Origin of the sequence: Bacillus sp. AFS029533 (assembly GCF_002585125.1) — a bacterium.
GTDB lineage: Bacteria > Bacillota > Bacilli > Bacillales > Bacillaceae_G > Gottfriedia > Gottfriedia luciferensis_B.
Genome location: NZ_NUQC01000030.1, coordinates 1 through 57671, shown reverse-complemented (window position 1 = coordinate 57671; position 57671 = coordinate 1). Strand labels below are relative to the sequence as shown.

General features: G+C 33.3%; 50 protein-coding genes and 1 pseudogene (1 of these 51 running past the window's edge). 41 read left to right on the top strand and 10 right to left on the bottom strand.

What is annotated here, in order from left to right:
- The 4 genes from COE53_RS17245 to COE53_RS17230 all read left to right on the top strand — a co-directional run.
- Positions 1–801 carry the 3' portion of an MFS transporter gene (locus COE53_RS17245; RefSeq protein WP_175495631.1) on the top strand. It extends 387 nt beyond the left edge of the window, so 801 of the gene's 1188 nt are visible here — the last part of the coding sequence; its start codon lies off the left edge, out of view; the stop codon is at positions 799–801.
- A gap of 1 nt (position 802) precedes the next feature.
- The gene (gene thpR, locus COE53_RS17240; RefSeq protein ID WP_098948456.1) at positions 803–1354 is read left to right on the top strand and encodes an RNA 2',3'-cyclic phosphodiesterase; all 552 of its coding nucleotides are present in this window, start codon (positions 803–805) and stop codon (positions 1352–1354) included.
- Positions 1355–1579: 225 nt separating this feature from the next.
- The gene (pulA, locus tag COE53_RS17235; protein ID WP_091023705.1) at positions 1580–3745 is read left to right on the top strand and encodes a type I pullulanase; all 2166 of its coding nucleotides are present in this window, start codon (positions 1580–1582) and stop codon (positions 3743–3745) included.
- A 140-nt stretch (positions 3746–3885) separates the two neighbouring features.
- Positions 3886–4674 carry a phosphotransferase family protein gene (locus COE53_RS17230; protein ID WP_175403518.1) on the top strand — a complete coding sequence of 263 codons (789 nt, stop codon included), beginning with the start codon at positions 3886–3888 and terminating at the stop codon, positions 4672–4674.
- Between the two features lie 31 nt (positions 4675–4705).
- Here the strand turns inward: COE53_RS17230 and COE53_RS17225 are convergent, their stop codons facing one another.
- Positions 4706–4984 (bottom strand): YtzH-like family protein, encoded by a 279-nt coding sequence (locus COE53_RS17225; RefSeq protein ID WP_069034716.1) that lies wholly within the window; start codon positions 4982–4984, stop codon positions 4706–4708.
- Positions 4985–5134: 150 nt separating this feature from the next.
- Here COE53_RS17225 and trmB point away from each other — a divergent pair, with 150 nt between their 5' ends.
- Together trmB and COE53_RS17215 are read left to right on the top strand one after the other, a co-directional pair.
- Complete coding sequence (gene trmB, locus COE53_RS17220) at positions 5135–5776, top strand: tRNA (guanosine(46)-N7)-methyltransferase TrmB (protein WP_069034715.1); 642 nt, start codon at positions 5135–5137, stop codon at positions 5774–5776.
- Between the two features lie 223 nt (positions 5777–5999).
- Entirely contained in the window at positions 6000–6842 is an 843-nt protein-coding gene (locus tag COE53_RS17215; RefSeq protein WP_091023703.1) for a YtnP family quorum-quenching lactonase, read from the top strand.
- A 14-nt stretch (positions 6843–6856) separates the two neighbouring features.
- On the opposite strand, the gene COE53_RS17210 is transcribed toward COE53_RS17215, so the two are convergent.
- Positions 6857–7168, bottom strand: a complete 312-nt coding sequence (locus COE53_RS17210) for a PepSY domain-containing protein (RefSeq protein ID WP_056473349.1) — start codon at positions 7166–7168, stop codon at positions 6857–6859.
- Between the two features lie 161 nt (positions 7169–7329).
- Between COE53_RS17210 and COE53_RS17205 the strand changes: the two genes are divergently transcribed.
- From COE53_RS17205 to COE53_RS17115, 19 genes are all read left to right on the top strand, one after another.
- On the top strand, positions 7330–8400 hold the full coding sequence (locus COE53_RS17205) for a M42 family metallopeptidase (protein WP_069034713.1): 1071 nt from the start codon (positions 7330–7332) through the stop codon (positions 8398–8400).
- A gap of 250 nt (positions 8401–8650) precedes the next feature.
- Positions 8651–9763 carry an ABC transporter substrate-binding protein gene (locus COE53_RS17200; protein WP_069034712.1) on the top strand — a complete coding sequence of 371 codons (1113 nt, stop codon included), beginning with the start codon at positions 8651–8653 and terminating at the stop codon, positions 9761–9763.
- A complete protein-coding gene (locus tag COE53_RS17195) occupies positions 9753–10580 on the top strand; it encodes an alkaline phosphatase family protein (protein ID WP_069034711.1) in 828 nt (275 codons plus the stop codon). Before COE53_RS17200 ends, COE53_RS17195 begins: the two co-directional genes overlap by 11 nt.
- A 97-nt stretch (positions 10581–10677) precedes the next feature.
- Positions 10678–11532 carry an ABC transporter permease gene (locus COE53_RS17190; protein ID WP_084006978.1) on the top strand — a complete coding sequence of 285 codons (855 nt, stop codon included), beginning with the start codon at positions 10678–10680 and terminating at the stop codon, positions 11530–11532.
- Entirely contained in the window at positions 11529–12398 is an 870-nt protein-coding gene (locus COE53_RS17185; protein ID WP_098948455.1) for an ABC transporter permease, read from the top strand. The genes COE53_RS17190 and COE53_RS17185 overlap by 4 nt, the downstream gene beginning before the upstream one ends.
- Positions 12395–13408, top strand: coding sequence for an ABC transporter ATP-binding protein (locus COE53_RS17180; RefSeq protein ID WP_069034708.1), 1014 nt, complete (start codon positions 12395–12397; stop codon positions 13406–13408). Before COE53_RS17185 ends, COE53_RS17180 begins: the two co-directional genes overlap by 4 nt.
- Positions 13409–13434: 26 nt before the next feature.
- A complete protein-coding gene (locus COE53_RS17175; protein WP_069034707.1) occupies positions 13435–14220 on the top strand; it encodes a DeoR/GlpR family DNA-binding transcription regulator in 786 nt (261 codons plus the stop codon).
- A gap of 162 nt (positions 14221–14382) precedes the next feature.
- Complete coding sequence (locus tag COE53_RS17170; protein ID WP_069034706.1) at positions 14383–15255, top strand: Cof-type HAD-IIB family hydrolase; 873 nt, start codon at positions 14383–14385, stop codon at positions 15253–15255.
- Between the two features lie 182 nt (positions 15256–15437).
- Entirely contained in the window at positions 15438–15953 is a 516-nt protein-coding gene (locus COE53_RS17165; RefSeq protein WP_069034705.1) for a DUF84 family protein, read from the top strand.
- Positions 15954–16022: 69 nt separating this feature from the next.
- Positions 16023–16340: a thioredoxin family protein gene (locus tag COE53_RS17160; protein ID WP_069034704.1), complete on the top strand. Its 318-nt coding sequence runs from the start codon at positions 16023–16025 to the stop codon at positions 16338–16340.
- Between the two features lie 17 nt (positions 16341–16357).
- Positions 16358–17155 carry a DUF1444 family protein gene (locus COE53_RS17155; RefSeq protein ID WP_286143805.1) on the top strand — a complete coding sequence of 266 codons (798 nt, stop codon included), beginning with the start codon at positions 16358–16360 and terminating at the stop codon, positions 17153–17155.
- A 14-nt stretch (positions 17156–17169) separates the two neighbouring features.
- Positions 17170–17775, top strand: a complete 606-nt coding sequence (ytpR, locus tag COE53_RS17150; protein WP_069034703.1) for a YtpR family tRNA-binding protein — start codon at positions 17170–17172, stop codon at positions 17773–17775.
- 220 nt (positions 17776–17995) lie between these two features.
- Positions 17996–21265 (top strand): DNA translocase FtsK, encoded by a 3270-nt coding sequence (locus tag COE53_RS17145; RefSeq protein WP_091023699.1) that lies wholly within the window; start codon positions 17996–17998, stop codon positions 21263–21265.
- Positions 21266–21363: 98 nt separating this feature from the next.
- Positions 21364–22479: a nicotinate phosphoribosyltransferase gene (locus COE53_RS17140; RefSeq protein ID WP_069034701.1), complete on the top strand. Its 1116-nt coding sequence runs from the start codon at positions 21364–21366 to the stop codon at positions 22477–22479.
- A 302-nt stretch (positions 22480–22781) separates the two neighbouring features.
- The gene (murC, locus tag COE53_RS17135) at positions 22782–24074 is read left to right on the top strand and encodes a UDP-N-acetylmuramate--L-alanine ligase (protein ID WP_056473375.1); all 1293 of its coding nucleotides are present in this window, start codon (positions 22782–22784) and stop codon (positions 24072–24074) included.
- 150 nt (positions 24075–24224) lie between these two features.
- Entirely contained in the window at positions 24225–25364 is a 1140-nt protein-coding gene (gene solA / locus COE53_RS17130) for an N-methyl-L-tryptophan oxidase (protein ID WP_091023697.1), read from the top strand.
- A gap of 250 nt (positions 25365–25614) precedes the next feature.
- Positions 25615–26982: an MFS transporter gene (locus COE53_RS17125; RefSeq protein ID WP_286143804.1), complete on the top strand. Its 1368-nt coding sequence runs from the start codon at positions 25615–25617 to the stop codon at positions 26980–26982.
- 36 nt (positions 26983–27018) lie between these two features.
- On the top strand, positions 27019–28560 hold the full coding sequence (gene hutH / locus COE53_RS17120) for a histidine ammonia-lyase (protein ID WP_091023695.1): 1542 nt from the start codon (positions 27019–27021) through the stop codon (positions 28558–28560).
- Positions 28561–28684: 124 nt separating this feature from the next.
- Positions 28685–29896, top strand: a complete 1212-nt coding sequence (locus COE53_RS17115) for a helix-turn-helix domain-containing protein (protein WP_069034699.1) — start codon at positions 28685–28687, stop codon at positions 29894–29896.
- Positions 29897–29952: 56 nt separating this feature from the next.
- Here COE53_RS17115 and COE53_RS17110 read toward each other — a convergent pair whose 3' ends face one another.
- A complete protein-coding gene (locus COE53_RS17110; protein WP_069034698.1) occupies positions 29953–30726 on the bottom strand; it encodes an SDR family NAD(P)-dependent oxidoreductase in 774 nt (257 codons plus the stop codon).
- Positions 30727–30856: 130 nt separating this feature from the next.
- Between COE53_RS17110 and COE53_RS17105 the strand changes: the two genes are divergently transcribed.
- The gene (locus tag COE53_RS17105) at positions 30857–31231 is read left to right on the top strand and encodes a MerR family transcriptional regulator (RefSeq protein ID WP_091023693.1); all 375 of its coding nucleotides are present in this window, start codon (positions 30857–30859) and stop codon (positions 31229–31231) included.
- 48 nt (positions 31232–31279) lie between these two features.
- Here COE53_RS17105 and COE53_RS24415 read toward each other — a convergent pair whose 3' ends face one another.
- The 3 genes from COE53_RS24415 to COE53_RS17090 form a co-directional block, all read right to left on the bottom strand.
- Positions 31280–31762, bottom strand: coding sequence for a WGxxGxxG family protein (locus COE53_RS24415; RefSeq protein WP_098948454.1), 483 nt, complete (start codon positions 31760–31762; stop codon positions 31280–31282).
- A gap of 72 nt (positions 31763–31834) precedes the next feature.
- Positions 31835–32605, bottom strand: coding sequence for a cytochrome c oxidase assembly protein (locus tag COE53_RS17095; RefSeq protein WP_286143803.1), 771 nt, complete (start codon positions 32603–32605; stop codon positions 31835–31837).
- Positions 32595–33059, bottom strand: a complete 465-nt coding sequence (locus COE53_RS17090) for a DUF2243 domain-containing protein (RefSeq protein WP_091023689.1) — start codon at positions 33057–33059, stop codon at positions 32595–32597. The genes COE53_RS17095 and COE53_RS17090 overlap by 11 nt, the downstream gene beginning before the upstream one ends.
- A 144-nt stretch (positions 33060–33203) precedes the next feature.
- Here COE53_RS17090 and COE53_RS17085 point away from each other — a divergent pair, with 144 nt between their 5' ends.
- Entirely contained in the window at positions 33204–34439 is a 1236-nt protein-coding gene (locus COE53_RS17085; RefSeq protein ID WP_091023687.1) for an MFS transporter, read from the top strand.
- 253 nt (positions 34440–34692) lie between these two features.
- On the opposite strand, the pseudogene COE53_RS17080 reads toward COE53_RS17085, so the two are convergent.
- Positions 34693–35558, bottom strand: a pseudogene (locus tag COE53_RS17080) (MBL fold metallo-hydrolase).
- Positions 35559–35701: 143 nt separating this feature from the next.
- Here COE53_RS17080 and ku point away from each other — a divergent pair.
- Genes ku through ligD (COE53_RS17065) form a run of 3 tightly spaced genes read left to right on the top strand, consistent with a single transcriptional unit; the run spans position 35702 to position 38753 of the window.
- Positions 35702–36538, top strand: coding sequence for a non-homologous end joining protein Ku (gene ku / locus COE53_RS17075; RefSeq protein WP_069034692.1), 837 nt, complete (start codon positions 35702–35704; stop codon positions 36536–36538).
- Positions 36539–36551: 13 nt separating this feature from the next.
- Positions 36552–37496 carry a non-homologous end-joining DNA ligase gene (ligD, locus tag COE53_RS17070; RefSeq protein ID WP_069034691.1) on the top strand — a complete coding sequence of 315 codons (945 nt, stop codon included), beginning with the start codon at positions 36552–36554 and terminating at the stop codon, positions 37494–37496.
- Between the two features lie 12 nt (positions 37497–37508).
- Positions 37509–38753, top strand: a complete 1245-nt coding sequence (gene ligD / locus COE53_RS17065) for a DNA ligase D (RefSeq protein WP_091023683.1) — start codon at positions 37509–37511, stop codon at positions 38751–38753.
- A 39-nt stretch (positions 38754–38792) separates the two neighbouring features.
- Here the strand turns inward: ligD (COE53_RS17065) and COE53_RS17060 are convergent, their stop codons facing one another.
- The gene (locus tag COE53_RS17060; RefSeq protein ID WP_091023743.1) at positions 38793–40448 is read right to left on the bottom strand and encodes a ribonuclease J; all 1656 of its coding nucleotides are present in this window, start codon (positions 40446–40448) and stop codon (positions 38793–38795) included.
- A 172-nt stretch (positions 40449–40620) separates the two neighbouring features.
- Positions 40621–40827 (bottom strand): hypothetical protein, encoded by a 207-nt coding sequence (locus COE53_RS17055; protein WP_069034689.1) that lies wholly within the window; start codon positions 40825–40827, stop codon positions 40621–40623.
- 155 nt (positions 40828–40982) lie between these two features.
- Between COE53_RS17055 and COE53_RS17050 the strand changes: the two genes are divergently transcribed.
- The 9 genes from COE53_RS17050 to COE53_RS17005 all read left to right on the top strand — a co-directional run bounded on the left by COE53_RS17050 (position 40983) and on the right by COE53_RS17005 (position 54596).
- Positions 40983–41171, top strand: a complete 189-nt coding sequence (locus COE53_RS17050) for a hypothetical protein (RefSeq protein ID WP_091023681.1) — start codon at positions 40983–40985, stop codon at positions 41169–41171.
- Between the two features lie 170 nt (positions 41172–41341).
- Entirely contained in the window at positions 41342–45637 is a 4296-nt protein-coding gene (locus COE53_RS17045; RefSeq protein WP_180242441.1) for a S8 family serine peptidase, read from the top strand.
- Positions 45638–45806: 169 nt separating this feature from the next.
- Positions 45807–46439, top strand: a complete 633-nt coding sequence (locus COE53_RS17040; RefSeq protein WP_098948452.1) for a DUF6944 family repetitive protein — start codon at positions 45807–45809, stop codon at positions 46437–46439.
- A gap of 277 nt (positions 46440–46716) precedes the next feature.
- A complete protein-coding gene (locus tag COE53_RS17035) occupies positions 46717–47436 on the top strand; it encodes a sigma-70 family RNA polymerase sigma factor (RefSeq protein ID WP_069034685.1) in 720 nt (239 codons plus the stop codon).
- Between the two features lie 30 nt (positions 47437–47466).
- Entirely contained in the window at positions 47467–48051 is a 585-nt protein-coding gene (gene clpP, locus COE53_RS17030) for an ATP-dependent Clp endopeptidase proteolytic subunit ClpP (RefSeq protein WP_069034684.1), read from the top strand.
- A gap of 247 nt (positions 48052–48298) precedes the next feature.
- Positions 48299–48790 (top strand): quercetin 2,3-dioxygenase, encoded by a 492-nt coding sequence (locus COE53_RS17025; protein WP_098948451.1) that lies wholly within the window; start codon positions 48299–48301, stop codon positions 48788–48790.
- A 141-nt stretch (positions 48791–48931) separates the two neighbouring features.
- Positions 48932–49483 carry an NADPH-dependent FMN reductase gene (locus COE53_RS17020; RefSeq protein ID WP_069034682.1) on the top strand — a complete coding sequence of 184 codons (552 nt, stop codon included), beginning with the start codon at positions 48932–48934 and terminating at the stop codon, positions 49481–49483.
- A 296-nt stretch (positions 49484–49779) separates the two neighbouring features.
- Entirely contained in the window at positions 49780–50499 is a 720-nt protein-coding gene (locus tag COE53_RS17015; protein ID WP_069034681.1) for a nucleotidyltransferase domain-containing protein, read from the top strand.
- Between the two features lie 554 nt (positions 50500–51053).
- Positions 51054–54596 (top strand): S8 family serine peptidase, encoded by a 3543-nt coding sequence (locus COE53_RS17005; protein WP_098948449.1) that lies wholly within the window; start codon positions 51054–51056, stop codon positions 54594–54596.
- 73 nt (positions 54597–54669) lie between these two features.
- On the opposite strand, the gene COE53_RS17000 is transcribed toward COE53_RS17005, so the two are convergent.
- Positions 54670–55791, bottom strand: coding sequence for a GerAB/ArcD/ProY family transporter (locus COE53_RS17000; RefSeq protein ID WP_069034678.1), 1122 nt, complete (start codon positions 55789–55791; stop codon positions 54670–54672).
- Between the two features lie 176 nt (positions 55792–55967).
- Here COE53_RS17000 and COE53_RS16995 point away from each other — a divergent pair, with 176 nt between their 5' ends.
- Both COE53_RS16995 and COE53_RS16990 read left to right on the top strand, forming a co-directional pair.
- Positions 55968–56423 (top strand): GNAT family N-acetyltransferase, encoded by a 456-nt coding sequence (locus COE53_RS16995; RefSeq protein ID WP_069034677.1) that lies wholly within the window; start codon positions 55968–55970, stop codon positions 56421–56423.
- A 172-nt stretch (positions 56424–56595) separates the two neighbouring features.
- Positions 56596–57579 (top strand): ketoacyl-ACP synthase III, encoded by a 984-nt coding sequence (locus tag COE53_RS16990; protein ID WP_175403515.1) that lies wholly within the window; start codon positions 56596–56598, stop codon positions 57577–57579.
- The last annotated feature ends 92 nt before the right edge of the window (positions 57580–57671 follow it).

Here is a 57671-nt window from a genome sequence, read left to right as displayed (position 1 = left end):
CAAAAAATTGGTGGGAATTATGGAGCTATTCGATTATATGGCTCAATTGGTTTTGCTCTTGCTGTATTAGTTTCAGGAAGATTAGCTGAAGTTTTTGGTTTAGTCATTATATTTTTTGTATTTGCATTTTGTATTTTAGTCGGTCTAGGTATTTCAATCTTTATTCCTAACGCTATGACAATTAGTAAAAGGGAGCCCATCTTAAAAGGAGTCCCGATTTTGCTATCTAATAAAAGATTTTTATTATTTTTAATTTGTGCTTTTTTAGTTTTTGGACCAATTAGTGCAAATAATACTTACTTCGGTTTATATATTCAATCTTTAGGTGGAACATTAACAGGTGTTGGTATAGCATTCCTAATTTCTGCAGGTAGTGAAGCACCATTTTTGCAAGTAGCTAAGAGATTAATTAATCGTTTTGGGATATATAATATATTAATTGCAACCGCTTTAGTATCAGCTTTAAGATGGTATTTTTATTTTACAAATCCTCCGCTTTCGATTCTTTTTTTATCTTGTCTTACACAAGGACTATCGGTTGGATTATTTATACCTGCAGCTCTCCAGTTTGTAAGAGATCAAGCACCGGATTCTTTAAAAGCAACGGCTGTTACAATTTATTCTGGTTTAGGTTTAGGGTTAGGAGAATGGTTCTGTACTTTTATAAGTGGATTTATATCAGAGGCATTTTCAATTAAAGCAATTTATATTTTATTTGGTTCTCTTAGTATAGTTGCAGTTGGAATCATGCAATACTTAAAAAAGGATTCTAACATAAAAGATAAAAAGGAGATTGCGTAATTTGAGTGAACATTATTTTCTTGCTGTTCCTTTGCCAATGCAAATAAAAGAAATTTTAGATGATTATTCAAAAAGATGGCATACAAAATTACCTTTAAAGAAATGGACTTTTAAAGATGACTTTCATATTACATTATCATTTTTAGGTCCAGTTACATATACAAAAAGTGTAGAGCTTATGGATCAACTACAAAAAGAGCTTAACGATTTTAAAAGTTTTGATTTGTCGATTCAACAGTTAGGTATTTTTGGGAGTACAGTACAGCCTCGTGTATGGTGGTTTGGTTTAGAGAATAGTGTTGAATTATTGGCGTTACAAAATAGAATTAATAAGATATGTGAAGAAAGTGGTTTTTCAATTGATAAACGGCCATATAATCCGCATATTACTATCGCAAAGAAATATAATGATAGGTTCGATAAAGAATTTGAAATCCCACTTAATTGGGAAGAAGAACCTTTAAAGTTCAAAGTGAATGAAGTCATTTTATATAAAATTCAACCTTCACAAAAACCAAGTTACCAAATTGCTGAATCCATTACATTAAAGTAAAAATATTATTTAAAATCATGAACAAATTGATGAAATAGAAGAAATATTTGAAGAAACAAACGAATACTTTCAGAAGAAGCATGAAAGCGGTAGGGCAACATTATTTTTGTTTTGAATCCATTTTAACTCTTTGTGAATATACTAATCATATCGATTTAATAAATAACGAGAATAGGTAGTTTTTATTTAAAAGTTTTAAATTTATAGTCTGGATGGTGAATAGCGTTGTTTCATATTAAAAGAGCTTTTGAAGCTTATATAGATGGATTTCAAGAAATAACAATGATTATTCCCAAATCGAACAAACAAACAGAGCAGTCATATTTTGAACTAATTGAAATGGATGGTCGGAAAACTAGGCTTCCTGTCGTATCTCGAATAGAGTTTGATCGTTTTTTTAAATATACTGTTTTGACTACTGAAGTCCTTTTGTTAGAAAAGAAGTATGAGATTGAAGATGAATTTGGTATTCGCACAGATTTACAAGTAGGTGGAGTTATTCGTTCAAAGGACTTTGATGAAAAATATGCCTATGATGGAGAAGATTTAGGTGCGGTTTATACAAGTAAATCTACACAATTTAAATTATGGGCACCTACTGCTTCTAAGGTTAAGTTAAGAATTTATCAAGAATACGGTGAAGAAGAAAAGTTTACTGAAATGTCTATGGAACGAGAAGGAAAAGGGACATGGAAAGCAGTAATCGACCGTGATTGTGACGGTTTAGTTTATAATTTTTTAGTATGTGTGAATCTGATTTGGCGAGAAGCTGTCGATCCTTATGCAAAAGCAGTTACTGTAAATGGTAAACATAGCGTAGTAATTGATTTATCCAAGAGTAGCAAAGTTAGTAAGGTAAATAGTACACCACCAAGTAAGTATACTGATTGTATTATTTACGAAGCCAGTATTCGAGATTTTACTTCACATCCACTAAGTGGGATTCAAAAAAAGGGGTCTTTTAAAGGATTTCATGAAAAAGATACGATGTACAATGGTTTTTCAACAGGTTTGGATTATATATGCAAGCTAGGAGTTACACATGTTGAATTATTACCATTTTTTGATTTTGAAGGAATAGATGAAAATAACCCTTTCCAAAGCTATAATTGGGGCTATAATCCATTGAATTTCAATGCACCAGAAGGTAGTTATAGTTTAAAACCAGATGAACCAATCGAAAGAATAAATGAATTAAAGAAACTTATTTCGGTTTATCATGAACATGGTTTACGGATTATTATGGATGTTGTTTACAATCATGTTTATGAATTACAAACTAGCCAATTCGAAAAAATTGTTCCAGGATATTATTTTAGACAAGATGAACGTGGTTTACCATCGAATGGAACAGGAGTTGGGAATGACTTTGCATCTGAAAGATTGATGGCTAGACGATTTATTCTACAATCAATAAAATATTGGACTAAAGAATATGACATCGATGGGTTTAGGTTTGATTTAATGGGAATTTTGGATACGGATACAATGAATGAAATAGTAACTGAACTGACATTCTTAAAACCAGAAATAATCATTTTTGGAGAAGGTTGGGATTTAAATACATCATTAAGTCCATCTTCTCGAAAAGCAACGATAAACCAAAGTCATCAACTATCAATGGTTGGGTTTTTTAATGATAAATTTCGCGATGGAATCAAAGGAAGTACTTTTTCATTTCAAGAAATAGGGTTTATACAAGGCAATAATATTCATAATGATTACTTGTCCGATTTACTTTTAGGAAGCGTTGGGATTAATAAACAAGTAAATTTATTTAAAGAGCCATATCAATCGATCAACTATGTTGAATCACATGATAATCACACTATGTGGGATCGATTAAAGCTTTCCAAACAGAAAGAGAATGAGGAAATACTAAAGAAAAGGCATTTACTTGGAACAAGTATTGTATTATTTTCGTTTGGTGTACCGTTTCTGCATAGTGGTCAGGAGTTTTTTCGAACAAAAAAAGGGATCGAAAACAGTTATAATTCAGGAGACACAATAAATAGTATTGATTGGGCAAGAGCTGAACGTGAAGCGACATCGATTGAAATTATTAAAGAATTTATCGCAATTCGAAAGCGCTTTAATAGTTTCCGTTTTTCTTTGAAAGAGGAAATAGAAAAGTATGTAACGCCAGTTAATATTCATCGAGATCTAATTGGATACCGAATTAGCGGAATAGAAGAAATCGACCAAGTTAAAGAGATAATGGTGTTATTTCATAATGGTCTTTCTGATATTTACATTGATTTAGAGAATGAAGAAGACAATTGGGAATTTATATGGGATGGTCATAAACATTATGTTAAAAAAGGGATGAAAGTGGATTGTAATAAATTACCAATGCCATCGCTTTCGACCGTTGTATTAGTAAAATACTAGCAACTACTTGCAGATTCTAATTAAACAATGTAAACTTGTAAAAGATGGCTTATTGCAGCTGATTGTAATAGGCTATCTTTCTTTTTGTAATAAAATAATATTAAATACAAACATATATAACAACAAGGAACGGAAGAATAATGGATAATCATATACAAGAAATACTCGGAAAAGAATGGACAATCTCGCCAGCCGGTGGATTTACTGGTGAAGCGTATATAGCAGAAAATAATGATAAGAGATTATTTCTAAAACGAAATTCTTCTCCTTTTTTAGCAGTTTTATCAGCAGCTGGCTTTGTTCCAAAATTAGTTTGGACTAGAAGACTAGAAAATGGTGATGTACTTACTGCACAAGAGTGGGTGATTGCACGGAGTTTAGAACCTTATGAGCTCTCTGCGAAAGGGGTTGCGCAATTTTTATATCGTATCCATTCTTCCAAAGAATTGTTATATATGTTAACGAAGCTAGGGATTAATCCTTTAGAACCTCAGGAATTACTGCAAACAATTGTAGGAAATCTTACTGAAGAGTTTACACAAAGCCAGATCATTGTAAAAGGTATCGAATATTTAGAGGAAAATATGCCATCTTTTGATTCAGAGGATTTAGTTGTTTGTCATAGTGATTTAAATCATCATAATTGGTTACTTACTGAGACAAATAATCTATATTTAATAGACTGGGATGAAGCAATCATTGCTGATAAAGCTTTTGATTTGGGCATGTTTTTATTCACCTATGTAGAACAGAACGATTGGGACAAATGGCTTCGAAATTATGGAATAAAATTAACTGAAGACCTATTAAATCGAATGACATGGTATGTAGTCGCTCAAACAATCATTTGGATTAAATGGTATACTCTTCGTGAAAATGAAAAGCAGACCCAAAAAATGAAGAGCCTGCTAGAGAAGATATTAGATTAAATAAAAATTTCCTCGGAAATTGTCATATAGATTAAGAATAAGTATTAAAATCAGTCACCCATTGTGAGAGTTGATTTTGGTGGTTTGTAATGTGTTGATCTAAATCAGCAGAATACTTTCCAGACTGACTATAATAATAAACGTCATTTAACATGCTTTTCACATCATCTGTTATTTGGTCGTTCGTTAATAAGGATTGAACAAGTCTTTCCAATTGTTCACATTCTGATACAGTTCCACAACAGTCAGATTGGTGATTCATTAGAATATCTCGTAAAATTGTTAATTGATGTTCATGATTTAAAGGCATAAATTCACATCCTTTTTTTATTAAGTACACTTGAAATAGTTTGTGTTATACGAAATGATTTTATACTATACGTGAATAACCGAGTGCCATCGTGCTTGGTTTTTTCTTTGAGTAAATATAAATTGCAAAATCGAGAGGGAGTAAAATCTTATGAGATTAAGACATAAGCCAGGTGCGGCAGATCAAGTTAAAGAAAATGCTCATTATGTAATTCCAAATCCGTCAGAACAAAAAGGGAAATGGAATGAAGTTTTCCAAAATGATCAACCTATTCATATCGAGGTTGGTACGGGTAGAGGTCGTTTTATGGTCGGTATGGCTAAGGCCAATCCTCATATTAACTATATTGGCATTGAGAAATATACAAGTGTAATTTCTGATGCATTAGATAAATTAATTGAAGCTGAAGTTCCAAACTTAAAGCTGTTAAATGTAGATGCTCAAAAATTAACGGATTTCTTTGAGGACGGAGAAATAGATCGAGTCTATTTAAACTTTTCTGATCCATGGCCAAAGGTTCGTCATGAAAAACGTCGATTAACATATAAAACATTTTTAAACATGTATCAACAAATCTTGAAAAATGATGGGGAAATTCATTTTAAAACAGATAATCAAGATTTATTCGAGTTTTCAATCATGAGTATGGCGAACTACGGAATGACTATGCATTTCTTAAGCTTAGATCTTCATAATAGTGATTTTGAAGGAAATATTATGACTGAATACGAAGAGAAGTTTTCTTCAAAAGGTAACCGTATTTACCGAGTTGAAGCTGCTTATAGAAACTAATCTAATCAAAAGACTATCGTGATCTATTTATCACGATAGTCTTTTTTTGCTGCAACACGCGAAATTTTAATAAGATTGTTTATTTTTAGGCAATCTAAAACGGAATTTTCATTTCATATTCCTTATTGTTCCCTTTCTTTTACCTATTCCTGCTCTTGAAATATTCAGTAAATTCGAAAAGTGGTATAATATTTAGGTCTAGTAAAAAAGAAGGGGGATAAGTATGGAACAGTTAAAAATTGGAACTTGTACAATTCAGTGGCTTACTGGAGGAAATACCCATTTAGATGGTGGAGCAATGTTTGGAGTTGTTCCAAAGGCGCTTTGGTCAAAAAAATATATTGTTAATGAGAAAAACCAAATCCCTTTACGTACTGACCCGGTATTTATTCAAACAAGTGGTTTAAACATAATTATTGATAGTGGGATTGGTGTTAATAAATTAAATGAGAAGCAAAAAAGAAATTTTGGCGTTACCGAAGATTCAATGATAGAAGAATCATTAGCGAAGCATGGATTAAAACTAGACGATATTGATTATGTCATTATGACACATTTGCATTTTGATCATGCAAGTGGATTAACGAGGCTTGAAAATGGTGAATTCAAACCTGTATTTTCGAATGCAAAAATTATTACTTCTCAAATTGAATGGGATGAGATGAGAAATCCGAATATTCGTTCAAGTAATACATATTGGAAAGAAAATTGGGAAGCAATTGGGCACCAAGTAATTGCATTTGAAAAAGAATATTCTTTAACAGATGAGATTACAATTATTCACACAGGTGGACATAGCGATGGGCACAGTATTATAAAAATTGAAACTGAAGACGAGCTATTATTGCATATGGGGGATTTAATGCCAACACATGCACATCAGTCACCATTATGGGTTATGGCATATGATGATTACCCAATGACATCTATTTACGCAAAAGAAAAATGGGTTAATTTTGGTTTGCAAAAAAAATCTTGGTTTACGTTCTATCATGACGATGTATTTAGAGCAATAAAATGGAGCGCTGAAGGACAAGTATTACAGTCGATCGAACGCTCCAAGTAATTTGGCTATTGTTGTTAAACAATTTGAGCAGAAATAAGCTCACCATTTACAGCATTAATGATGAATGAATAGTTTGTAGTGTCATTATCTGATTCTACTACTGTAAAACCACCTTCATAAACATCACCTTCATAATCAGGTAAATCTGCCCACTTTGGTTCTGAATGAATCCAAGTTCCAGTTACATTACCATATGAAAGAAATACTGGTTTAATTGTTTTTAATGCTTTTTCTGCTGGAATATATTGTGAAGATAATTTTTTTTGTAAATATAGTCCACCAGCAACACCTAAACCTAAGCCAATTAAGACACGTTTAAGTTTCATTTGTACCACCTCTATTTATGTATTATGCGCTTGAAAAAATATTCTACTACTTATCTTAGTCAAACTGGGGCAACATTTCAACGGTTAGCATTGGTATTATGAGTTATTTTTAGATAAAATAAAAAAAGAAGATATGTTTTGTACAGAGAGGAACTTTAATTATGAATCAAGACACTCTACAGCTTTTTAAATTTTTAACAGAATTACAAGGTGCACCAGGATTTGAGCATGAAGTGCGTCACTTCATGAGAAAAGAACTTGAAAAATATACAAATGAGATTGTGCAAGATCGTTTAGGAAGTATTTTTGGAGTGAAACGTGGAGCTGAAGATGGACCTACTGTAATGGTGGCAGGTCATATGGATGAAGTTGGTTTCATGGTTACTCAAATTACAGAAAATGGGATGTTACGATTTCAACCACTAGGTGGCTGGTGGAATCAAGTATTGCTTGCTCAAAGAGTTCAAGTAATGACAGATCAAGGACCAGTTATTGGTGTGATTGGTTCAATTCCACCGCATTTATTAAGCGATGAGTTAAGAGCTAGACCAATGGATATGAAAAATATGCTAATCGATATTGGTGCAGATAACAAAGAAGATGCACTAAATATTGGCGTTCGTCCTGGTCAACAAATTGTACCAGTATGTCCGTTCACTCCTATGGCTAATGAGAAAAAAATTATGGCAAAAGCATGGGATAATCGTTACGGTTGTGGACTTGCTATTGAATTATTAAAAGAAGTTCAAAACGAAACATTACCAAATATTTTATATTCAGGTGCTACTGTTCAAGAAGAAGTTGGACTAAGAGGGGCACAAACAGCTGCAAATATGATTAAACCTGATATCTTTTACGCATTAGATGCAAGCCCAGCTAATGATATGTCAGGCTCAAAATCCGAGTTTGGTCAATTAGGTAAAGGTGTTTTATTACGAATTTTAGACCGAACAATGGTTACTCATAAAGGAATCCGTGAATTTATTTTAGATACTGCAGAAACGAATAAAATTCCATACCAATATTTTGTTTCACAAGGTGGAACAGATGCTGGACGAGTACATGTTTCAAACGATGGCGTACCATCTGCTGTAATTGGTATCTGCTCACGTTATATTCACACTGCGGCATCGATTATTCATGTTGATGATTATTTAGCTGCAAAGGAATTACTTGTTAAGCTAGTTAAAGCGACTGATAAAACAACAGTTGAAACATTACGTAATTATTAAGAAAGTAAAAAAAGAAGCCTTAAAAAGAGGCTTCTTTTTTTATTGAAAATCCTTACCTTGCCTTCCCAAATCCCTACACTTCACATCTTTTCTTATCTATTACCTAGAACCTTAACTCTACTTTCAATTAATGTTATTAATAAATTCTTAACATACAGTTAATGTGGGTTTTACGATGTTGTTTTATGATAAAACCGTAATAACCAGTAACAAACATTAAACAAACCACATTAATGTGAGGAGATCTAAAATGAAAACTGAATTTAAAAAGAAAAGTTACAAGGCAGTGCAGGTTGTCGTTTTGGGTATGACAGTTCTAGGACTAACAGCATGCGGAAAAGCCGTAGAAACGAAAAGTGAATCTGTATTAAATCCAAATTCATTAACACTTGAAGAAATTCAAACAAAAGCAAAAAAAGAAGGTGAAATAAATAGTGTAGGTATGCCAGATTCATGGGCTAACTGGGTTGAAACTTGGAATGAAGTTAATAAAAATTATAATTTGAAACACACTGACACAGATTTGTCTAGTGCGGAAGAGATTGCAAAAATGGAATCTGAAAAAGAGAATGCTACTGCTGACATTGGGGATGTTGGAATGTCTTTTGGTCCAATCGCTGAACAAAAGAAGTTAACTATTCCATACAAAACATCTTACTGGAACGAGATTCCTGATTGGGCAAAGGATGACAATGGTGACTGGGTAGTCGGATACCAAGGAACTATTTCTTTTCTGACAAATAAAGAACTAGTAAAAACACCTCCTAAATCTTGGGACGATATTTTAAAGGGAAATTATAAAGTAACAGTTGGAGATGTTCAACGTGGTACACAAAACCAAATGGCCGTACTTGCTGCTGCTATTGCATACGGTGGAGATGAAAAAAATATCCAACCAGGGATCGCCTTTTTTAAAAAGCTTGCTAAGCAAGGGAGATTAAGCTTAACAGATGCTAAACCAGCAAATATCGAAAAAGGAGAGGTTGAAGTAGCACTTGTTTGGGACTTTAATGCGCTTGGTTATGCTGAAGCAATTAAGCGTAGTCAATTTGATGTATCTATCCCAAGTGATGGATCAGTTGTTAGTGGATACTCAACTATTATCAATAAATATGCTAAACATCCTTATGCTGCTATGGCTACAAGGGAATATATTCTAAGCGATGAAGGACAAATAAACTTAGCAAAAGGATTTGCTCGACCAATTCGTAATGTTGAACTTCCAAAGGATGTAGCTGAAAAGATGGTTCCAAAAGAGGAATACAAAAATGCAAAGCCAATTAGAGATTTTAAGGCTTGGGAAGAAACTGCAAAAACTTTACCTCAAAAATGGCAAGAAGAGGTGTTAGTAAATGTCAAATAAAGTTATAGCTATCGTTGTTGATGGAATGAGATATGACAAAGCATGCGAAGCGCTTGGATATGTTCAGCATTTAGTGGAATTAAATCAAGCAGCACTATACAAGATGAAATCGGAGCTTCCGAGTCTTTCTCGCCCATTATATGAGGTGTTATTAACTGGAACACCTTCATCTGTAAATGGAATTACATCTAATCAAGCAGTTCGTTTATCGAATGAAAAAAGTATCTTTCATCTTACAAAGGAAAATGGTTTAAGAAATGGAGCGGTTTCGTATTACTGGGTAAGCGAGCTATATAATCGAGCACCATTTAATTTTATTGAAGATCGAGAACAAGATGATCTTTCTAAAGCGATTCAATACGGAAAATTCTATTGGGATGATGACTATCCAGACAGTCACGTGTTTATGGATGCAGAAGCTTTACGTAGAAAATATGATCCACACTTTATATACATTCACCCTTTAGGTGTAGATGTTAAAGGAGAACTATTTGGTTCAGAATCGAAAGAATATCGTGAACAAATTTTAAAAGTAGGCAGTTTGTTAGCTCAACTACTTCCAATTTGGATGTCAGAAGGTTATCACATTTTAATTACTTCTGATCATGGGATGAGCGAAACTGGTAATCATGGAGGAATAACACCGGGGGAACGAGATGTACCACTGTTTATCATCAGTCCAAAAGTTGAGCCTGGTGTTTATAACGAAGTAATCCCTCAGTTGGCTTTTGCTCCACTTGTTTGTAAGCTCTTAAAAATAGAGCCATCAAATAAGATGATTTCATATCAGTTACCTGGATATAAAGAAATTAATTGACGTTTTAATGATATGAAGATTTTTATGGAAGGGGAATTGGTTTAGTGAAAATTTTACCAATTCTCTAATGTATAAAGAATTTAGGGAGCGAGAAGCTTTGCAAAAAATAAAAAATCATAAGATTTACTTACTAGCTCTTTTATTGCCATTTGTATTGTTTGTAATAGGATTTGAATTAGGGCCAATGATGGCAATGTTTAAGAATAGTTTTTACGCAGATGACGGAATCCATCTAACTATGAATCAATATATAACTATATTTAAAAGTAAGTTTTACTTACAAGCTATCAAAAATAGTATAGTTATTTCAATTATTTCGGCAGTGATTTCGATCCTAATAGCTGTTGTCACAGCTTATTCCTTTACAAAGTTTTCACGTAAAATACAAAATCGTCTATTAATGATTGCTAATGTGACTTCAAATTTTGAAGGAATCCCTCTTTCTTTCTCATATATTATTTTACTTGGAAACAATGGATTATTTACTTTGCTTTTTGCAAAACTCGGTTGGAATATATTTGCGGATTTTAATTTATATTCTTGGACCGGACTGATCCTTGTTTATATTTATTTTCAGATTCCATTAGCGATTTTGTTGATATACCCTTCTTTTCAAGGAATAAAGCAACAATGGAAGGAAGCTTCTGCATTATTAGGAGGATCAACAATATCATTTTGGCTAAGAATTGGAATTCCAGTACTATTACCAAGTATAGTAGGCACATTTAGTATTTTATTTGCTAACGCTATGGGTGCTTATGCAACAGCCTACGCATTAGTTGGTAGCAATTATAATTTATTGTCATTACAAATAGCCTCGTTAGTCTCAAGTGACGTTACATTAAAACCACAATTAGGTAGCGCACTAGGAGTCCTTTTAGCAACGACCATGATTGGAGCGATGTGGATTAATGAAAGAATGATGCGCCGCATTAGGAGGGATTTACGATGAAATTACAAACAACATTTTTTAAAGTAATAGTTGGATTACTTGTAATGTATTTATTAATTCCAATAGTCGGTACATTTTTATTTTCAATTGCAACTAAATGGGATCATTCAATCTTACCTGAGAGCTATACATTAAATTGGTATATTGAATTATTTCAAGATGGACGATTTTTTGAGGCCTTTCAACGAACATTATTTTTAATTATCATAACTGTCACTTTAAGTGTTTCAATCATGATTCCAACAATCTTTATTATAACTGTATATTTTAATAAATTTGAAGGAATTCTCCAAGCAATTGCGATGCTTCCGTATGGTATCCCACCTATTGTAGGAGCAGTTGGGCTAATTAAGCTTTATTCTAATGGACCATTTCAAATTGCTGGTACTCCATGGATACTAGTTGGAGCTTACTTTATAACCATTCTACCTTTTATGTATCAAGGTATTCGTAATAGTCTTAGAACAATAAATGCCATTCAACTTGTAGATGCAGCTGAATTACTTGGTGCAACTAAATTTCAAGCGTTTAGAACGGTTGTGCTTCCGAATATTATATCTGGAATATTAGTATCAAGTTTATTGTCCGTAGCTCTTTTATTTAGTGAGTTTGCATTTGCAAATTTACTAGTAGGTGGAAGATTTGAAACCCTTCAAATCTATCTTGCCGATAAACTAAATAGTAGTGGTCATTTAACAAGTGCCATAGTTATTACTTATTATTTGGTGATTTTACTTTTAACTGGAACAGTCTTAAAACTCACGTTTAAAACTAAAAAAAATCCTGCCGTGTTAAATAAGAGGCGGTCTATTTTTAAAAAACAAGGTTATATAAAAAATACTGCAATAGAAGGTGAAGTTAAATGAGCTATGTAAATATTGATCAAGTGACTAAAAAATATCAAAATCAAGTCGTCTTAAATAATATTTCATTAACATTAAATAAAGGAGAATTCGTAACGCTTTTAGGTCAAAGTGGATGCGGGAAAAGTACTTTATTACGTTCTATTGCAGGACTTGAAGACGTCGATATAGGAAATATATTAATAGATGGGAAGAACATAACTAATTTATCTCCGCGCCAACGCGAGGTAGGTATGGTATTTCAGTCATATGCACTTTTTCCAAATATGACAGTATTTGAAAATATTGCATATGGTCTAAAAATGAAAAAAGCAAAAAACATACATGTAAGAGTAAAAAAGATGATAGAAATAGTTGATTTAATAGGAAAAGAAGGATCTTACCCTCACCACTTATCAGGAGGGCAACAACAAAGAGTTGCTTTAGCTCGAGCGCTTGTCATGGAACCAAAAGTACTATTATTAGATGAACCGTTAAGTGCATTAGATGCAAAAATTCGAAAAAGCTTACAAAAGGAATTAAAAAGAATACAGCAAGAACTAAATATTACGACTATTTTTGTTACACATGACCAAGAAGAAGCAATGACAATGTCGGATCGAATTTTTGTTATGAATAATGGAAATGTAGTACAAGAAGGTACACCTACCGAGATCTATACAACACCAGTAAATAAATTCGTAGCAAAATTCATCGGAAATTATAATGTTTATAAGATGGAAGCTTTCCATAAACTTGTATGTAGTAATGAATTAATTGGAAATGATGTAGCAATTCGACCTGAAGTATTAAAATTAGTGGCTGTAGGAAATGACAGCATGGATTTACAACAAAACTGGGGAATAAAGGGGATTATTTCAGATGTTACTATGACTGGTAATGTCTTAAGGTACGAAGTTGAAACCGAAGAATCTGCATTTCTTGTAGACAACCTTAACCACCGAGGTGAAATGTTCCAGCAAGGAGAACATGTGAACATTATTGTACCTAAAAAAGAATGCGTTATCTTATAAATTTTTAAAGTTTCTGGAGGATTAAAATGTCTGTTTTACCTGAGGAAAGAAAAAACGAGATTTTAAAAGAACTTAATAAAAAAGGAAAAGTTAAAGTTATCGATTTAGTTGAACAATTTAATGTATCAGAAGAAACCATTCGTCGAGATTTAATGATATTAGAGGAAAAAGGTCTTTTAAAAAAGGTGTATGGTGGAGCAATTAAAACAGTATACCAAAATGAGGAACCTCCTTTTATGCAGCGTACGACTGTGAATCAGGAAGCAAAAGTAAAAATTGGTAAAAAGGCCATGGACCAAATTTCCAATGGAGATGTCATTGCGATTGATGTAGGCACAACAATGCTTGAATTTGCTCAGTGTATTGAAAATAAAAAAGACATTACTATATTGACTAATTCATTACCGGTATCTTCCCTGTTAACAGAATCATTAAATCAAAATAAGTTTACCGGACAAATATTATTACTAGGTGGAATAGTTGATCCAAAACAACAGTCAATGAGTGGGAGTATAACAGAACAATTACTAAGTCAATTTAATGTTGATAAGGCATTTATTTCAGCGGGTGGTGTCTCAGCTCAAAATGGAGTTAGCAACTATCATTTCCATGAAACTTTAGTTTCTCGAAAAATGGTGGAAGTGTCGAAGCAAGTGATTTTATTAACAGATTACTCGAAAATTGGTGTAGATACATTTTGTAAAGTTTGTTCTCTTGAAAAGGTTGATGCAATAGTATGTGACCATTCATTTCCAGAAGAATGGAAAGAGCATTCAATATTAAAAGAAATCGAATGGATTCAAGCAAATTAAAAAAGACGGACTATATTCATTGAATTCTTTTTTGTTAAGTAGACAATAACATAATGAATGAATCGTTATTGTCCTTCTTAAGCTTGCCATTTTGGTAATGACCGATTACTGAACACTATAAAACTAGATGAAAAGCATAATAAATTAAAGGGGATATAATCAATGAGTTTCATTGCAATAGATTTAGATGGAACACTATTAAATAATGAGAATGAAATTAGTGAAGAAAATATTAATGCAATTAAATTTGCAGGGGAAAATGGAATTGAAATCGTTATTTCAACTGGTCGAGCTCATTTTGATGCCAAAAAAATTTGTGAAAGATTCAGGATATCGCCATATGTGATCGGAACAAATGGGGCAACAATCCATTCAAAATACGGAGAATGTATCTCATCAATTACAATCTCAAAAACGAATGTTGAACAGATATTAAGGTGGCTTGATGAACGAAATTATTATTTTGAAGTTTTTACAGATAAAAGCATTTATGCTCTTAAAGAAAGAAGAGAAATTTTTCAAAATGAGATTAATAGCCTTAAAAGAGTTGAGTTAGATGAAGATATGAAAGAATTAGTTAATGTTGCGGAAAGACAATTCGATCAGTTTGGGTATGTATTAGTTGATCATTGTCAAGAAATCATACAACGAAATGAAGAAGTTAATAATATTTTAGTATGTACGTTTGATATGAAAAAATTAGAAGAGGCTAGAAATCAATTTAATAAGCGTATTGATTTGATGGTTGTTTCATCAGCGGAGCATAATATTGAGATTACGAATCGCTCTGCATCAAAAGGATTAGCATTAGAAAAGTTAGTTTTTTTAATGAGTGGCTCTTTAGAACAGTCCATGGCTATTGGCGACAGTAATAATGATATTTCGATGCTTGAAAAAGTTGGATATAGTGTTGCAATGGGGAATGCAAAAGAAGATATTAAATCAATTTGTACAACTTCTACTCTAAATAATGATGAAAATGGCGTTGCCCATGCTATTTATCGATATATTGATACTTTTGTAGCCAAAAGATAAAGATTGGAAGGGGTTTTATGTTTCTATGCTATCATAGCAGAAAAATGTTTGCCCAAAATGAGGTAATAATTGAATGATTCAATAGATTGTAAAGATGCTTTCATTTTGAAAGTGTCTTTTTTATTGTATATTAAAATTATATTTAACTAAAAAGCATAAGAGCGGTGAATGGAGTTAAGACAATGAAAATAATTATTGGTTCTTTAAATCCCACAAAAGTAGGAGCTGTTAAAAAAGTTTTTAATCAGTATAAAGTTGAGGGACTAAATGTTCCATCAAATGTTTCGAATCAACCTTTGACTGATCAAGAAACTATGCAAGGTGCTATAAATAGAGCATATAATGCTAGAATCGCAGGTGAGTCGGAAATCGGTATTGGATTAGAAGGTGGAGTCATTATAGAAAACGATCGGCTTTTTCTTTGTAACTGGGGAGCACTTGTGTATGAAAATGAGGTAATACTAGCAAGCGGAGCAAAAATTTTATTACCTAGCGAATTTATTAATGAGCTAAGAAATGGAACTGAGCTTTCAGTATTAATGGAACAATATACGAATGAAAAAGATATACGAAGTAAAGAAGGGGCAGTAGGGGTATTTACAAATGGTCGAATTACTAGGACAGAAATCTTTGAACATATTTGTGAATTACTATTTGGACAATATGAATTCAAGAAACGAAAAGAAGAAAACAATTGAGGTCGTCCTTTTTGCATATCGATAAAAATAAGATAAAATAAAAGAAAACGAATAAGCGAGGGAAAAAGAATGGAAAAAATTACATCAGTTGAACAATTCGAACAAGCGAAACAAGGAGAAAAAGTGGTTTTCCAATTTTCAGCAGATTGGTGTCCAGATTGCAGATTTTTAGATATGTTCTTCCAAGAAATAATTGATGAAAATAAAGATTTTACCTTTTATTATGTAGATCGTGACCAATTTATTGAGTTATGCCAAAATCTAGATATATTTGGCATACCAAGCTTTGTAGCGTTTAATAATGGTGAAGAAATTGGTCGTTATGTAAATAAGGATCGTAAAACAAAAGAACAAGTAGAAGAGTTTCTTGAAGGATTAAGAGGCTAATAAGGTAGGTAAAACAATTGGCTAAAAAAACAACACTAGACTTAAAAAAAATGATAGAAAATCGCCTTGGAAATGAAGATTGGCGTTTTATCTATGATCGTGAAAAAGAAGACCTTCGAATTGAAGGGATTGAAAGTAATAAAGGGATGAGTGTCTCTTTAAATAGTGCAGTAGCAAAGTTTGAGGCTGAAGGTGAAGAGGCATTTAACGAATTAATTTATTATATAAAAGAAGCACTTTCTGCAATGCACTCTGAAACTGTATTTCTTGAAGAACAAATTCGTCCAGTTATTCGAGCTACATCGTTTCCGACTGAAAAGGAAGAAGGAAATTTATTTGTAACTGATGAGCATACTGCAGAAACTAGAATTTACTATGCTATTGATTCAGAAAAAACGTATCAACTTATCGATGAAAGATTATTAGTAAAGTCAGGTTATACAAAAGAGCAACTTCATTCTATTGCTTTATTTAATTTAAGAAAAATGCCTGTTCAAGTAAAAGAAGATATTGTTGCAGAAAATACTTTTTATTTTGTACGTACAAATGATGGATACGATGCGAGTAGAGTACTAAACAGTACTTTTATAAAAGAAATTCAATCAAAAGTAAAAGGTGAATTATTAGTAGGAATTCCTCATGGAGATGTACTAATCCTTGCTGACATTCGAAATAACATAGGTTATGATATAATGGCGCAAATGAATATGAGTTTCTTTGCAAGTGGGAAAATACCAATTACATCATTGTCATTTGCTTACGAAAATGAGAAGCTAATGCCAGTATTTATTTTAGGGAAACAAAAGAAGCAATAGAGAGGAAGAAATAAGTGAATATTTTTTATAACAAAGAAGGAATCGGCGATACGCTATTAATTACATTAAAACAAATTCCATCAGAAGATCGTAAAGTTGAACGAAAAGGGAATATAGCACGCGTATATAGTGCAGTTACGAATGAAACAGTTGCTATTAATGTGTTTGATGCATCTACTTATGTAGATGTTCAAGAAAATGGTATCGTTACGATTACCGAACATATTGTTAATTCGGTTAATGAATTACTTGCAAAAGAAGGGTTTGAAGATACTTTAGTATTAGACCTTTCACCTAAATTCGTTATTGGATATGTAATCGAAAAAGAAAAACATCCAAATGCTGATAAATTAAATATTTGCAAAGTTGACGTTGGAACAGATACATTACAAATTGTTTGTGGTGCTCCGAATGTTGAACAAGGACAAAAGGTAGTTGTTGCAAAAGTTGGTGCAGTAATGCCATCAGGATTAGTCATTAAGGATGCTAATTTACGTGGAGTGGATTCATTTGGTATGATTTGCTCTGCACGTGAACTTGATTTACCTGATGCTCCACAAGAAAAAGGAATCTTAGTTCTTGAAGCTGATGCTGAAGTTGGAAAAGCTTTTTTTAACTAAATAATATATATTTTCGTATAAATACTAGGCCATGAATTGGTCTAGTATTTTTTCTGTTTTTCAATAAAAGAATTATTATTTTAATATTAATTTGATTAAATTATATATTTGATATCGAAATATGATTGAACTAGCGCAATTTGTAATAATAATGTGTTTTTTGTCATTATGTCACATGTTAAAATAAAAGGTATGAAAAGAAATAGAGAGAGTGAGAAAAATGAAAAAATGGTTAAAAAGCCTTTTTAAGGCGAATAGCCTTAATGAGATTGAAGAAGAGTTTGAAGAAGGGTTTGAAGAAAAGCCTGTTGAGGAGAAAGTATATCAATCACACTCTATCGAAAAAAAGAGAAACGCTTTACAAGAGCGTCCAAAATTTAGATTTCCAATTGAATTAGATGAAGAATTACCATCACCAAAGCCGATAAAGGAAACAAAAATTGAAGAACCAGTTATTAAACAAGAAAAAAATGCTGATATTTGGCAGAAGTCACCAAACAATTTAAATAAAGAATATAAACCTACATATAATCAGAGTACTAATTTTGTTAGAAATACTTTTCAAAATAATCATTTTGATAAAAGTAATTTATCTAGTCGACTTGAAAAAAATCAAGTCACAAAAAGTGAAGAAGAACCAGCAAAAGTAGAAAAAGAAGAAAAGGTCGATATTGTATTTCGTCCAAAAAGAAAAACACCATTTCGACCTAGTGAATATATTTCACCAATTTATGGTTATCAAAAGCCTCCAATAAAAGAAGAAAATGCTACTGATTCTATCCTTTCTTCAACAAATGAAGAAATGAGAGTTGAAGCTTCTCAAATTAATAATGTACTTGAAAAAGTTGAAACCAACTCTTTCGAAATTGGAAGTTTCGGCAATCAAAATCAAGAAATAATTGAAGGATTAAATCTAGTAGAAAATGAAAAACTTCAAACTGAAGCTATTCAAATTGAGAATGAAGAGCTACAAGCTAAATATTATCAAAATGTAGAAGATACGTTGAATGTTGAAGAAGTACAATTTGAAACTCATGAAATTGAAGTTAAAGAGAAGAATGAAGATTTAAAACCTAAAGCTCTTCAAGTAGAAGCTGAAGAGAAGAATGAAGTTGTACAGCTTGAGGCTCACCAAATTGAAGCAGAAGCTGAGGAGAAAGATGAAGAAGAAAAGTTTGAAATCCATCAAATTGAAGCAGAAGCTAAAGTGATGGATGAAGAAGTACAGCTTGAAACCCTAAAAATTAAAGCGGAAGATGAAGTTGAGAGTGAAGAAGTACAACATGAAGTAAATATTTATAGATTAGATCTTGTCTCCATTAAAGAAGAAAAAGAAAACGATTACCATGCTCATATTAAACTAAATGTTGAAGATATCATTGAAAAAAATGAGTCGAATGAGCACAAAGCTGAGACTTTGGTTCAATTAGATGAAAACGAAGACAAAGGGATTGAACTCGTTCAAAATAATGAAGAGTATGAAGTAGAATCGGAATTAACAGTCGAGCTAGATGGTGTTATAGAAGAGATTAAAGAAGAAGTAGTACAGCATGAAAGTTCTACGGTAGAATCCAAAGTAGAAGAATCCGCTGAAATTAATCAAAATTCTGTTGCAAATTCTAATGAACAGACTGAAATTGAAGCCGATAAAGAGGAATCTGAACCTAAACCAATGGAGAAACGTCAGAAAAAACGTCATTTTCCTTTTAATGTAATGATGCTTAGAAGTGATGTAGAGGCATCAAGAAAAGCAAATATAATGAGACAACTTCGTGAATTACAAAATGAATCTGCTGCAACAGTAGAAAAGGTAAATGAAGAAGTTGAGATAAAACAAAATGAACAGTTGATCGAGAATGCTAGTTTATCTGAACAAAGTGAAATTTTATCTTCAGAAAAAGTTCAACCAAGTGAAATAATTGCCGAAGCAATCACATATGAAAATCCTCCTGAAGGAATTCAAGATCAGCCAGTTCTTGAAACTGTAGAAAGTATAACAGAAACGGATATAACGATAGAGACTAAAAATGAGATTGTTCAGACTGATGAGCCTCAAAGTTTAGATGAACAACCACCAGTACTTTATGAATTACCAGAATTAGATTTATTAGTTGAACCCCCAATTGAACAATTTAATGATGGGGATTGGGTTGAAGATCAAAAGCAACTACTACAAGAAACATTACATAATTTTAATGTAGGAGCTAGAGTAATTGCCGCAACCCAAGGTCCAACAGTAACTCGTTTCGAAGTACAGCCCGAGCCTGGCGTGAAAGTAAATAAGATAACTAACTTACAAGATGATATTAAATTAAGCTTAGCAGCTAGAGATATTCGAATTGAAGCTCCGATTCCTGGTCGAAGTGCAATAGGCATAGAAGTACCAAATAAAGAAAGTAAGCCTGTTTACTTAAGAGAATTAGTTAGCCAGGATAAATTTTTGCAAAGCGAGTCACCTTTAACTGTTGCTCTTGGACTGGATATAGGTGGAGATCCTGTCTATGCAGATATTTCAAAAATGCCACACGGGTTAATTGCTGGGGCAACAGGATCTGGTAAGAGTGTATGTATTAATTCGATTTTAGTTAGCATTTTATATAAAGCGAAACCTCATGAAGTGAAATTAATATTAATCGATCCTAAGATGGTTGAGCTTGCACCGTACAATCATATTCCACATCTTATTTCGCCGGTCATTACTGACGCTAGAGCCGCGACTGCTGCTTTAAAGTGGGCATGTGATGAGATGGATCGACGTTATGATTTATTTGCTCATGCTGGGGCAAGAGATATTAAGCGATTCAATGATTTAGCGAAGAAAAAAGGTGCTTATAATGACGAGTTACCATACTTAGTCATTATTATTGATGAATTAGCGGATTTAATGATGGTATCTCCTGGGGATGTAGAAACTTATATTTGTCGTATTGCTCAAAAAGCGAGAGCATGCGGAATCCATTTATTAGTTGCAACACAAAGACCTTCAGTTGATGTCATTACCGGTATTATTAAATCAAACATACCGACACGGATTGCGTTTACAGTCTCTTCACAAGTAGATTCTAGAACAATTATTGATATTGGCGGAGCTGAAAAGTTACTTGGACGAGGAGATATGTTATTCTTAGATAATGGAAAATCTCAAGCAATTCGATTACAAGGCGTTTATGTTTCGGATGATGAAATCGAACATGTTGTAGAGATTGTTAAAGACCAACAAAAACCGAATTACTTATTTAATCAAGAGGAACTTGTAGCAAAAGCGGATGCACAGGATGTTGATGATGAACTTTTTCAAGAAGCAGTGGAGTTTGTCATTGATCAAAAAGGTGCTTCTGTTTCAATGTTACAAAGACGTTTTCGAATTGGATACAACCGTGCAGCTAGATTAATTGACCTAATGTTTGATCACGGGATCGTATCGAATCAAAATGGAAGTAAACCTCGTGATGTACTGATTACATCATTAGAGGAGTTTCGTTCTGAGTGATAAATTAAAAATTCGATAAAAATTAAGTAACGAATGTTAAAGTTTTTTTAACCCATACTAGAAAAAAAAGAACGATACTTTTCAGCAGGTGAAGATTCATGGAAAAAGAATTAGATTTAAAATTACAAGGTAAAATAAGCCGATTAACGAACCAAACATTTAAATTTGATGAGAGAATCGGAGAGGGCTGGTTTTCAGCTGTATATTTTTTAAAAACTAGAGAAATTATTCGAAAAAAGAAGCCAGATACTGAAGTAACAATGCAATTTTTCCAAAGAGAAAGTGCAGTATTATGTGGCACGGATGAAGCAATTGCGATTTTACAAACTTTTGCAGATCATCCAGAAAATCTTATTGTTCATTCTTTAAAGGATGGAGATATGATTGAACCATTTGAAACGGTCTTAACAATTAAAGGTAAATATGCTGATTTTGGCTATTTAGAGGGAATTATTGACGGTATTTTAGCTAGACGTACTTCTGTTGCTACAAATGTATACAATGTAAAACATTCTGCAAAATCCGCAGGCATTAAAAAGCCTGTTATTTTCATGGGAGATCGTGATGATCATTTCACGACCCAAGCAGGTGACGGTTATGCTGCATTTATTGGTGGTGCAACTGCACAAGCAACCCATGCAATGAATGAGTGGTGGGGCAATGAAGGTATGGGTACAATGCCTCATGCACTAATTCAAATGTATAATGGTGATGTAGTAGAGGCTGCCCGTGCATACACAGAAGTTTATCCACAAGATGATTTAATTGTCTTAGTAGATTATAATAATGATGTTATAAATGACGCTTTAAAGGTTGCACGAGAATATGGTAGCAAATTAAAGGCTGTACGTGTAGATACATCAAAAACAATGATTGATCAGTATTTTATTTGTAATCCTGAATTATTAGGAAGTTTTGACCCTAGGGGTGTAAATCCTCCGTTAATTTTTGCTTTACGAAATGCACTAGATCAAGAAGGGTATCAGCATGTGCAAATTGTAGTAAGCGGTGGATTTACTGTAGAAAGAATCTTAGCTTTTGAGAAACAAGGTGTACCAGTAGATTTATATGGTGTAGGCGGAAGTTTATTAAAAGTTAATATAGGCTTTACAGGTGATAATGTCGAGTTAAATGGTATACAACAAGCGAAAGCTGGAAGAAAGCTTCGTGAAAATTCTCGATTAGAAAGAGTAGAAATGCGCCCTAGACTATAAAGGGACAAAAAAATCAATTTAAGATTGATAGTATTTTAAGATAAACAGATGACTTAAAGTATTTACTTTTCCATCTATTTCCTCATAGTGCGACTTAAAATAAATAGTCCTATGGGAGTTAAAGTGATATAATACTAATTGCGTAAAAATTTAAGTTAGTTATCATTAAAAAAATAACTAGACTCGGCAAAGTAACAATGCATCAAATTTATAAAATATTGATGCCATTTCTTTTATTCACACATATACTGTCTAAGAGATAGGCCGTTGTATTAGTGATCGATTTTGGAGGTTCTTTTAATATGACAGTTTACCATTTTGTAGGGATTAAAGGTACTGGAATGAGTGCTTTGGCACAAATTTTACATGATTCTGGTTTGACCGTACAGGGATCAGATTATGAAAAGCACTTTTTCACTGAAAATGAATTACGAAAAAAAAATATTACGATTTTACCATTTGATAAAGCAAATATTCAAGAAGGCCAATTCGTTATAGCAGGTAATGCATTTCCTGATACTCATGAAGAAATTGCAGCTGCTATTGAAAAAGGAATACCGATGGCACGCTATCATAAATTCCTAGGGGAATATATGAATAAATTTACTAGCGTAGCAATTACTGGAGCACATGGTAAAACCTCAACGACAGGTTTATTAGCCCATGTAGTTTCTGGTGCGCGTCCAACTTCTTTTTTAATTGGAGATGGTACTGGTAAAGGTGAAAAAGACAGCGAGTATTTCGTGTTTGAAGCTTGTGAATACCGTCGTCATTTCCTTTCATACTTTCCAGACTATTGCATCATGACTAATATTGATTTTGATCATCCGGATTATTATAAGAGTGTAGATGATGTATTCGATGCTTTCCAACAAATGGCTGATCAAGTAAAGAAAGGTATTATTGCATGTGGAGATGACGAACATCTTCAACGAATTTATGCAAAAGTGCCTGTAATGTATTATGGATTTAACGAGGACAATGATTTCCAAGCTCGTAATATCGAAAAACATACAAATGGTACAACATTTGATGTATTCGTCCGTAATACGTATTACGCTACTTTTGATATTACTGGATATGGTGATCATAGTATTTTAAATGCTTTAGCAGTAATTGCGCTTTGCCATTATGAAGAAATCGATGTTAATATTATTAAAGCTCGTTTATTAACATACGGTGGCGTTAAGCGTCGTTTCAGTGAAAAACGCTTCGGAGATCAAATGTTAATTGATGATTATGCTCATCATCCAACTGAGATCCAAGCGACGATTCAAGCAGCACGTCAAAAATATCCTGACCGTGAAATCGTAGCAGTGTTCCAACCGCATACATTTACACGCACAAGTAAATTTTTAGATGAATTTGCTGGTACATTAGAAAAAGCAGATAAAGTTTACTTATGTGATATTTTTGGTTCTGCACGAGAAGATAAAGGTACTTTAACAATTGAAGACCTTTCTTGTAAAATTGCAGGTGCTGAATTATTGACTGATGACAATATCAGCAATTTACAAAACCATAAAAATAGTGTATTAATTTTTATGGGTGCTGGTGATATTCAAAAATACCAAGCAGCATACGAAAAACTATAAAAACTATAAAACCCGTTTATGAATGATCATAAACGGGTTTTTTGTTATTTTGAAAAAGTTTGTTTTACAAAAAATGATAATATTAAGAAGGTAATTTGTAAAAACAAAAAGAATATGTCATACGAATGAACAGGGTAAGGAGTGAAATGATTGAATAATCACTATGATGTAATTATTGTTGGAGCCGGTTCTATGGGAATGGCAGCAGGATACTATTTATCAAAAGGAAATCAGAAAATTATATTAATAGATTCTTTTGATCCACCACATAGCCTTGGTAGCCATCATGGCGATACTAGAATCATTCGTCATGCATATGGAGAAAGTAGAGAATACGTGCCACTAGCATTGAGAGCACAAAAGTTATGGGAAGAACTAGAACAATTATCTGGAAAACATTTATTCTCGAGAACAGGCGTTTTATGTGCTGGTGCACCCGGATCGACTTTTACGAATGAAGTAATAAATAGTGCAAAAGAATTTTCGTTGCCGCTTGAAATAATGGATAGTAATGAGATCAATGCAAGGTGGCCCGGATTCCGTTTACCGAAAGGATTTATAGGTTGTTTAGAAACGACTTCTGGAATACTTTTTAGCGAAGAATGTGTTCGAGCGTATAAAGAACTATATATAGAGAAAGGAAATAGTCTTCATACAAACTCGCCGGTTATAGATATTGAAGTAGATACTCATAAGACAATGGTGCGTACAGAGAATGCTGTATACACAGCAGATAAACTTGTAGTATGTGCAGGTGCTTGGTCTGGTAAAATTCTTGAAAAGACTGGTATTGATATACCTGTAAAACCTACTCGTAAAACAGTTGCTTGGTTTGATTGTGATCATCAACTATATGATTCTAGTTTGCTACCAGCATTTACGATTGATCTAATTGATCGTCATTATTACGGCTTTCCAAGTATTCATAATAGCGGACTAAAAATTGGTCGACATGATGGGGGGCAAATTGTAGACCCGGATCAATTTAATCGAGAATTTGGAGAGTTCATTGAAGATGAAACGGATCTGAGAAATTTCTTAAGCGAATATATGCCACTTGCAAATGGTAGATTAGTAAAAGGGAAAACATGCTTATATACAATGACTCCAGACGAGCACTTCATTATTGACCAGCATCCAGAATACAATAATCTAATCATTGCCACAGGTTTCTCAGGCCATGGCTTTAAGTTTGCAAGCGTTGTAGGCGAGATAATTGCTGACCTAGTAACAAAACAGAAATCTGCTTTTAATTTGAGCATGTTTTCATTAAACCGTTTTATAAAGTAAGAGATAGCGAATACGCTATCTCTTATTTTATTGAAGAAAAATAAATCATCTCCTGACCAAATATTTCAGCAATATTGTGCTAATAATCCGAAACTTTATCCAGAGATAATTTGATAAGTAATATTTATAATTTATTAAAAATACTGAAAAATTTGAAAGCGCTTTAGGCATGTTAAGTAAGTAGTTATTTTATTACTTACTATTTTTTACAAATTATATTATCTGAAAAATCAAAAAAGGGGGTATTCTTTTGAAAGAAAAAAAATTTATGATGGACGATGCACCGCTTAATAAATTCCATATTCGTATTACGGCACTTACTTTTGGATCGAATTTTTCGGATGGCTATGCTTTAGGAATTATAGGTATGGCACTTTCGCTACTAGGTCCACAGATGAAATTAAATTCTGTTTGGGAAGGATTAATCGGTAGTTCTGCATTAATCGGGCTATTTTTCGGTAGTTTGTTTCTTGGCGGATTATCAGATCGCATTGGTAGGCAGAAAATCTATTTAGCAAACTTTGTTATAATTACAATCGCATCTGCTTTACAGTTTTTTGTTCACGATCCATATACACTTTTTGCATTAAGGATTTTAATCGGTGTTGCACTTGGAGGAGATTATGCCGTAGGATCTACTTTACTAGCTGAGTTTGCACCTAGAAAGTATAGAGGTATGTTATTATCTTCATTAAACGTTTTATGGACTGTTGGATATGTAGCTTCAAATCTAGTTGGTTATTATTTAGAAAAAACAGGCCCAGACGCATGGCGTTGGATGCTAGTGAGTGCAGCCATTCCTGGTCTAGTTGTCTTGCTTTTACGTTTTGGAACACCAGAGTCTCCACGTTGGTTATTAAAGATGGGCCGTGTTGAAGAAGCACGTGCTATTGTAAGAAAGTATATTGGCGAAAATGCTGTAATGGATGAATCAGTGGATGCTAATTCTAAACATGCATACAAGGTTACAGATTTATTCAATAAGCAGCTTTGGAAACGTACGACATTCGGATCACTTTTTTATATGTGTCAGGTCGTTCCATATTTCGCAATCTATACATTCCTACCAACTATTTTAACTAAATTGGGATTTGAAGAAACATTTGGTGTTGATATGGTTCTAAACTTGTTCCTTCTAGTAGGAGCGTTAGCTGGTGTATGGTGTACTGAAAAGTTAACTCGTAGAGGGTTTACAATTAATACATTTATTATTTTAACGATTTCATTATTCGCATTAACAGTCTTACCTCCAGGTCTACATACAATTGCTATTATTGTGTTTGCAATCTTTACATTTGTAATGTCAGCAGCTTCTAATTTAACATTAGTTTATCCTGCTGAACTATTTCCTACCGAGGTACGCGGAACCGGAGTTGGCTTGACAACAGCAGTTAGTCGAATTGGTTCAGCTGTTGGTACATTCCTATTACCGATAAGTGTTAGTTCAATGGGAATGGCACCTTCTATGATAGGAATGTCTATTATTCTATTCATTGGTACAATTGTTTCGATCGCCTGGGCTCCGGAAACAAAATCACTTTCATTAAATGAAGCTAGTAATCCATTACTTGAAGGCGATTTAGTTGAATCAAATAAACAATCAGTTTCAAGTCACTAAACTTAAGATATATAAAGTAAGAAGGTGTTTGATGACATGCATCCAAAAAATATTAAAGAGGTTATTCTTGGAGAACATGAGTTATCAATTAATGAAGTAATTGCTGTTGCAAGATATGGTGCAAAAGTATCATTTACAGAAAACTATTATCTTAGAATCAATAAATCTCGTAATCTAATTGAAAAGTTCCTTGAAGAAGAAAGAGCGGTTTATGGGGTAACTACAGGATTTGGAAGCAATGTAACCGAAGTGATTTCAAAGGAAGATGCTCATACTCTTCAACGAAATATTGTCCGTTCTCATGCTGTTTCTGTAGGTGAACCACTTGAAAAAGAAGTGGTAAGAGCCATTCAATTAATGGTTTTAAATAATATAGGTCAAGGTTATTCAGGCGTTAGAATAGAAGTGTTAGAGCTAATTGCAGCCATACTTAATCATGATATATTGCCATTTGTTCCAGGCGATGGATCTGTTGCATATTTATCGCCTGAGGCTCATATGGCGCTAGTGTTAATGGGCGAGGGAAAAGCTTGGTATAAGGATGAGTTATTAAGCGGCCATGAGGCGTTGGAGCGGGCTGGTCTAAAACCAGTAACCTTCGAATGTAAAGAAGGTCTTGCACTATTAAGCGGTACTACATCAGCCACAGCATTTACTGTACTCTCGATATATAATGCAATTCAGGCCGTTAAAACAGCGGATGTTACTGGTGCTATGTCACTAGAAGCATTGAAGGGAACGATAAAAGCTTTAGATCCTCGACTGCACTCGGTAAAAAAACATTTGGAACAAGCAAAGACAGCTCGAATCGTTTCAAAAATACTAGATGGAAGCGAGATTGCCAAACAATATAAAGACTATCGATTACAAGATGCACTTAGTCTTAGATGCATACCGCAAGTTCATGGGGCAGTAAAGAAGGTCTTAAAAAATGCATTGGAAAATATTCATAATGAAATGATGTCTTCAAGTGATAATCCGATTATTTGGCCGGAGGAAGAAGACGGTCTTGCATTAATGGGTGGAAATTTTGATGCTTCCTATGTGGGAATTGATGCAGACACGATTTGTATAGGTATGGCAAACTTAGCAAAAATAACAGAACGTCGTATTGATCGATTAGTAAATTATCATGTAAGTGAGCTTCCTAGTTTCTTAGTTGTCAATCCTGGTTTAAATAGCGGTTATATGATTCCTCAATATACCGCAGCTGGATTGCTTAATGAAATAAGGGTTCTGTCGCATCCGGCAACGATTGATAATACATCTACATGTGCAAATCAAGAGGATGTTGTTAGCTTTGCTTATTTCGCTGCTAGGAAAGCCTATCAGATTTCAAAAAAACTTGAACATATTTTAGCAATCGAACTAATGGTTGCCACTCAAGCACTAGAATTCCATGATACACTAAAACCGTCACCGGTAACGGCAAGTGTATATCAGTTAATTAGAAATCAAGTTCCAGCAGTTGAAGAAGATCGCTATTTTTATCATGATATTGAAACAATTCGTAATCAAATTCATAATGGAGAGATTGTTGAACTTGTTGAAGAGAAAATAGGGGTCATGGAATTATGAAATTTTTAAAGGAGCAGTTATACTCTAAGAGTACGACAGCTTCTTTTTTTATGGCTCAATCATTTTGATCCTTACTACCAACGTTCAACTAAGAAAAATCATAAGCTAAAAAGGAGAAATTAAGATGAATCGAGATGCTACTCAATCAGCTTTTTCAAATTTGTTACTTTCTGGTACGCTCGTCCATATAGGAACTTTTGATGAGGTTCAAAAAAGATGTGGCATTAATACTTATCCAAATATTGTAATGGTCATTTCGATTGATCGCTATCCTGATTTAGCAGTAGAAAACCCAAAGCAGTGGAAACAAGAAATTGGCCATAAACTAATCAATCAAATTGATCAGACGATCGGAGTTTCTTATTTGTGGAACTGGGTAGAAGAAGGTGTGCTTGCTCTTCTAATTGAGCTAGATGATGAAGATAGTGAAATCGAGTTCAATAAAAAGATCTATAGAATGGCAGAAGAAATTCAAAATTCATTGGATAGGGTTCAGATTACAGTTTCAATTGGAATTGGTAAAAAATATAGTGATCCTTATTTGTTATACCACTCTTTTGAAGAGGCTAGAAAGTCAATGTCAGGTCGGTTTTTTCAAGGGAACAAACTGATATTTCATAGTGGTATTAAACCGGTGGAAGAAAATACACTAAGAGCATTATCAACTGAAGATCGCATTGAATTATTAGCACTTGTACGAATAGGTGATGAAGTAGGTGTAGTCGATCAATTAAAAAGTTTCCTTGAAAAGGTAGCAAATGCATGCCGATTAAATGAAGACGTATTTAAAACTGAAGTAGTCGATTTAATTATGTTAATTTCTAGGGTTGTAGTAGAGTCAGGCGTGAATGCAACACTCATCATGTCAAAAAATGCTCAAATGATCCAGGAATTATATCATATTATTCGCTATGATAAATTTGTAAAAAAGGTTTGCGAATATGCTTACTGGCTAACAATTCAAATAACCAATTCATTTAATAATCAGATGACTCCTGTTATTCGTAAAGCAACTAAGTATATACGAGAAAATCATCAAACTAGTATTACATTGGAAGAAATTGCTCAATATTGTTGCGTAAGTAAATATCATTTCAGTCACTTATTCAAAAAAGAAATTGGCACAAGTGTGATTGATTTTTTAAATAGAATAAGAATTGAAAAATCAATGTTTTATTTAGAAATGACTGATTTAACTATGCAAGAAATTGCTACACGAATTGGTTTTCAAGATTCGAATTACTTTAGTCGTATATTTAAAAAATATATAAAAAGTAGCCCTTCTGAATATAGGGCTACTAAATATCCACATTTAAATTTAGTGTTAGAAAATTAAAATTAGGATGCAGTGTTTAAGGTTAAGTAGAAGGTTCTAAAAGACTCTTCTTACCCTTAATCCTGCCTTTCTAATCTTGTTGCATAAGGGTAAAGTGGATCTAATAATTGGAATTCATAAGTAATTCCATCGACTTTTCCTACCACTTTTTCACTGTCATAAAGCTCCAACATGAAACCGGCCATTTCTTTTGCAGTATGATATTTTGGTAGAACGCCTTCAAATTTAATGTTTTCTTCTAAATCATAGGATACTTTTGCGAATTCAGTTTCAGTTGCAGCTGGTGCTAATACTTTAGCTTGCATCTTTGCACCTTTTTCTTTTAATTCATGAGCCAGCCCTTCTGTAAAGGCACTTACATAGAATTTAGTCGCACAATATGTGATGGCATTACCAATAATTGTATACCCTCCACCAGATGAAACATTGATAACTTGTGTACCCTCGACTGTTGAATAATCGCGTACGTATAGTGAAGTTAAAATCGTTAAAGCTTCAATATTCAAGTTAAGCATAGTTTCAATCTTTTCTAAATTTTGCTCACCAACTGAAGCGAAATTACCAAAACCTGCATTATTAATCCAAGTTTCAATATCATATTCTTTCAGTCCTTCATATAAATTAAAAGCATTCTTAACAACAGATAAATCAGCCGTTTTTATGACCACATCAAGATCTGAATTCAATTTAGCGATATCTGATTTTAATTTTTCAAGTTCTTCCGTTCTACGAGCAACAATAATTAGGTTTTTTCCACGTGCGGCAAACGCAAGAGCTGATTCATAACCAATTCCTGAACTAGCACCTGTAATGACAGTATATTTTTTCATCTAAATTCCTCCCGATAATTTGGTTTATACTAAAATTAAATTAATTGTGTATCAGTTACGGATTTATTATACTGGTTAGAGTAAACTCTAAGTCAAACAGTTTTTATTTTTGACTCAAACTGGAGGTCTTATGTATTCAATTGGTGAAGTCGCTCAGATGTTAGGGATAAGCACACATACATTACGTTATTATGAAAAAGAACAGATCATTCTTCCTGATCGAAATGAAAATGGTGAAAGGCTTTATTCTGAATCACACATTCAGTGGTTAAGATTTGTCCTAAAGCTAAAAGAAACACAAATGCCAGTTAATAAGATTAAGGAGTATGCACATCTATATACAGAAGGTGAGCATACATCATTAGCTAGATTAGATCTTTTAGTCGAGCATAAGCAGTCTATTGAACATCAGCTAAAAACATTAGAAGATACGAATAAAATGTTAGAGCAAAAAATCAGTTTTTATAAAGAAGTAATTCGTAATAAAAACATCGTCAAACAATAAAACCTTATTGGATACCCCAATAAGGTTTTATTGTGTAAACAAAATCCTTTATTCAACTCGTTCCTTTTTTCTTAGACCCGCAAATCCTAATAATCCAAGTAGTCCAAGCCAGCCATAATTGAAATGATTATTATTTGTATTGTCTGTAGTATTTAATGTGTTAGATGTAGGCGTTACATTTACATTTCGTCGATAATAATTCCCATCATTACTAACTGGATTATTTACTCCATTATTGTTAGTTAACATGTCATTTGATGTATTTTTTATATTATTTTTTGTATTATAATATCCTTCTTTAACGGTATTCTTCGTGTCATAATAGCCTTCTTTTACCGTATTTTTTGTATTATTTACAACATGGTTTGGATCATTAAAATTATTGTTAAAATCTCTTTTGATATGTTTACCGTTATGATCATAGCTTGGTTCTAATTGAGTAGCATCAGGTCCTGTTGAAGCAGCATGAACATTGGCTGAAATGATAAATGATAATGAAACTGTGCATAATGTAAGACAAATTTTATTCATCTTTAACCCTCCTTCTTTATGCAATAATATTTTGTGCATCTTTAGGAGGAATATATGTGGCAAAAAAGTCCATTAAATTGTTCTAGGCTTCTTAAGAGTTGTAGAATTATACCAGAAATAACAAAGCACGGTAATCAATAATAAATCAACAAAGTCCCCTCCATAATACATTAAGACCGCACCATTTTGAACATCATTAAAACTGAAACTGTCTAATGGATTTGAAAAAAGAAACTTCGATAAAATATCATGACCTGCTAATGCAAGTATCATAATTGATGAGCGAAACAAAAAACTGTATTTATGTGAGATCGGTTCAATTGCAATGATTGAAATTGTAAAGAAATACCCAGCAAAAAACAAATGGATATGTACTACAATTAACAAAAAGATATTCTCATGAATTAAGTTAAATACTGTGGTGGTATACAATACCCAAAGTCCTCCAATATTTATAAGGATTGTGGTAATAGGATGAGTTAAAAGTCGAACAGGAGCACATTTTAAAAGACGTGTCACACGCCTTGCATGTTGAGTTTTTAATGATGTTAATAATAATGTAATCGGTCTAGATAAAGCGATGAAAAATGGAGCGAGCATTCCTAGTAACAAATGCATAATCATATGAAAAACAAAAAGATGGTGACTTAGTTTTGCAATTGGTCCAACAACGGAAACTAATATACAAACAAAACCAGTTACCCATAATATAGAGCGTGATTTTGGCCATGGCTTTTTTTTATGATTTATCGCAGCAACCAAATATCCGATAATTAAAAGTAAAATGAATAAAATAATGAATAGATCAAACGAATTGAAGTAATTTATAAAATTATCCCTCAAATTGATCACCTTTATTTTGAGTTTTAAAAATTAGAATGCAACCTATTAATGTCATAATAGAAGCAGTAATATTCCAAGTTACATCATAGGGCATAATATCGACGTTATATCTAATTTGATGAAGCTTCAACCATTTATGTTGAACAGTTCCATCATAAAGTTGAAACAAACCTGCTCCGAGTAAAACTCCGCCAATCCATCTTTTAATATAAAGTGATTTTTTTCTCCTTAAATTTGCAAACATAAATAAGGAGCCAATCGTTGCGAACCAACTAAAAGCATGAAAAAGCCCATCAGAGATAAGCCCTAAACTTGTTGTAGACTTATCGTAAAAATGATGCCAATGAAGAAGTTGATGAAAAACTACTTCGTCAAAAAATGCCACCAATCCTAGGCCAAATAAAATTCCAGACCATAAATTTAAATAATTAGTTGAATTCTCTAAAGTAGTCATAAAGACTCATCCTTTCGAAAATGGTATATTCTTCATTTTGCCCCCAATTTGCTTAATTAGTAAAAATTACAATTCAACCAACAACGATACTTGGGAAATATAAGGATTGTGATTGTTTTTAGTTACACAAAACGCGGAGGTTATATGGATAAAAAACAAAAGCGGAGTTTATGGGCGCTATCTACAGTACCTCTTGTAATGACTTTAGGTAATTCAATGTTGATTCCCGTACTTCCAAAATTAGAACAACAATTAAATATATCTGGCCTTAAAGTTTCAATGATTATTACGGTTTATTCAGTTTTTGCAATCATTCTTATTCCTATAGCAGGTTATTTGTCTGATTTATATGGAAGGAAAAAAGTAATCATTCCAAGTTTAATTATTGCGGGAATTGGAGGAGCCTTAGCCGGCTTTGTTTGTTGGAAATTAGAAAATCCTTACGCGTGGTTAATTGTTGGGAGAATCATTCAGGGGATTGGTTCTGCTGGGGCAATGCCTGTTGTTATTCCGTGTGTGGGAGATATGTTTAAGGATGAAAATGAGGTTAGTAAAGGATTAGGCTTAGTTGAGACATCGAATACTTTTGGAAAAGTACTAAGTCCAATACTTGGCTCAGCATTAGCAGCGATTGTTTGGTATTTACCATTTTTATCAATACCGTTCCTTTGTTTACTATCAATTATTTTAATTTTAGTTTTTGTAAAACCTCCAAAACAACCGATGAGATCAAAAAGAAAAGATAAAAGAAAGGAAAAGTTTAAACTGTTTATCAGATCAATTCGGAAAATATTTCGAAATAATGGCAAATGGCTTTATACCATATTCATATTAGGCGCCATTATCATGTTCATTTTATTTGGTATGCTTTTTTATTTATCAAAAATATTAGAAAAGCGCTATCACATAATTGGAATATGGAAAGGTTGTGTGTTAGCGATTCCACTCGCTGCTTTATCCTACACATCTTATAAGACAGGTAAAAAGATTGGAAATCAAAAAGGTGCCATGAAAAAATGCATTGTTATCGGCTTTATCTTAATAAGTATTTCTTTTGTCATACCGATTATCAATAAAGATATTTATATGATTATCACGAGTTTATTGATAAGTGGAATTGGAATCGGAATGTCTTTACCAAGCTTAGATGCATTAATAACTGAGGGGATTGAGAAGGAACAAAGAGGGACTATTACTTCTCTTTATAGTTCTTTACGGTTTGTGGGAGTAGCTGCAGGACCTCCTGTTTTTGCCTATTTGATGAGTAAACCAGACAATTATATGTTGTATCTTTCCATTATCTTAGCAATACTTGGACTTATTTTGTCCATCAAATATATTAAGCCAAACCAAAATACAGATACCGCTAAATCCAATTAAAACACATCTAAATAATAGAAGAATTTTGAATTGAATTTTAAAAATATTGTAACAACGGGGCGGTAAAACCGGACAAACTAGCTCCTTGATGAGGAGTTTAAACGTAAATGAACCTCCGAAAGGTTTTCCTGATCCAGAATTTCCTGATATGCAAAATGAACATAGCTGGTTTATATGATTTAGTAAATTAAATTTAAAAAACTCCTTACAAAAGTAGGGAGTTTTATTTTTACCTCTTTGCAACAATCTATTTTTAAACATATCGTCCATAATCAGGTTTGGCGATTGTGTTGAAGTTTTTAACTAAGTAATCTAATTGTTCATTTAAATCGTCTTCTAGGAATGGAAAGCCGTGACCTGTTATTGCTCTTTTAGGATGTAGAGCCTGCAGTTTTTTTACGGAATTAAAGCAGCGGTCCAATCTGTCGTTAAATATCTAGGAGGACCATTTATTTCTCTTTGTTGAGTTAGAACGCTGTAAATAGAGTCTTGTTTAACATTAACAAAGGCGTCTCCAGCAATTAGTAATTGATCATCTTCTCTAAAAAGTGAAATATGTCCAGGTGAATGACCCGGCGTGTGAATCCATTGCCAATTTTGCATTTCAGGTACAGAACCATCTGATGGGAGCACATGAATATATTCTCCTAAATTAATTCCTTCGTTTGGAAACAATGGAGATAACTTTGCAATTAATCCACCTTCAACTGTTCCATCTGGTTCAGGGTAATTCTTTTCACCTGTTAAATATGGTAATTCTTTTTCATGCGCATAGACGGGGATATGGAATTCTTTTATTAAGTCAAAGATTGCCCCGATATGATCAAAATGTCCATGAGTAAGTATGATTGCTTTTAATTTGTGTTTTTCACCAAATCGTTTTTCAGCTAAATCCATAATATGATCAAATGATTTTGGCATACCGGCATCAATTAATACCCACTCACTTGATAAATTAGGATTACCGAAAAAGCAAAAATTCACAATTTGATTTGTTTCATAGTATAAATCATTCGCTAATTCTAACCCATTTCCACTTGATATAGATGTAATAGGCATATAATGAAATTCCTTATTCATTTTTTGTAGATCATTTGATTTATTCATAAGATCCTCCATTTAAGACTTATATGTTGATGAACTTTTTTAGTCTTCTTTTAAAGGTGTTTTTTATTCTGATGGAGATAACTAGAAAAGCATATTGAATTAAACCCTTTCATTTAACAAAAGCTAATCATAAAAATAAAAAAGGTAGTGAAGATATGCATACAGTTTGGAAAGGTACAATCAGCATGGGATTAGTTACGATCCCAGTAAAGTTGTTTTCAGCAGTTGAGGATAAGGATATAAAGTTTCGTCAATATCATAAGGATTGTAAAACACCGATTTCCTATAAAAAAGTTGCTAGTTGTGACGATGAAGTTACTCCTGAAGAAATTATTAAAGTCTTTGAAACACCAAATGGTAGAGTTGTGGAAATAACAGAAGAGGAAATGAATAAATTAAAAGAAGAATTTGAACTAAAAACTGTATCAATTATTGATTTCGTCAAACTTTCAGAAATTGATCCGGTGTATTTTGATCGAACATATTATATTGGTCCAGATTCTGGTGGTACAAAGGCTTATGCTTTACTTTCGGAAATATTGAAGAAAAGTAAGAAAATCGGTCTCGCTAAAATTACAATTCGTAGCAAACAGCATTTAGCTGCTATTCGGCCATATAAAAACGCGATTATTCTTGAAACATTACATTTTCCAGATGAGATTAGAGCAATTGAAAATCTTCCAGGTGGTGTTCCTGAAAAGGCTGGATTGGCGGAGCGTGAATTACAGGCTGGCATGATGCTAGTTGAACAATTAACAACAGAGTTTAATCCAGAAAACTATACCGATACATATCGTACAGCTTTAGAACAATTAATTTCGGAAAAAGTTAATAAAAATGATTATATCGCGACAGGGCAGGAGAAACCAGCAGAGCAAAAAAATGTTGTTGATTTAATGTCTGCATTACAAGCGAGTATTGATCGAACAAAAGGACAAGCAACACCTCCGAAAAAGCCTAAAACAAAAGCGCCTAAAAAAGCAACGAGTTAAATAGGAGGCAGTAATGGAGCTAAATCCAATTTTTCCTTTTGAGCCTATTTCTTCAGATATTGTACCAAATGGTCCTGAGTGGATTTCGCAAATAAAATGGGACGGTGTTAGAATTCTAACTTATTTTGATGGGAAAGAAGTTAAATTATTTAACCGCAAATTAAATGATCGTACAACTATTTTTCCAGAGCTAACGGATATAAAATCCTATTGTACTGCTCAATCAATCATTTTAGATGGAGAGGTCATCGCACTCGATCAAAATGGCAATCCATCGTTTCATGAGGTAATGCGAAGAGATGGAATTAGACGCATGGATCGGATTGATTCAGCTATAGGAGCTGTACCTATTTTTTATATGATTTTTGATATTCTTTTTTACAATGGAGAATGGGTTACGCAATTATCTCTTGAGCAGAGACAAAATATATTATTAGAAGCGATCCAACCTAATAAACAAATTCAGTTAGTTCCAAATAATACTGATGGGGTTGCCTTATTTGAAGTTGCGAAACAACATAATTTAGAAGGTATCGTATGTAAGAATTTAAATAGTAAATACTTGATCAATGGAAAGCACAATGCGTGGCAAAAAATAAAAAATTATAAGGACGTTATTGCAGTAATCGGTGGGGTAACGTATCGCTCTGGTATTGTTAATTCTATTTTAGTAGGACTATATGACGAAAATAGTGAACTCGTGTTTATTGGACATGTAGGAACAGGGAAATTAACGAAATCAGAATGGAAAGACCTTACTACAGTCATTAATACGATAAAAATAGAAAACAATCCATTCAGCAGCCAACCAAAAAGAATAAAGGAAATACAATGGATTCAACCATTGTTAACTGTTAAAGTTCAATTTATTGAATGGACTGAAGGTCATTCATTAAGACAACCAAGTATCCAAGCTTTTATCGAAAAAGATCCTAAAGAATGCACTCTTACAGATTAGGGGAAGTAAGATATGAATCATTACTTTTTTCAAAAACGGAATAAAAACTATACAGGCTTTTTCTTTATTTTAGGTTTCAATTTAAAAGAGGAGACCTTTTTAGTGGGCCTTAAAAAAGAAAATGATATTTTGCAAATGGGGTTCTTCTCAAATGGACTTAGCGGGGAAGAGAAGGGAATTTTGATTAAAGCAATCGAAGCAAATAAAAAAACCAAAAAGGGTAATATAAAATTTGTTGATCCTGGGATCTGTGTTGAACTTGAGTTTCAAAGTATAGAGAACAACCAAATAACAAATGCAAAATTTATATCATTTCAATTAAAGCATGCATGGAATGAATGTACTTTGGATGGTTTACTATTGGGTAATCTTAATTTGGAGGAAGAATTAACACTTACCAGTCCTGAAAAAGTAATATGGAAAGATCCATATATAAATAAAGAGAGCTTTGTTTCGTATTTAGCTCAAATATCCACATATATGCTTCCATTTTTAAAAAATCGTTTATTAACAACAATTCGTTTTCCGAATGGAATAGACGGTGAATCTTTTTTTCAAAAGAACCGTCCAGATTATGCTCCGAGTTTTATTAAAACTGAAGAGCATGAGGGGAATAATTTTATTATCTGTAATGATGTATCAACATTGCTATGGTTAGGAAATCAATTAGCTATCGAATACCATATCCCTTTTCAAACATATGAAGCAAACAATCCGATTGAAATAGTATTTGATTTGGATCCACCTAATGCAGATGCATTTCCTTTAGCTATAAAAGCCGCGTTGGAAATGAAATTAATCTTTGATTCTTTTCAAATAAAGAGCTACCCAAAAGTATCTGGAAGTAAAGGTATTCAAATCCATATTCCAATAAAAGAAGATTCTCTTACCTATGATGAAACAAGAGTCTTTACATCTTTTATTGCACATTATTTAATTGAAAAATTTCCAGATGATTTTACGATTGAACGTTTAAAGAAAAATCGAGGCAATCGTCTTTATATTGACTATATACAGCACGCAAAAGGAAAAACAATTATTTGCCCATACTCTACAAGAGGAAAGGAAAAACCAACCGTTGCAACCCCTCTTTTTTGGGATGAGGTAAATGATGAATTAAAAATTGAAACTTTTACAATTCCTTTCGTACTAAACCGGTTAGAAAATAGTTCATGTCCAATGCAAACCTATTTTGAACAAGAAAACAGTTCTTTAGTGGATTTAATTTTTAAAATTAAAGAAAATCATTCAAAGTAAAAACTCCCTAATTAGTTTGAATAGGGAGTTTTTTGTTTTTTATATTTCAATGATTATTGGTAAAATCATTGGTTTTCTCTTCGTTTTTGTAAATAAAAATTGTCCTAGAGACTTCTTAATATTTTGCTTCATAACTCCCCATTGGAGCTTGTTTTCATCAAGTAATTCATTTACTGAAGATATAACTAATTGGTTTACTTCCTTCAGTAAACTTTCAGAGTCACGCGCATAGACAAATCCTCTTGATATTGTATCAGGTCCAGAGATAATCTTCTTTTCCGTTTTGCTAATGGTGATGACGATTACAAGCATTCCATCTTCAGCAAGTTGTTTTCGATCTCTAAGGACAATGTTACCGACATCTCCTATGCCCATTCCATCTACATATATATTTCCTGCTGGAACTCTTCGGCTTTGAATCGCTTCTGATTGTAGAATATCGACAACATCACCGTTTTTAATAATAAAAATATTATTTCGTTTGACACCAACAGATTCAGCAAGAGAACGATGATGATGAAGCATTCTATACTCACCATGAATCGGAATAAAATATTTTGGCTTCATTAAAGTAAGCATGAGCTTAAGTTCCTCTTGATAAGCATGACCAGAAACATGCATCCCGGTCGAGCTTCCTGAACCATAAATAACATTTGCTCCGAGATTGTAAAAATTATCGATAATTTTAGAAACGCCGCGCTCATTACCAGGAATTGGTGAAGCAGCTAAAATCACAGTATCACCTGGATAAATGTCAACGCCTCTAAAGCTAGAACTAGCTAGACGAGCAAGTGCTGCAAGGGGTTCACCTTGACTACCTGTGCATAAAATTGTAATTGCTTCTGGTGCGAAATTATTAATTTCATCTTTATCAATCAACATACCTTCAGGGATTGATAAGTATCCTTGCTCCATCGCAACTTGAACTACATTTACCATGCTTCTACCTAGTAAGGCTAATTTTCGATTAGTGATAATTGAAGCATCAACAATTTGTTGCACACGATGTACATTCGAAGCAAAAGTTGAAATAATCACTCTTTGTTTTGCCTTCATAAAAGCATCTACTATATGCTCTCCAACTATCCGTTCCGATGGTGTTGAACCTGGCCGTTCAGCGTTCGTACTTTCTGATAAAAGTAATAAAACACCTTTACTACCTATTTCGGCCATTTTATGAATATCCGGATATTGATTGTTAACAGGTGTTAAATCAAATTTAAAATCTCCAGTATGTACTACAGTTCCTTCAGGCGTTTCGAATACGATGCCTAAGCAATCAGGGATACTATGATTTGTTTTAAAAAATGAAATCGAAAAATGTTCAAATTTAATAACTGAATCAGAATCTATTAAAATTAGTTCAGTTTCTCCTAATAATCCATGCTCTGTTAATTTAAGCTCAATTAATCCAAGCGTTAATCTCGTTGCATAGACTGGAATATTCAATTGTTTCAAAAGATACGGAATTCCACCAATATGGTCTTCATGGCCATGCGTAACAAATAAACCTTTAATCTTTTCTTGATTTTCTTTTAGATAAGTAATATCTGGAATGATCAAGTCAACGCCTAATAAACTCTCGTCTGGAAACTTCGAACCACAGTCTATTAGAATAATTTCTTTTAAGTATTGAATAGCATACATATTTTTTCCAATTTCATTAATTCCACCTAAGGCAAAAACCGATAGCATACTTTTTGTTGGACTCAAAATCCTATTCCTCCTAGTACATTGAAAAGTATAAACATTTTCCTTAAAGAAATTGCCATATATTTCTTAGTATGTACGTAGGAGTTAAATTCATTCAAGTGACTATTTTGGGTAAAAAAATGAGCCGGTGTATCAAACCGGACTCATTTTTCTATTACTCTTCAAAATAATTTTTAAATGGTTTTTTAGGTGTATGTGTTTCATTACGATAATAAGGATTATCTACAGTAGAATCTTTAGGATCCAAATTTGTTTTAATTACTAAAGACGGTCCTGTTGTACCATGCTCAGCAATAATCCGATCGTTTAATTCATTAAAATCAGGAAGTTTCTTATTCCCTGGTTGTAATGGTTCAGACATAAAACCACCTCCTCACAATAGGATGGTTTCTCTAAGGAAAATTATGTATTTGGATAAGAAAAAACAAAGGACTTAAATAAGTATAAAGGATGTGTGTGTTTTGCAATGTTTAGACTGATAAAAGAGTTAGGTCAAATAAAAAGGTGGAAATATGAATGACAGTAATAGAGAAATTAGCAAGTTCTTTAGGTCGTAGAAATGGGGAGTCTAATATTCAATTAGCGATTAAAGTTGTGGATCAAAATGATGAAAATGTTGTAAAAGGGCTAAATCGGACATGTAATACCGAACCTCAAAAACTAATTTTAATAAATATGTCTTACAGAAAAAAGCAAACAGTTTAGTGTAGTATTGATCGTTTGCTTTTTTTATTTGAATTTCCGCCACTTTTTTATCTTTTTTTGTAGAAAATATTCGAATTATAAAAAAATTTGTGTTTGATAAAATTTATGAAAAATAAAATCCTGTCAAATCTCACTATAATGAAACTATCAAGAGAGAGAGGAAGATGGGGATGAAAAAGAAAATGAAGAAAAATGTTACGACCTTGGCAATATCAACAGGTCTTGTAACTAGCGTGTTTAATCCGATTTCAATTACACACAATGTTCATGCACAACAAGTATCGAAGGTGGAACAAGTTTTATCAGCACTAACACCAGCTCAACGCGAGGCGATTAAACAATTAAAAATTAGTGACAAAGAAGGACTTCAAGTTTCTCCAGATTTAGATTTAACAAGTGATGCGCCAACTTCTGTCATTGTTGAATTTAAGGACAAGCCTGCACAAACAGCTGTAATGGTAGCACAAACTCAAGGAACAACTGTTTCTGAAGCAGATGCACAAGCAAAAGTAGACGCTTCACACGAAACATTTGATAAAGATTTAAAGGGAATTTTTAGTAAAGAGTTAAAAGAAAAGAAAAACCCATACAAAATTAAACGTTCATATAAAAAGGCATTTAATGGAGTATCAATGACACTCCCTGCTAATAAAGTAAAATCATTACTAAAATCGAACGCTGTTCAAGCAGTATGGAGTGATTTACAAGTTCAATTGGATGATCCAACTACTAAAGTAGAAAGTTCTGATCAACAAGGTCCAACTCATAACATGGTAACATTCCCTGGAATAGAAAAACTTCATCAAGAAGGATATACAGGGAAAGGTGTAAAAATTGGTATTCTTGATACTGGGATTGACTACAATCACCCAGATTTAAAAGGCGCTTTTAAAGGCGGTTACGATTTCGTCGATAATGACAATGATCCAATGGAGACAACATATGCAGATTGGAAAAAGTCCGGAATGCCTGAAACGAATGGCGAGCCTTATTATACTGAGCATGGAACGCATGTAGCAGGAATTATTGCTGGTCAAGGTAAAAACAACGCAGATTACTCGGTAACAGGAGTTGCTCCTGACGCTGATATTTATGCTTACCGTGTTTTAGGGGCATATGGATCTGGTTCAACTTCAGCGATTTTAGCTGGTATTGATAGAGCTGTTACAGATGGTATGGACATCATCAGTATGTCACTTGGAGCAAACTACAACGATCCATTATTTCCTACAGCGATTGCAGTAAATAATGCCGTACTTTCTGGGGTAACAGCAGTAGTTGCAGCGGGAAATTCTGGAAACAAGATGTACTCACTAGGTGCACCTGGTAATGCTCCTTTGGCAATAACAGTTGGAGCAAGTGATACTTCAGCAACGATTCCAAATTATACAGCGACAGCAAAATCAACAACTGGAGATTTGCCAGCTAATCTGAAATTGGCTGCTCAAGGTCTTTCTGATAATATAGCAGATTTCCAAGGAAAAACATATCAAATAGTTAATGTTGGTACTGGGGCGGAAACTGCCTATTATAAAAGAGATGCAAATGGAAATTATACAATACCAGTCGATGTTACTGGAAAGATTGTACTTGCTCAACGAGGTACTCTAGGTATAGAAGAAATTGTTAAAAGAGCTAAATCACATGGAGCTAAGGCTGTAGTTTTAATTAATACTTCTGGAGATACATTGCAAGATGTTTTCTTAGGTAACGTATATGGGTATATACCAACCTTTTTAATAAATAGCGCACAAGGTATGAATATTAGTATAAAAATACCTTTAAATGAAGCCAATAAAGGTAAGACATTGGATTTTACATTTGGTGATATGAGCCAAACTGTAACGACAGGTAATAAATTAGCAGATTTTAGCTCTAGAGGTCCATCACGTGTGCTATATGATATTAAACCAGAAGTAACAGCACCAGGTGTTTCTGTATTCTCAACTGTACCTTCATATATGCATAAAGATGATAATGGAAATCCATTACCTGATTATAAATATGCTTATGAACGCTTATCTGGTACATCGATGGCAACACCTAACGTTTCAGGAGTAGCAGCACTATTAAAACAAGCTCACCAAGACATGACACCAGCAGATATTAAGGCATCTCTTATGAATTCAGCTGATCCGTTAAATGATAAATATAGTGTTTACGAAGTAGGGGCAGGCCTTGTAAATCCATACAAAGCTGTTCATGCACAAACAGAAATTCAAGTGAAAGATCAGACAAAAACGTTAAGTAGTAATGCTAAAAATACTGATGATTCAATTACGCTTGCTAGTAAAGGAATCAAAACAATTAAAAATATTACTGGTGCATTAAGCTTTGGCGAACAAGCTGTTGAAGGCACGGATTTTTCAGATTCACGTTCAATGACGATATTTAATAAGAGCTCTGAAGATAAAACATTTGATGTAAAGGTTCAATTCCAAACATTGGATGCACGATTCACTAATGATTCTAGAGCGGATCAAGATGCTGCTGCAAACGGTGTTACATTAGATGTGAAATCATCTGTCAAAGTAAAACGATATAGCAGTACGAATATGGATGCTACAATTAATGTTCCTAAAACTGCGAAGCTTGGAACATATGAAGGTTATGTAGTCTATACAAATCAAACAAATCCTAATGAAACATATAAAATTCCGTTTGCTATTCATACAGTAAAAGAGGGAATTGACTATGTTACTGGTAATCCAGCAGCCTTTACATTACCATATGAAGCAGGAAGTAATGCAACAAAATGGTCAGTTGGCGTTAACTTTAAACTAAATTCTCATATGCGTACATTTGATTTCTTCTTAGTTGATCCAAAAACAAACGAAGAAATCGGTTATCTTGGTACAGCAGATGGAATGGGTGCAGATGAGAATACTGAGTATTATTTCAGAGGTGTGTTAAACAATGGGCAATATAGTCCTTTAACAGGAGATCCAGACAACCCTGTTGGATTTGGTTTTGATGAAGTTACACCAGGTCTATGGAAAATTAGAATGGTTGGTACAAATGATAATGGTGAAACCTTCACTAAAGACGCTCCAATTTTCTATGGTGAAAAAGAGCCTAAAGTTACGATGAACTATGAAGCTGGTCAAATTGTAGAAACTGCTAATGCATCTGATAAAACTGTTACAGTATCAGGTAATGCATTTGATAAAAATATTGCTGAAATGCAAGCAGCTGGCATTACTGCTTCACAAGGCGAAAATAAAATGTATTATTATAATCCAAATAACTCCGCTGAAATTAATATTCCAGTAGACGAAAATGGAAACTTCAATTCTGCTATACCATTGGCTACAGCTGGTCCAAATACTTTACCAATTACCGAGTACGATTTCTATGACAGAGATAAATCAACTGTAGAAAATTATGGAAGCTTTAAAGACGTATACTTTATTAAAAAAGGAACTGCTTATACTACAGCAATTTCTGATAAACAACGAATCAACATGGGAGATTCTACAACAGTAACATTCTCAACTAAAAATATAGCAACGCCAGTTAAAAAAGCTGAATACTCATTCTTATATCCAGCTAAGTTCTTAGACGTTACGAATGTAAAGCCACATGGAACATATGATGGAAAATTAGATGTTAAATATACAAATACAACTTTTAATAAAACTTACAATATAATGACGATTACAGCAACAGCAACTGGTGACTTAGCAACAACGGGGATTGCTGGAGATACTTCTTTAGTAGACGTGACTTTCAAAGCAAAAGACCAATACTACAAAGGAGCAATGCAGTTAGAGGATCCAACTGGTACATCTAGATTCTTTAAAGCTGTTTATACAAATGTTGATAATAGTACAGTAACAACTCAAGGCATTCAACCTTATTTCTATGTGACTCCTACTTATTCTCTAATGAGAGGCGCGGTTCAAGCAGAAGGATTAGCTTCAGGATTTGATAACTTAGGGAACGCAGTAATGAATACGAAGATTGACTATAATAAAGCTGGTTCAAAAATTAGTGTAAAAGATTCAGATGGTAAAGAATATGGAGTATCTGATCCTTTAGGTTATAGTGTAACTGCTCCACAAGGTTTCACAACTAGATTACCAATTACAGATAAACCATTTACATTATCAATTGACGTACCGGGACATTTCACATTCAAGAAGGATTTTACTGTTGGATTGAAAGAAGACGGAAAAGTGACAGCAGGATCTAAACCAGTTGATTATAGCTATATCCCTGGTGGCGATGTAGATAAAAACAATGTTATCGACGTGAAAGATGCTCTTTACATCGAAACTTATTGGGGAACTAATAAGCGCGATGCGGATATTAACTATGATGGCGTAGTTGATGAGAAGGATATGCAGTTTGTAATTGATAACTACTCTATGCAAAATCCATGGGATGACAATGCAGGAAAGCCAGTTAAGAAATATAAAGGTAAAACTTTAGATGATGTTTTAACTGACCTTGGTTTAGAGTAATTGAATAAAAGTTTTATAGTAAAATCGGTGACGACAATATGTCGTTACCGATTTTTTTATTCCCGTTTAGAGAGGATATTTTAAATTAAAACTATACTAATAGGCACATAATCAGACCTTCATTCATAATACTACGATAAAGGTTCCTTTTAGCAGGTTGGTGGTTGAATTGGGAGGAGAGTCAAAAGCATTAGTAGGATCTGTCATCGTATCAATTGGAACAATAACAGCTGCAATTGGTTCAACCCCATCTAACTACATAAAAAGTAGTATTCGTGATGACCTAAGTCTAATAGGTAATGTTTTGCAGGCTACAGGAAATGGTATTGATGCTGAAGCAGAGGGGACCGTACTTAGGGCAGTTGGTAAAGAAATAACAGCAAGTGGGAATATTACGGTTACTTCAGGGCTGGTTTTTGACATTTCAAAAGAAGCATCCTACAAATTATTCGTTGCAGGAAACTTGTTACAAGCTTTAGGGTTAGGGGTTAATGTTGGAGAAGCAATCGAAACTACTCCTTTCCCAGGACAATCTGAAAACATTGTAGGTGGACTAACACAAATTATAGGAAACACCATGCAAGCAATAGGGTGGTCAGAAGCATTACAAGAAATTATAGCAAATGAAAATAAGCAAAAAGAGTTTGGCTTTTATGGGGATTACTTCAAAAAAAGTAATACAATATCGGAATCTGAAACATTGGTTGCAACAGGAAGCTGGATTCAAGCAATTGGATCTGTTATTTCAGTAATTGGAGTAATAAAAGAAGAAATCGGAGCAAACTCAGTGGAAAGAGAGTAGGACTGAAGTCTCTCATAAATAGGTTAGCCTAAAGTTTTAACTTAAATTTAAATTTAGACAGAAGCGGAGATAAGTGGTTTCTGCTTTTTTGTGTTGTTAGAAAACGTCCTAATTATGTTAAAATGCATTAAAAGTTGAAAAATAAAATAACATAGAAGAGTTTTAATTTCTATTACATAAATTAAAATAAATAAAAAAAAATTTTTTAACCCCCGTATCTTTTTATACTCTTATTCCGTTTATAGGTTAGAGAGTGTTAATAAAGGAGTGAACATAAATGTCTAGTAAGTTTAGTCTTCACAGCATAGAAAAGGAAGAACAGGATGAAGCAACTGACGAATTTTATTGGCAGAAGTACTATCCTAAATTGCAACGCTATTGTCGGTTTCTAGCCCAGAATGAATGGGATGGTGACGATATTGCACAGGAAGCATTTTTTAAAGCAGTAAAATATTATCATAAAGAAAAAATGAACTCGGCTTTATTAAATAAAATAGCTTACAACCATTGGATTGATACTTTACGAAAAAGAAAAGAAGAAACGATAACTCCTGATTTTGAACTTTCTAAATATGTAGCTAGTCATCCGATTGATCATAAAATGAATAGTGTGGAGCTCTTACTTAAACATTTTACTCCAAAACAAGCGGTTATCTTTTTTCTAAAAGAAGCATTTCAATATAAATCCAGGGAAATAGCAGACATTTTAGGAACGACTGAAATAGCCATAAAATCTAGCCTGCATCGAGCAAAAAAGCGTCTAGATAAAACAAACAAAGAGGAACAATCCCTTTCTATTGAATATTTTTGGAATGAGGAAGAACGGATGAAGCTTGAAGAAATTTTTCATTTAGCTTTAGAAGTTCAAGACCCTGCTGTTTTAATTCAAGCGCTTCCTTCCTTTGATCGTATTATTGAAAATCCTAAAATGATATTCGGTAATTTCCAATCATCCCGTACTCAAACTCCTTCAAGCACTCTCTGCATGGCTGCATAGCCAATTAACGCTTTTAAGGAGGATTTTTAAATGACGACAGTTCCTTATGTAATTGAACAATCTAATCGTGGTGAACGTTCATATGATATTTATTCCCGTTTGTTAAAAGATCGAATTATTATTATCGGTGATGAAATAAATGATCACGTAGCAAATAGTGTAGTTGCACAATTGTTATTTTTAGCTGCAGATGCACCTGATAAAGAAATTTCACTTTATATAAATAGCCCTGGTGGGTCGACTTCAGCAGGATTTGCGATTTATGATACGATGCAATATATAAAGCCTGATGTTAGAACAATTTGTACGGGAATGGCAGCGTCCTTTGGTGCGATGCTTTTGCTGGCGGGAACAAAAGGGAAACGTTTTGCACTGCCGAACAGTGAAATTATGATTCATCAACCATTAGGAGGAGCAAGGGGCCAGGCAACAGAAATCGAAATATCTGCTCGAAGAATCTTAAAATTACGTGAGCATATTAATCAAATAATCTCTGACCGAACAGGACAGTCAGTCGAGAAAGTAGCAAAGGATACAGATCGAGATTATTTTATGAGTGCAGAAGAAGCGAAAGAATATGGAATCATTGATGAGATTCTGTATCCTAATAATTAAATATTATTTCTAATGAAAAAGGTTAGCGATGCTAGCCTTTTTTGCATGCTTAAAAACTTTATCATATAAAATTGTTTGTTCAATAAAAGAGGACTGTAAGACAAGGTTAAGTGCTAATAATTTAAATTTATTATTCTCTCAAAAAGAATGTATAAGCTAATTTTCTATGAATAGCATTAGTTAGTAGGTTAATAGTTCAATCTAAAAACTAAATTCAATTATGTAAATCTCAATGAAGGAGATCAAAATGACATTCAAACAAAAACGTATAGCAGGTTTTATGCACCGAGGTATTACAGAAGAGAACACTTACTTCTTTTTAAATGATTTTACTTCCATATTAGTAAGTGGGGAAGACACAAACGGGGCTTTTTGTGTCTTGCATTGCAATGGTAAAAAAGACGGTGGACCTCCTCTGCACGTACATGAATTAGAAGATGAAACATTTTATGTCTTAGAAGGGGAAATTACTTTTTTTATTGGGGATCAAACAATTTTAGCAAAGGCTGGAGATTATGTATTTGCTCCTCGAGGAATTCCCCACACATTTAAAGTATGTTCTGAAGAAACACAATTCATTGTTACTGCTTATCCATCAGGTTTTGACCAATTTGTTAAAGAACTATCTGAACCATTTTATAAAGGATTCAAAAAACCTGAAGATCCTCCTTCAGCTAAAAAAATTCAGAAGCTGATAGAGGTGTCAAAAAAATATAAAATTTCTTACCCAACTATCTAATTTAATTTCATGATACTAAATTTGGTCGAAATTTTAGTTTTTTTGGATAAAAACTTATTGAATTAAATAAAGGTAAATTATGGGAAGTCTAGAATGTGTTAAGTTGAAAGAAATCAGAGGGAATTTAAGGAGGAAGAACGAATGCCAAACGAAAATTCAAATATCGGGATTATTCTAGGAAGCACTCGCAAAGGTCGAGTAAGCCCACAAGTAGGAGAGTGGGTAAAAGGGATCGCGGACAAACGTGGAGATGCGAATTATGAAATTGTAGATATTGCTGATTACCAATTACCGTTTTTTGGAACAACTGATGGAACTGAGCCTGGAATTGCAGCTTGGAATGGAAAACTTGCTAGCTTAGATGGATTTGTATTTATAGTATCTGAATATAATCACAGTATATCAGGTGCGTTAAAAAATGCACTTGATTTAGCTCGTGAAGCTTGGAACAACAAAGCAGCAGGAATCGTAAGTTATGGTTCAACTGGTGGTGCGCGTGCAGCAGAACACTTACGTGGAATCTGTGGTGAGTTATTAATTGCTGATGTGAAAGTTCATCCAACATTGTCTATATTCACAGATTTTGAGAACTTCTCTACCTTTAAACCTGCGGATCTACATCTAAATAATGTTAATTTAATGCTTGACCAGGTTGTTGCTTGGAGTGGGGCATTGAAGGTTTTAAGAAAATAAAAAAAGTTTTTAATCTGAAAATCGATTAAAAAACGTTTATAGTATTTAATACTTAGCTACCAAAAAGTACTTATAGCAGTAGACAAAAAGTTTGATTTTAGTAGGTTAAGAGCAATTCCTGATTTTCCAGGAGGTGTTCTTTTTTTTTTGCTAAATTTGACGGATTTCTCAGTTTGTCACAAGGGATTTTTTTGATAACTTGATTGGGAAGCGATTAACAACAACATCAAAAAATTGTCCTTTGAAATATCGAGTATACTTAAATTAGACATTGTTTAAAAATGGGGTGATGAATAATGAGTTTTTTAAATAAGTTAGACCATATTGAAGCGGCAAAACATTTTATTCATAAGTATTTTCCAAACTGTCAGGGGGCATTATTAGCGGGTAGCGTAGTTCGAGGTGAGGCAACCGAAACATCGGATCTTGATATCGTTATTTTTGATGCAAGCCTTAACTCTTCATATAGAGAGTCGTTAAAAGAACTCGGATGGGACATAGAAGTTTTTGTACACAACCTAACTTCCTATAAACATTTTTTTGAAAGTGATTACAAGAGAGCTAGGCCTTCACTACCAAGGATGGTTTCTGAGGGATTCATTTTAAAAGATGAAGGAATAATTGAGGAGATAAAAAAAGAAGCAAATGAATTATTAGATAAAGGACCTGAAAGATGGACAGTGGAAACGATCAAAATAAAGCGATATTTTATTACGGATGCACTAAATGATTTTATAGGTTCCTCTAATAGAGCAGAAGATTTATTTATAGCTAATACAATAGCCGAACTAGTAAGTGAATTCGTTTTAAGAACAAATTGTAAATGGATTGGTTCTTCAAAATGGCTTGTTCGCTCGTTAAGAAATTATAATGAGGATTTCGCGAACTGTTTTGTAGAAGCTTTTGATTCGTTTTATACGACTGGTGAAAAGGACCGAATAATCAAATTAGTTGATGAAGTTTTGCACCCTTTTGGAGGAAAGCTGTTTGAAGGTTTTTCTTTAGGAAAAATGTAAGTTTCTTAATTTAATCGTAAGTTAGTTAAGGAAAAGGAGTCCTATTTGTGGCTCTTTTTTATTTTGGAAAAATTTAAAAGCCAAAGAGTACCTATTTTAATAATCGCGTTCCTACTTATGTTAAAAATTCAAAATTTTTCGACATTTATACCACTTTTGATAGGTCATTTATCCTGTTTTTTTCGTCAAGGTTATAGAATTTTTGCTAAAAAAATGCGTTTTGTATTTAATTTTTCCCAATTTTCAGTTTTATGTTTCTGGCCAATATATAAAAAATCCGACAAAAAACTATAATTTATTCCATGATATAACATATTTTTATATCTATTTGACATTGTTGCATGTGAATTTGATAAAAAAGTTTGTTAATGAAATAAGTTGAATTCCCCCAATACACGTTCACAGGGGTTGGATGTAAAATTTGAATGTATTTAATTAACAACCACGAAAATCAGATGAATAGGAAAACTTAAGTTTGTTATTATATTTAACTATTACTCTATCGATCCAAGGTGGATTTAAGTAAATACGAATAAAATTGTAGGAGTGTTGTTATGAAAAACGGAAAATTTAAAGCGTTTAAAGTTATGTCTACAACTGCTTTAGTATCATTACTTTTTACTTCATTGGCTTTTGCGGATAACGATAACATTACATCTCAAACTGATTCAACTGATGTTAGTTTTGAACATGGAACATTTACTAAGGATAATTTAGATTTATCTCAAGAAAACTCATTATATAAAGAAGGCAACAGTCAAGAAGCTACAAATCAAGATGTTGCAAATACGTTTAAACCAGATGATGAAGTGCATTTAATTGTTGAGGTAGATGAGCCAGCTGATAGCGAGCAAGCGACACCTGAGCATAAAAAAGCAATGTTTAAACAAAAACAAGACAATGTAATTGATGAAATCTCAAAAGAAAAAAATTCTAATTCAAATGCTGCTTTTAAAGTAAAGCACCGTTACTTTGAAGGTTTTAATGGGTTTAGTATTGAAACAGAATATAAAAATTTAAAAGATATCCAATCGATTCCTGGTGTTAAGCATGTTCAAGTAGCTAGAACATTCCACGAAACGATGGCAGCAAGTAAAGAATTAGTACAAGCTCAAAAGGTATGGGAGCAATACGGTTATAAAGGAGAAGGCCTAGTAGTAGGTGTTGTAGATTCTGGTATTGATTGGAAACATAAAGATATGACACTATCAGATGATGCTAAAGCAAAAGAAAAATGGACGAAGGATAAATTCGATCAGTTTGCAGGAACAACAGATGTAAATGAAACTTGGTATTCAGATAAAGTACCATCTGGCTATGACTGGGCAGACAATGATACGGATGTTATTCCTGGGCCAAAAGGTAGTTCGCATGGTACACACGTTTCTGGAACAATTGGAGCAAACGGTGATGATTCTAAAGGTGGAGTTGCTGGTATCGCACCAGGCGTACAGTTATTAGCAGAAAAAGTATTCTCTGATAATGGTGGCGGTGCTTATGAAGATGATATTATTGCAGGGATTGAGCATGCAGTTACAATGGGCGCTGATGTGATTAACATGAGCTTAGGCAGTGATGCGGGTTATGTAGACGAAAATTATGATCCGATTCAAAAAGCAATTAGAAACGCGACAGAAAAAGGTACACTAGTTGTAGTAGCAGCTGGAAATTCAGCATTCAGTTCACAAGCTTTACTAACGCCTGCAACAGTAAAACCATTTGCAGATAATCCTGATATTGGAACAGTTGGATCACCAGGTGTCAGCCCATTCGCAGTATCGGTTGCTTCCTTTGAAAATTCTAAAATTCATGTGAATGCAATTTCAGATGGAAGTCTAGCGGTACCTTTCAAAGATCATTCTCAATATGGACAAGCATTTAATGTATCTAATAATCTATTACCGAATACAAATTATGATTTGGTATATGTAAATGAAGGAAAAACAGCGGCTGATTATCCAAAAGGAAAAACGAATTACATTGCAGTAGTTAAACTTTTAAATTCATATAGTACTGTCTCGAGTATTCAATTTGCTGCAAAAGCTGCAGGAGCAAAGGCGATCATTATGATACCATCTTCAAACACGCCTGATTATGCAACTCTACCAGTAACTGGTTCTGCAACACCGACTGCTTCAACAGGTAAATCGATCGGTCAAGCATTATTAGATAAAATGAGTAAAATGCCTACTGGTCAATATTTAAGTATGAAAAATATCGGCGATTATTGGGTAGATAATCCTGCTAAAGATACGATGTCTTATTTCTCATCAATGGGTACAACTCCAACATTAGATTTTAAACCTGAAATTTCGGCTCCAGGTGGAAATATTTATTCAACAATACCTGGAAATCGTTATCAAGTAATGAGTGGTACATCGATGGCTACGCCACATGTTGCAGGTGGTTCAGCTTTAGTATTACAATCACTTTATGAAAAAGGGCTACAACACTCAGAAGATACAGTTTTAAAAGCGAAAGTTGCATTAATGAATACATCTAAGGTCATTATGGATCCAAGAACAAATAATGAAGCGCCATATTCACCACGTATTCAAGGGTCTGGTTTAATGCAAATTCAAAATGCCATTAATACACCAGTTGTTGTGACGAATCGAAACGCTCCTTTGGAACAAGCTGGTTCAGTAGCATTAAAAGAAATCGGACAAAATACAAGCTTTAAGTTAAACGTAGATGCTTTTGATGCACCTAAAGGGAAAAATAATAGTGCGGATATTGAATACAATGTATATGTTGATTTATTAAAAGATAAGACAGAAACAAAGCAATTTGATTTTGATCATGATGGCCAATTAGATTCAAAAGATTATTTAACCTTATCAAGTGAACAAATTAAAGGAGCAAAGATCACTGTTAATGATAATATCGTAACAGATAAAACAGGGTCTACATTGAAAATCAAACCAGGTCAATCAAAAATGTTAACTGTTAATATATCATTACCGGATTCATTAAAGAAAAACAGTTTTGTTGAAGGATATGTTCGTCTTGTACCAGTGGCAAAAGACCAAGATAAAGCTGTACCGTTAACTATGCCTTATATGGGCTTCTATGGAAAATGGGATGAGCCACGAAACATTGATGCTCCAGCTTGGGAAAAGGATTCATTTGCAGGTCATACGGCACTTTGGAATGATACTACAGAGGGAGGCGCACCATTAGGATACAATGGGAAAGGCTTTGACCTTAACCATATTGCATTCTCTCCAAACTATATTGATAAGGGTATCTTTGGAGGAATGGCGGTTTTACGTAACCTAGAAAAAGCCGAGGTCTCTATTGAAGATTCTGCTGGAAAACAACTTAAATATCTAGGTGACTATAGTGAATACACAGGTACTGGTGAGCCTTGGAGATTTAATAAAAATATAATGTTTAATGCGGATTACGGATATAGTTTATATCAATGGGATATGAAAGACGCATCAGGGAATTTTGTTCCCGATGGTACTTACTATTACGTAATTAAAACAACATTAGCATATCCAAACGCTAGACCACAAACGGTTAAAATGCCGATGATCGTAGACTCAGTTGCACCAAAAATTTCTGATATTAAAGTAACACCAAACAACGGTAAATATGATATTACATTTAATGCGACTGATAATGCAACTGACTTTAACTTTGCTGATGTTTATGTAAATGGAACATTTTATGAACTTAGACCGGGCGTAACGAAACTAACGGTTAATACAGAACCAAAAGGTATGGTAATCAGATCTCTTGATTATGCTGGAAACAATGCTTGGACAACATGGGGCGATCAAAGTTATAATAAACAAACTATGGCAATGGTAACTTGGGGTATTTCTCCATCTACAGGTGTAAGTGCATCTAAGCCTGCGAGAATTTCTCTATATGGTTATAACAGAGTAGACTGGACAATTAATATTAAAGATGCTAAAGGAAATCTTGTAGATTCATCTACATTCGAAAATGAGCATACTTTTAGTACACAATGGGCACCAGAAAAAGATCTTCCAAGTGGCACATATACGGTTACAGTAGATGTTGTTACGAAAGATGGCTTTAAAGTAACAACAACGCCTAAAACTATTACGGTTACTCAATAATACTAAATTACCAAAATAAAAAACAAAGGCTCAGTGAAAACTGAAGCCTTTTGTTTTGTCTTTTTAATTTTCGTTAATTGTAATTCAAGTCGTCTTTATTACTTTTTAGTTTACCTTGAATTAGGACAACAAGTAATAAACTAACCGGAATAATAATTTGAAGTGGAATGTGAAGCAAGTAGGGTACTAAATGGATCCCTTCTAAATGGTGCTCAAGAAAACTAGAAGCGACCCATAGGGAAGTAAGAACGGTAATCATACCAATAGGATAGACTAGTTGGTCACTTTTCTTTATATTAAATAAATCTGCTGCTCCAGATACCGCACAATAAAAGTAAATTGTAATTTTTACAAAGGCATTGCATACTGAAATTACTACTATGAAAGTATCCAATCTTTGAATGAAATCGGCAATATTAATATAACTAACTGATGTTAGAAGTGGATAGGTTGTTCTTTCAATAACGGAAGGGCCTAGTATTGCAGTATTTAAAACTGCAAATAAAGTTAATACAAGACCCGAAAATAGTAAAGCTGGTATTCCTACTTTTATTGCTAAATTTTGTTTAGTTAAATGGGGCATAATCATTGTAAATGTAACGATTTCACCAAAGGGAATAGTTAAAGAAATTGGGAAAGCCGCTTTTAATACTGGTGTCCATCCATTTTCTAAAACAGGTCTTAAATTATCAATTTTTATTAATTTTGAAATGATTTCAAATCCTATAAATATAACAGTAAGAAACATGATCATGACAAAAATAAATTCACACGAACGAGCGAATGTTTCTAGTCCTTTAGAAATAGCATACATGATTAATAACACCATGATTAATCCAATAGAAATTAGAGAAGAAGCATTATATAAAGTGATTGTTAATAAATCCTCAAAATCACGTAAAGCACGTGCAGCAATATAAATAAAATATAAGATATATAGTAATGCAAGTATTTTCCCTACATATTTCCCTAAAATAATTTGAATATATTTTGTTAAGGGAAGTTCAGGAAATAATGAATATAACTTAATATACACAGCAAAAATTATACAAGCTGAGATGAGTCCGATCAATAAACTAATCCATCCATCTTGTTTAGCTCTAGCAAATATTTCAAGTGGTGGAGAAGCACCGACCCCAAACATAAAAATCATACAAAAGAATTGAAAACCACTTATATTTAATTTACGATTCATTTGAATTCCTTCTTTTGACTTCTAATTTTTCTTCTAGATGTTTATTTTTTCCATAAAATTCTATTTTATTTAAGAGTTAATAAGTTATTTTTTTTTGACTAAAAAACTAGCTAGAAGTTTATCAAAATTTAGTATAATAATAGCAATTATAAATAAGGAAATGAGGTTGTCATTACGTGGATATTAAGGTTGATGATTTAACTGGAAATGAAGTTGCTATGTTAATTAGTGAGCATCTACAAGGTATGACACAGCATTCTCCACTTGAAAGCATACATGCTTTAAATCTTGAAGGATTAAAGAAACCGGAAATTACATTCTGGAGTGTATGGGAACATAGTGAATTAGTTGGATGTGGGGCTCTAAAAGAACTTGATCCTTTGCATGGAGAAGTAAAATCAATGAGAACTTCTTCAGCTCATTTAAGAAAAGGAGTGGCAAGGCGCATGCTCCAACACATCATCGAAGAGGCGAAAAATAGAGGCTACAAGAGAATAAGTTTGGAAACAGGTTCAATGGAAGCATTCGATCCAGCAAAAAAACTATATGAACTCTTTGGATTTAAGTATTGTAAGCCTTTTGCTGATTATAAAGAAGACCCTAACAGTGTTTTTATGACATTAGAATTGTAATATTTTTTAAGTAAAGTTGCTGTTGTAGCAACTTTATTTAGTTTAATCCTCAACTAATTAGCCCTCTAAATTAAAAGAATGAAAAAATTTTAAAATAAAATTAGTACCTAGTATTAATATCTGGTGATATAATATTGGAAAGATATTAAAAAATATGACTGAGGTGACCATAATGCAAAATTCGAAAGCACGTATCACTGCAATAGGTTCATATGTACCAGAAAAAGTATTAACAAATAAGGATTTAGAAAAAATAGTTGAAACAAATGATGAATGGATTGTAAAGCGAACTGGCATAAAAGAGAGAAGAATTGCAAATGAAAATGAATTTACAAGTGACATAAGCTTTAAGGCAGTAAAAGACTTGATGGAAAAATACAATAAGTCTGTTGAAGATGTTGATATGATTATCGTTTGTACGTTAACTCCAGACTACAAAACACCAAGTGTTGCTTCAATTATCCAAGCAAAGCTTGGAATAAAAAATGCTGGGGCAATTGATTTAAATGCAGCTTGCGCAGGTTTTACTTACGGTTTGTATATGGCAAATGGATTAATTACATCCGGATTAAATCGAAAAATTCTAGTAGTCGGAGCTGAAACTTTATCTAAAATAACCGATTATGAAGATCGCACTACTTGCATTTTATTTGGTGATGGCGCTGGTGCAGCTTTAGTAGAGTATGATGAAGAACAACCTAGCTTTATTTCCTCTTACCTAGGATCAGAAGGCGAAAAAGGCAAACATTTATATTGTACAAATTTATCAAATCAAATGTTTGGCGAAGAGCTAATTAATAATAATAATATCATTCAAAATGGACGCGAAGTATACAAATGGGCAGTTACGACAGTACCAAAAGGAATGCAAGCTGTACTAAACAATGGATCCACTTTATTAAATGAAGTCGATTGGTTTGTTCCACATAGTGCAAATTTAAGAATGATTGAATCAATCTGCGAAAGAAGTGAATTTCCAATCGATAAAACATTAAATAGCTTAGTAGATTGCGGAAATACATCATCAGCAACGATTCCATTATCTTTAGTTAAGGGCGTTAAGGAAGGAAAACTTAAACATGGAGATAAAGTTTTACTGTATGGATTTGGTGGTGGATTAACTCATGCAGGATTACTTATTAATTGGACTTTGTAATAGAGCTTTTAAGCAAAAACTCATTTATACCGAGAAGATGAATATAAGTTCCTCAGGAAGGAGCCATGAGTTAGTAAAACAGCAAAAAGAAG

Coding starts and splice junctions, on each gene's coding strand:
- COE53_RS17230 (WP_175403518.1), top strand. CDS start 3,886: ATGGATAATCATATACAAGAAATACTCGGAAAAGAATGGACAATCTCG.
- COE53_RS17225 (WP_069034716.1), bottom strand. CDS start 4,984: ATGCCTTTAAATCATGAACATCAATTAACAATTTTACGAGATATTCTA.
- trmB (WP_069034715.1), top strand. CDS start 5,135: ATGAGATTAAGACATAAGCCAGGTGCGGCAGATCAAGTTAAAGAAAAT.
- COE53_RS17215 (WP_091023703.1), top strand. CDS start 6,000: ATGGAACAGTTAAAAATTGGAACTTGTACAATTCAGTGGCTTACTGGA.
- COE53_RS17210 (WP_056473349.1), bottom strand. CDS start 7,168: ATGAAACTTAAACGTGTCTTAATTGGCTTAGGTTTAGGTGTTGCTGGT.
- COE53_RS17205 (WP_069034713.1), top strand. CDS start 7,330: ATGAATCAAGACACTCTACAGCTTTTTAAATTTTTAACAGAATTACAA.
- COE53_RS17200 (WP_069034712.1), top strand. CDS start 8,651: ATGAAAACTGAATTTAAAAAGAAAAGTTACAAGGCAGTGCAGGTTGTC.
- COE53_RS17195 (WP_069034711.1), top strand. CDS start 9,753: ATGTCAAATAAAGTTATAGCTATCGTTGTTGATGGAATGAGATATGAC.
- COE53_RS17185 (WP_098948455.1), top strand. CDS start 11,529: ATGAAATTACAAACAACATTTTTTAAAGTAATAGTTGGATTACTTGTA.
- COE53_RS17180 (WP_069034708.1), top strand. CDS start 12,395: ATGAGCTATGTAAATATTGATCAAGTGACTAAAAAATATCAAAATCAA.
- COE53_RS17175 (WP_069034707.1), top strand. CDS start 13,435: ATGTCTGTTTTACCTGAGGAAAGAAAAAACGAGATTTTAAAAGAACTT.
- COE53_RS17170 (WP_069034706.1), top strand. CDS start 14,383: ATGAGTTTCATTGCAATAGATTTAGATGGAACACTATTAAATAATGAG.
- COE53_RS17165 (WP_069034705.1), top strand. CDS start 15,438: ATGAAAATAATTATTGGTTCTTTAAATCCCACAAAAGTAGGAGCTGTT.
- COE53_RS17160 (WP_069034704.1), top strand. CDS start 16,023: ATGGAAAAAATTACATCAGTTGAACAATTCGAACAAGCGAAACAAGGA.
- COE53_RS17145 (WP_091023699.1), top strand. CDS start 17,996: ATGAAAAAATGGTTAAAAAGCCTTTTTAAGGCGAATAGCCTTAATGAG.
- COE53_RS17140 (WP_069034701.1), top strand. CDS start 21,364: ATGGAAAAAGAATTAGATTTAAAATTACAAGGTAAAATAAGCCGATTA.
- murC (WP_056473375.1), top strand. CDS start 22,782: ATGACAGTTTACCATTTTGTAGGGATTAAAGGTACTGGAATGAGTGCT.
- hutH (WP_091023695.1), top strand. CDS start 27,019: ATGCATCCAAAAAATATTAAAGAGGTTATTCTTGGAGAACATGAGTTA.
- COE53_RS17115 (WP_069034699.1), top strand. CDS start 28,685: ATGAATCGAGATGCTACTCAATCAGCTTTTTCAAATTTGTTACTTTCT.
- COE53_RS17110 (WP_069034698.1), bottom strand. CDS start 30,726: ATGAAAAAATATACTGTCATTACAGGTGCTAGTTCAGGAATTGGTTAT.
- COE53_RS17105 (WP_091023693.1), top strand. CDS start 30,857: ATGTATTCAATTGGTGAAGTCGCTCAGATGTTAGGGATAAGCACACAT.
- COE53_RS24415 (WP_098948454.1), bottom strand. CDS start 31,762: ATGAATAAAATTTGTCTTACATTATGCACAGTTTCATTATCATTTATC.
- COE53_RS17090 (WP_091023689.1), bottom strand. CDS start 33,059: ATGACTACTTTAGAGAATTCAACTAATTATTTAAATTTATGGTCTGGA.
- COE53_RS17085 (WP_091023687.1), top strand. CDS start 33,204: ATGGATAAAAAACAAAAGCGGAGTTTATGGGCGCTATCTACAGTACCT.
- ku (WP_069034692.1), top strand. CDS start 35,702: ATGCATACAGTTTGGAAAGGTACAATCAGCATGGGATTAGTTACGATC.
- ligD (WP_069034691.1), top strand. CDS start 36,552: ATGGAGCTAAATCCAATTTTTCCTTTTGAGCCTATTTCTTCAGATATT.
- ligD (WP_091023683.1), top strand. CDS start 37,509: ATGAATCATTACTTTTTTCAAAAACGGAATAAAAACTATACAGGCTTT.
- COE53_RS17060 (WP_091023743.1), bottom strand. CDS start 40,448: ATGCTATCGGTTTTTGCCTTAGGTGGAATTAATGAAATTGGAAAAAAT.
- COE53_RS17055 (WP_069034689.1), bottom strand. CDS start 40,827: ATGTCTGAACCATTACAACCAGGGAATAAGAAACTTCCTGATTTTAAT.
- COE53_RS17050 (WP_091023681.1), top strand. CDS start 40,983: ATGACAGTAATAGAGAAATTAGCAAGTTCTTTAGGTCGTAGAAATGGG.
- COE53_RS17045 (WP_180242441.1), top strand. CDS start 41,342: ATGAAAAAGAAAATGAAGAAAAATGTTACGACCTTGGCAATATCAACA.
- COE53_RS17035 (WP_069034685.1), top strand. CDS start 46,717: ATGTCTAGTAAGTTTAGTCTTCACAGCATAGAAAAGGAAGAACAGGAT.
- clpP (WP_069034684.1), top strand. CDS start 47,467: ATGACGACAGTTCCTTATGTAATTGAACAATCTAATCGTGGTGAACGT.
- COE53_RS17025 (WP_098948451.1), top strand. CDS start 48,299: ATGACATTCAAACAAAAACGTATAGCAGGTTTTATGCACCGAGGTATT.
- COE53_RS17020 (WP_069034682.1), top strand. CDS start 48,932: ATGCCAAACGAAAATTCAAATATCGGGATTATTCTAGGAAGCACTCGC.
- COE53_RS17015 (WP_069034681.1), top strand. CDS start 49,780: ATGAGTTTTTTAAATAAGTTAGACCATATTGAAGCGGCAAAACATTTT.
- COE53_RS17005 (WP_098948449.1), top strand. CDS start 51,054: ATGAAAAACGGAAAATTTAAAGCGTTTAAAGTTATGTCTACAACTGCT.
- COE53_RS17000 (WP_069034678.1), bottom strand. CDS start 55,791: ATGAATCGTAAATTAAATATAAGTGGTTTTCAATTCTTTTGTATGATT.
- COE53_RS16990 (WP_175403515.1), top strand. CDS start 56,596: ATGCAAAATTCGAAAGCACGTATCACTGCAATAGGTTCATATGTACCA.